This window comes from Stenotrophomonas acidaminiphila (genome assembly GCF_014109845.1).
GTDB classification, from domain to species: Bacteria; Pseudomonadota; Gammaproteobacteria; order Xanthomonadales; family Xanthomonadaceae; genus Stenotrophomonas; species Stenotrophomonas acidaminiphila.
The window spans coordinates 1,273,716-1,328,414 of record NZ_CP043567.1 but is presented as its reverse complement, the minus strand read 5'-3'; the positions used below and the strand labels follow the sequence as shown (position 1 = coordinate 1,328,414).

Below are 54,699 nucleotides of genomic sequence, written 5' to 3'. Positions count from 1 at the left end.
GTGGACGAAGTGCAGCGCCAGGTCGACGCGCTCACCCTGCGCGCGCCGTTCGACGGCCAGGTCGGCCAGGTGCAGGCCACCCAGCACACCCAGGTCGCGACCAACGCGCCGATCCTGGGCGTGGTCGACCTGTCGCGCTTCGAGATCGAGATCAAGGTGCCCGAGAGCTTCGCCCGCGACCTGGCGATCGGCATGCCGGCCCAGCTCACCAGCGGCTCCGGCCAGCCGTTCCCGGGCGAGATCTCCGCGGTCTCGCCGGAAGTGGTCAACGGCGAGGTCGTGGCCCGCATCCGCTTCTCCGACAAGCAGCCCGAAGGCCTGCGCCAGAGCCAGCGCATGAGCGCGCGCATCCTGCTCGACACCCGCAAGAACGTGGTCAAGGTCGAGCGCGGCCCGTTCGTCGAGCAGTCCGGCGGCCGCTACGCCTGGGTGGTCAACGGCAGCACCGCCAGCCGCCGCCCCGTGCAGTTCGGCGTCAGCAGCCTGGGCGAGGTCGAAATCGTCTCCGGCCTGCAGCCGGGCGAGAAGGTCGTCGTTTCCGGTACCGACCTGTTCGGCGACGCCGAACGCGTTTCCATCAACTGATTCCCCCGCCCTTTCACGCATTCCCTTCCCAGCGCAGGAACTTCCCATGCTCCAGATGCAATCCGTCTCCAAGGTCTTCCGCACCGAACAGGTCGAAACCCACGCGTTGCGCTCGCTCGATCTGCACGTGCGCGAAGGCGAGTTCGTCGCCGTCACCGGCCCGTCCGGCTCGGGCAAGACCACCTTCCTCAACATCGCCGGCCTGCTGGAGACCTTCACCAGCGGCAAGTACCTGCTCGACGGTCAGGACGTCAGCCACCTGGGCGACGACGCCCGCTCGCGCCTGCGCAACCAGAAGATCGGCTTCATCTTCCAGGGCTTCAACCTGATCCCCGACCTGAACCTGTTCGACAACGTCGACGTGCCGCTGCGCTACCGCGGCATGCCGTCGGCCGAGCGCCGCGAGCGGATCGAGAAAGCGCTGAGCAGCGTCGGCCTGGGCTCGCGCATGAAGCACTACCCGGCCGAACTGTCCGGCGGCCAGCAGCAGCGCGCCGCCATCGCCCGCGCCCTGGCCGGCAGCCCGCGCCTGCTGCTGGCCGACGAACCGACCGGCAACCTCGACACGCAGATGGCACGCGGCGTCATGGAGCTGCTGGAGGAGATCAACAGCCAGGGCACCACCATCGTCATGGTGACCCACGATCCGGAACTGGCCGCGCGCGCGCAGCGCAACGTGCATATCGTCGACGGCCAGGCCACCGACCTGCTGCGCGAACCGTCGCTGGGCCGCGCCGTGTCCGCGGTCGAAACGGCCATCCAGGACTGAGGCACGGACATGCTGTCGCTGCTCCCCTACTACCTCGGACAGGGCCTGCGCAGCCTTCGCCGCACGCCGGTGCTCACCGGGCTGATGGTGCTGTCCATCGCCATGGGCATCGGCGCGGCGATGACGACCCTGACCGTGCGGCACCTGCTTTCCGGTGATCCGCTGCCCGGGCGCAGCCAGCACATCTACTACCCGCAGATCGATGCGACGCCCAGCGAGGAACCGCGTCCCAACCCGCTGGACATGCTCGACTACACCACGGCCGTGGACCTGTGGCGCGCCGCCAGGGCCGACCGCCAGGCACTGGTGGTGGACAGTCCGGTCAAGCTGCAGGCACCGGACAGCGGCGAGCCGGCGAGCATGGCGACCATGCTTTCCACCACCGCCGATTTCTTCCCGATGTTCCAGGTGCCGATGGCCTGGGGCAGCGGCTGGTCGGCCGAGGACGACGAACGCCGCGCGCGCGTGGCGGTGATCTCCTGGGACCTCAACCAGCACCTGTTCGGCGGCACCGACAGCACCGGGAAGATGCTGCGCATCCGTGGCAGCGACGTGCGCATCGTCGGCGTGCTCGCACCGTGGCGGCCGTCGCCGCAGTTCTACACGGTGGCCGGCGGCCGCTTCGCCCAGGGCGACACCGCGTCGTACTACGCCAAGCCCGAGGACGTGATGGTGCCGTTCTTCACCGGCCTGCAGCTCAACGCCGGCAACTTCCGCCAGTTCACCTGCTGGGCGCTGCCCGAGCGTCCGGGCCACCTGGAGAACTCGCCCTGCGTGTGGCTGCAGCTGTGGGTGCAGCTGGACGACAGCGCCAAGGTCGCCGGCTACCGCCGGTTCATGGACGGCTACGTGCGCCAGCAGCACCAGCTGGGCCGCATCCGCCAGATCGACAACGTGCGCCTGCCGAGCCTGATGCAGTGGCTGGACTACAACGGCGCGGTGCCGCGCGATGCGCGCCTGCAGTCGTGGCTGGCGCTGGCCTTCCTCGGCATCTGCCTGTTCAACACCGTCGGCCTGCTGCTGGCCAAGTTCCTGCGCCGCAGCGGCGAGATCGGCGTGCTGCGCGCGCTGGGCGCCACCCGCGGCATGGTGTTCATGCAGTGCCTGGTCGAAGCGGCGCTGATCGGCCTGGCCGGCGGCCTGGCCGGGCTGGGCCTGACCCTGCTGGGGCTGTGGAACGTGCGCCAGCAACCGCTGGAGTACGCCGACATGGTGCACCTGGACCTGCCGATGCTGGCCCTCACCTTCGCCCTGGCCGTGGCCGCCACGCTGCTTGCCGGCGTGCTGCCGGCGCTGCGCGCCAGCCGGATCGATCCCGCCCTGCAGGTCAAGTCGCTGTGAGCATGAGCATGGACATCAAACCCATCCTGGCGACCCTGACCCGGCACCGCGTCTCGGCGCTGCTGATCACGCTCGAGATCGCCCTGGCCTGCGCGGTGCTGTGCAACGCCCTGTTCATGGCGGTGTCGCGCATCGACCTGATCGGCCTGGACAGCGGCGTGGACGAAGCATCGCTGGCCACGCTGTCGCTGAACGACTGCGAAGGCTGCAACCCCGCCGATATCAACGGCCGCTGGCTCGACCTGCTGCGCCGCCAGCCGGGCGTGCAGGCCGCCGGCGTGGTCAACAGCCTGCCGTTCGCGCAGCGCGCCGGCGCCGCCGGCGTCACCCTGGACCCGGAAGGCAAGCGCTTCGGCGGCGTGCCGCACTTCTACACCTTCGACCCCGGCGCGATCCAGGCGCTGGGGCTGGTGCCGGTACAGGGCCGTGCCTTCACCGCCGCCGACTACCAGCCGGTCGAGAACTTCCTGCCGGCCAACGCGCAGGTGTGGATCACCCGCGATTTCGCCGAACACCTGTGGCCCGGCGAGAATCCGCTCGGCCGCGAGTTCTGGATGAGCACCTTCCACCTGACCGTGGCCGGCATCGTCGACCACTTCGCGGTGCCCAATCCCGGCCGCAGCGAAGGCGGCGTCGCCGCGGCGCAGTGGTCGGTGATCGTGCCGGTGGCCACCGATGCGCAGAGCGGCACCTACGTGGTGCGTGCCGATCCGCGCGACCTGCCCGGGATCGTGCAGGCCGCGGTGGCCGCCGCGCCGACCCTGGTGCCCGAAGCCATCCTCAACCGCGAGTACAGCGCCACCCTGGCCGAACTGCGCCACCGCTATTTCACCCAGGACCGCGCCATGACCCGGCTGCTGCTGGGCGTGTGCGTGGCGATGCTGCTGGTGACCGCGCTGGGCATCGTCGGCCTGGCCAGCTTCTGGGTGCAGCAGCGCACCCGGCAGATCGGCATCCGCCGCGCGCTCGGCGCCACCCGGCGCCAGGTGGTGGCCTATTTCCAGACCGAGAACCTGCTGCTGAGCTGCGCCGGCATCGTGCTGGGCATGCTGCTGGCCTATGCCGGCAACCAGGTGCTGATGCACTACTTCGAGACCGCGCGGCTGCCGCTGCTGTACCTGCCGCTCGGCGCCATTGCCCTGTTCGCGCTCGGCCAGGCCGCCGTCATCGGCCCGGCACTGCGCGCCGCCACCGTTCCGCCCATCGTCGCCACCCGCGGTCAGTGACCGCCCGCAAGGACCCGTCCATGTTCGCCTACTACTTCAAACTGGCGCTGCGCAGCTTCCGTCGCAACAAGGTGCTCACCGCGTTGATGGTGCTGGCCATCGCGCTCGGCATCGGCGCGGCGATGACCACCCTGACCGTGTTCAAGGTGCTGTCCGGCGACCCCATCCCGCACAAGAGCGAGCGCCTGTTCTATGTGCAGCTCGATCCCTACACCAAGGAAGGCTACAAGCCGGGCGAAGAGCCGGAGCAGCAGCTGACCCGCTTCGATGCCGAGGAACTGCTGCGGCAGAAGAAGGCCACGCGGCAGGCGATGATGACCGGCGGCGACGGCATCGTCGATCCACGCGTGGATGCGCTCAAGCCGTTCAGCGTGGGCGCGCGCTTCACCTCGGCCGACTTCTTCCCGATGTTCGACACGCCGTTCCTGTACGGGCAGGGCTGGAGCGGCGCCGAGGACAACGGCCACGCCCGGGTGGCGGTGATCAGCCGCAACCTCAACGAGAAGCTGTTCAAGGGCGGGAACAGCGTCGGCCGCGAGGTGCTGTTCGAAGGCCATCCGCTGCGCATCGTCGGCGTGCTCGACACCTGGTCGCCGCAGCCGCTGTTCTACGACGTGTTCGTCGGCAAGTACGACCGCAAGGAAGAAGTGCTGCTGCCGTTCTCCACCTCGCGCGACCTGAAGCTGGACCGCAGCGGCAACATGAACTGCTTCGGCCGCGAGATCGTCAACGACGCCACCGCGCTGAACGTGCCCTGCGCCTGGATCCAGTACTGGGTGGAACTGGACTCGGCCGGCGATGCCGGCACGTTCAAGACCTACCTGGACAACTACTCCGACCAGCAGCGCGCCGCCGGCCGCTTCGAGCGCCCGGCCAATACCCGCCTGCGCAACGTGATGCAGTGGATGGACTACCGCGGCGTGGTGCCCGGCGACGTGCGCCTGCAGATGTGGCTGGCGTTCGGCTTCCTGCTGGTGTGCCTGGTCAACACCGTGGGCCTGCTGCTGGCCAAGTTCCTGCGCCGCAGCGGCGAGATCGGCGTGCGCCGGGCGCTCGGCGCCAGCCGCGGGGAAATCTTCAAGCAGTGCCTGGTCGAAGCCGGCACCGTCGGCCTGGCCGGCGGCCTGCTCGGCCTGCTGTTCGCGCTCGCCGGACTGTGGGCGGTGCGGCAGCGCCCGGCCGAGTACGCGTCGCTGGCGCACCTGGACGGCTCGATGCTGCTGCTGACCTTCGCCATGGCCATCTTCGCCAGCCTGCTGGCCGGCATCCTGCCGGCATGGCGGGCGATGCAGGTGACCCCGGCGCTGCAGCTCAAGAGCCAATAAGGCTGGAACGACTGGAGGGGTGGCGAGCAGGTCCGACCGGCTCTCCGCCCGCTTCCCACCCCTCGTTTTTTTTCTTCCGCTTCCGGAGAACCCCATGGAAATCCGCCCCATTCTCTCCACGCTGGCGCGCCACAAGATGGCGGCTGCGCTGATCGTGCTGGAGATCGCGCTGAGCTGCGCCATCATCTGCAACGCACTGTTCATCGTCACCCAGCGCCTGGAGACGCTGAACCTGGCCAGTGGCATGGATGATGACCGTCTGGTCGAGGTCGCCCTGAGCGGCATCGGCCAGCAGACCGACGCCGATGCCCGTACCGCCGAGGACCTGGCGTCGCTGCGTGCCGTCGCCGGCGTGGAGCGCGTGGCCATCTCCAACCAGCTGCCATTCCAGAACGGCAGCTGGAACACCTCGCTCTCGCTCAGCGCCGAGCAGGAAGTCCCCACCCTCAACGCCACCCAGTACATGTTCGGGGAAGGCACGCTGGCGACCATGGGGCTGAAGCTGCTCGCCGGCCGCGACTTCAACGCCGACGAGTACAAGAGCAACGACGAGCTGAGCAAGATCGAGGACGTCAGCACCCTGTCCTCGGCCATCATCCTGAGCAAGGCCGCCGCCGACAAGATGTTCCCGGAAGGCGACGCGATCGGGAAAACCGTGTACATGGCCAACATCCCGCTGACCATCGTCGGCGTGGTCGACACCCTGCTGCGGCCGAACATGATGGGTGGCAACCGCACGTTCTCGGTGATCTTCCCGATCCGCATGAACTTCTCCAACGGCGGCCGCTACCTGATCCGGGTCAGCGACCCGGCACGCCGCGCCGAGGTGCTCGAACAGGCGCTGGCCGCGCTGGACAGGAACGATCCCAACCGCCTGGTCTGGCGCAAGCAGACCTACGAAGAGGGCCGCGCCAAGTACTTCGCCAACGACCGCGACATGATCGGCCTGCTGCTGATCGTCAGCGCCCTGCTGCTGCTGGTGACCGCACTGGGCATCGTCGGCCTGGCCAGCTTCTGGGTACAGCAGCGCACCAAGCAGATCGGCATCCGCCGCGCGCTCGGTGCGACCAAGGGCCAGATCCTGCGCTACTTCCAGACCGAAAATTTCCTGCTCGCCACGATCGGCATCATCGTCGGCATGCTGCTGGCCTACCTGCTGAACCAGTGGCTGATGGGGCGCTACGAACTGCCGCGCCTGCCGCTGCTGTACCTGCCGGTCGGCGCCGCCGCGCTGTGGCTGCTGGGCCAGCTGGCCGTGTTCGGCCCGGCACGCCGCGCCGCGGCGATTCCGCCGGCCGTCGCCACCCGCAGCACCTGATCACGGACGTCCCTGCCCGCACGGGCAGGGGACGGACGCATCAGGAGCGCACCCACGGCACGTCCAGACCATCTGGGAATACCGCAATACAGGAGCCTGCATGCTCGGTTACTACCTGCAGCTCGCGCTGCGAAGCTTTGGCCGCAACAAGGTGCTGACCACGCTGATGGTGGTGACGATCGGCATCGGCATCGGCGCGGCGATGACCACGCTCACGCTGTACAAGGTGCTGTCCGGCGACCCGATACCGGAAAAGAGCGCGCGCCTGTTCTACCCGCGGCTGGAGCCACGCACGCTCGGCCGCGACGTCAGCGTGGACCCGGAACCGATGGAACAGCTGACCCGCTTCGACGCCGAGGAACTGCTGCGGCAGAAGCGCGGCGTGCGCCAGGCGATGATGAGCGCCGGCTCGGTGACGGTCCTGCCAGAGGGCACCGCGGCGCAGCCGTTCCGCGCCTCATCGCGCTACACCTCGGCCGATTTCTTCACCATGTTCAACGCGCCGCTGCGCGCCGGCCGTGGGTGGAGCGCGGACGATGACGGTGCCCGCGCGCGGGTCGCGGTGATCGGCTCCAGGCTCGCCGAGAAGCTGTTCGGCGACGCCGATCCGGTCGGACGCGAGATCCACCTGTCGCAGGGCGTGCTGCGCGTCATCGGGGTGATGGACGAGTGGACGCTCAACCCGCGCTTCTACGACCTGAGCAACCGCCGCTTCGGTGGCGGCGAGCAGGTGTTCCTGCCGTTCTCCACCTCGCGCGACATGCGCCTGCCGACCCAGGGCAGCATGAACTGCTGGGGCAGCAGCAACACGGACGCGGAGGGTGCGCGCGGACTCAACGCACCGTGTGCCTGGGTACAGTACTGGGTGGAACTGGAATCGCCCGGACAGGCCGCCGACTACCGCAAGTACCTGGCCGACTATTCGGACCAGCAGCGCGCCGCCGGCCGTTTCGAGCGCCCGGCCAACGTACGCCTGGACGACGTCATGGGCTGGCTCGACTACAACCGCGTGGTGCCCAACGACGTACGCATGCAGATGTGGCTGGCGTTCGGCTTCCTGCTGGTGTGCCTGCTCAACACCGTCGGCCTGCTGCTGGCCAAGTTCCTGCGCCGCAGCGGCGAGATCGGCGTGCGCTGGGCACTCGGCGCCGCGCGTGGCGACATCTTCCGCCAATGCCTGGCCGAGGCCGGCGCGATCGGCCTGGCCGGCGGCCTGCTCGGCCTGGGCTTCGCCGCGCTGGGACTGTGGCTGATCCGCCAGCAGCCGGACGATTACGCGCGGCTGGCGCAGATGGACACCGCCACGCTGCTGTTGACCGTCGCCCTGGCGCTGGGCGCCAGCCTGCTTGCCGGCCTGCTGCCGGCGTGGCGCGCGATGCAGGTGCCGCCGGCGCTGCAGCTCAAGAGCCAATAGGGAGAGCAAGACCCATGGAAATCCGTCCCATCCTCTCGATCCTGATGCGGCACAAGACCGCCGCGGCGCTGATCGTGCTGGAGATCGCGCTGAGCTGCGCGATCATCTGCAACGCGATCTTCGTGATCGGCCACCGCACCGGGGAGATGCGCCGCGACAGCGGCATCGTCGAGGACGAGCTGGTCTACCTCAGCGTCAGCAGCCTGCAACCGGACCGCAACCGCGATGCGATGCGGCGCGAGGACACCGCCACCCTGGCCGCCGTGCCCGGGGTCCGCTCGGTCGCCAGCGTCAACCAGCTGCCCTACGGCGACAACGTCTGGGCATCGGGCATCAACCTGCGCCCGGGCCAGGCCGACGCCATCCTCACCGCCTCCAACTACATGGACGACGGCGGCCTGCTGCCCACCCTGGGCCTGCGCGTGGTCGAGGGCCGCGGCTTCAACCCGGACGAGTACCAGGGCCAGGACGCGCTGGACGTACCGGGCCAGACGCCGCAGGTGCCCGCCGTGCTGCTGAGCCGCGCGCTGGCGGCGCGGCTGTTCCCGGGGCGGAGCGCGGTCGGCCAGGACATCTATGTATGGGGCGACGCGCCCAGCCGCGTGGTCGGCGTGGTCGACCGGCTGATCGCACCCGGGCGCGGGCGCATGTTCGAGGACAGCTTCCACACCATGATCTTCCCGTTGTGGGTGTCCAACGGCGGTTATGTGCTGCGCACCGATCCGGCGCGCCGCGACGAGGTGCTGAAGGCCGCGGTGGCCGCGCTCAACCGCGCCGATCCGAACCGGATCATCGACACCCGGACAACGGTCAGCGAGATGCGCCGCGATTTCTACAGCCGCGACCGCGCTGTGATCTGGCTGCTGGTGAGCGTGTGCGTCGCGCTGCTGGCGGTCACCGCCTTCGGCATCGTCGGCCTGGCCAGTTTCTGGGTACAGCAGCGCACCCGCCAGATCGGCATCCGCCGCGCGCTGGGCGCCACCCGCACCCAGATCCTGCGCTACTTCCAGGCCGAGAACTTCGTGCTCACCAGCACCGGCATCGTGCTTGGCGTGCTGCTGGCCTACACCTTGAACCTCACCCTGATGCGCCAGTACGAGCTGCCGCGCCTGCCGCTGGCCTACATCCCGGCCAGCGCGCTGGTGCTGTGGCTGCTGGGCCAGGTCGCCGTGTTCGGCCCGGCGCGCCGCGCCGCGGCGATCCCGCCGGCCGTCGCCACCCGCAGCGCCTGACCGGCGCAGGAGAACCACCATGAAGCCCCTGCTGTACCTGTTGCCCCTGCTGCTGGCGGCGCCCGCCGCCCCGGCGCTGGCGGACGATGACCTGGCCACCACCATCGCCGCGCTCGACCACGCCGTGTTCGACAGCTTCAACCATTGCCAGGATCCGGCGCAGCTGGAGCGGCACGCCGCTTATTTCGACCCGGCGGTCGAGTTCTACCACGACACCGGCGGCGTCACCTGGACCCGCGAGGCCATGCTCGACAACACCCGCAGGCACGCCTGCGGCCGCTACACCCGCGAACTGATCGACGGCAGCCTGCAGGTGTTCCCGATCAAGGACTTCGGCGCCATCGCCCAGGGCAGCCACCGGTTCTGCGACACCGCCAGCGGCACGTGCGAGGGGCTGGCCGACTTCGTCATGCTCTGGCATCTGCACGATGGCCGGTGGTCGATCACCCGCGTGCTGAGCTATGGCCACCGCGCGGCCCACCCACCTGCCGCGCAACCATGAATTACACGCTGGAGACCGGCATGCGCGGCTGCCTGCGGCATCCGCGGACGATGCTGCTGGCGGTCCTGACCCTGGCGCTGGGACTGGCGTCGGTGATGACCATGCTGACCCTGTTGTCGGTACTGTCGGCCGATCCGCTGCCCGGCATCAGCCACACGCTGCACATCGCCTGGGCCGATTCGCGACCGGCGCCCCGCAGCGGCGAGGACGCCAGCACCGACGGCGCTGGCGCAAGCGTGCCGCCGTTATGGAAACTGGACGACGTGCAGGCCATGCGCAGCCAGCGGGCAGATATCCGCCAGGCGGGGCTGCTGACCGCACCGCTGTCGGTGACCAATGCCGACGGCAGCACCACCCGTACGGCATCGGCAGTGCTGGCAGTGGGACCGATGCTGCAGATGTTCGGGGTGCCCCTGCGCCACGGCCGTACCTGGACCCCGGCCGAGGAACAGGCGCGCGCGCCGGTGGTGGTGATCAGCCGCGCGTTGAGCCTGCGCCTGCTCGGCCGCGAGGACGGCACCGGCGCCGCCATTCGTCTTGGCCGCCATACGTTCCGGGTGATCGGAATCAGCGAGCGCTGGGCGCCACGCCCACGGCCGCACTTCCTGCCCGGCAACGATCCCGGCTGGAAGGGGGACGGCGACGAGATCTTCGTGCCCGCGATGGCCGCGGTTGAAGCGGGGGTGGAGATCACCAGCACCCGGCAATGCGATGGCGGTGGCTTCGATGGCTTCCGCTTCGACGAGATCAACGTCGGCAACTGCCGTTGGCTGGTGCTGTGGGCCGAGCTGCAGGACGACGCGCAACGCGAGGCATACGCCCACAGCCTGCAGGCATTCGCGGCGCAGCGTCGTGCCAGCGGTGCCTTTGAACGCGCTGCGTACACGAGTCTGCGGCCAATGGCCGAATGGCTGCGCTCCAATCGCGTGGTACCCGATAGCGTGCGCCTGAACCTGTGGCTTGCCGCCGGCCTGCTGATGCTGTGCCTGGTCAACGTCGCCGGGCTGCTGGCTGCGCGCTTCCTGCGGCGTGCCGGCGAGCACGGCGTGCGCCGCGTACTCGGTGCGCCACGCCGCTCGATCATCGCCGCCTGTCTGGTGGAAGCCGGCCTGGCCGGGCTGCTGGGTGGCGTATGCGCCCTGCCGCTGACACTGGCGGGCCTGTGGCTGATGCGCCAACAAGGAGAGGCGTACGCGCCACTGGCGCGCTTCAGTCCCGCACTGTTCATCGTCCTGCTGGCCCTGGCACTGCTCACCGGCCTGCTGGTGGGATTGCTGCCTGCGGTGCGCGCGGCCCGGCAGGAGCCGGCGCTGCAGGTCAAGACGCTCTAAGGAGGACCGGCATGTTCCCTCTGTTGTCCGCGCTGCGTCGCAACCCGCTGATGCCACGCCTGATCGTGCTGCAGGTCATGGTGGCCTGCGCGATTCTCTGCAACACGCTGTTCCTGCTCGGCCAGCAAGCGGCCCCGCTGCTGGTCGACGATGGACTGGCCGGAGACGAACTGGTGATCGTCGACCAGGTGGTCAGCCGCGGCGCCCCCTGGACACCTGCGCAGGTCCGCGCCGGCCGCGATGCACTTGCATCCATTCCCGGCGTACATGCCGCCAGCGCCGCGTCGGGCGTACCAATGCGCCAGACCCTGACCCTGACGTTCGACCTCAAGCCTGCCGGCGGCCCGACACTGACGACCACCGGCTACATCGGCGAGCGCCTGCTGGATACCTTCGGCCTGCGCCTGACCCGGGGCCGCGACTTCCTGGACACCGAATACCGCGACATCAACATGTCCGCCGACATGCACACCCCGATCATCATCACCGAAGCGCTCGCACGGGAACTCCTGGGGGACGGCGACCCCGTCGGTGCGACGCTGAGCTCGGGCGACGGCAGCGGCAGCTACACCGTGGTCGGCGTCGTCGCCCACCTCATGCGCTACCAGTTGTCGGAGCTTGGCGACGGCAAGGCCGAATACTCGATCATCATTCCCGGCATCCTTGCCGGCATGCCCATCGCCAGCTATGTGCTGCGTACCGCTCCGGAGAACCGCGAAGCGGTGCGTGCACAGGTGGCGCAGGTGCTTGACCAGAGCTTTGCCGGGCAACTGGTGCCGGGTATCGAGCCGGTCGTGGCCGACTACGAACGCCTGCGGGACGACGGGCTGCGTACCCGCCGCGCCGCGGTCTGGCTGCTGTCCACGGTCAATGCGGTGGTCGCCACGATCACGCTGATCGGCATCGCCAGCCTGAGTGGCTACTGGATCCAGCAACGGACGCGGCAGATAGGCATACGCCGCGCGCTGGGAGCCACCCGTGGGCAGATCCTGCGTCATTTCCTGGCTGAGAACCTGGTACTGGTCGGTGCGGGGTTGGCGCTGGGGCTACTCCTGGCACTGGGCATCAACCACTGGCTGATGCAGCATTACGAGCTGGCACGGCTGCCGTTACCCTACCTGCCGGCGGCGGCGGCGCTGCTGCTGGCGCTGGGGCAGCTGGCGGTCGCCGGTCCGGCGCACCGCGCCGCGGGGCTGCCACCTGCCAGCGCGGCCCGCAGTGTGTAAGGCCGCCGCTTCCCCACCCCTTTCTTTCCTGCAAGGCCCCGAATGCCGCAGATACTGATCATCGACGACAACGCCGCCGTGGCCACCGCGCTGGACGTGCTGTTCTCGCTGCACGACATCGAGACGCGCCACGCGTGCTCGCCCGAGCAGGGGTTGGCGATGCTCGCCGAACAGGAGTTCGACCTGGTCATCCAGGACATGAACTTCACCGCCGACACCACCTCCGGCGAGGAGGGGCAGGTGCTGTTCCGGCAGATCCGCGACAGCTGGCCGGACCTGCCGGTGATCCTGCTTACCGCCTGGACCCACCTGGACAGCGCGGTAGAACTGGTCAAGGCCGGTGCCGCCGACTACCTGGCCAAGCCCTGGGACGACGGGCGCCTGCTGACCACGGTCAACAACCTGCTGGAACTGGCCGAGACCCGCCGCGAACTGAGCCGCCGCCGCCAGCGCGAGCTGAAGCAGCGCCAGAGCCTGCACGAACGCTACGACCTGGCCGGGGTGGTGTTCGCCGACCCGGCCAGCGAGCGCGTGATCAGCCTGGCCTGCCAGGTCGCGCGCTCGGACCTGCCGGTGCTGATCACCGGCCCCAACGGCGCCGGCAAGGAGAAGATCGCCGAGATCATCCAGGCCAACTCCGGCAAGCGCGGCGGCGCGTTCGTCGCGCTCAACTGCGGCGCGATCCCGGCCGAGCTGATCGAGGCCGAGCTGTTCGGCGCCGAGGCCGGCGCCTACACCGGCGCCAACAAGGCGCGCGAGGGCAAGTTCGAGGCCGCCGACGGCGGCACCCTGTTCCTGGACGAGATCGGCAACCTGTCGCTGGCCGGGCAGATGAAGCTGCTGCGCGTGCTCGAGACCGGTCGCTTCGAGCGCCTGGGTTCCAACCGCGAGCGCCAGGTGAAGGTGCGCGTGGTCAGCGCCACCAACGCCGACCTGCCGGCGATGATCCGCGACGGCAGCTTCCGCGAGGACCTCTATTACCGCCTCAATACGGTGGAACTGGCATTGCCGGCACTGGCCGAGCGCCGCGAGGACATCCTGCCGCTGGCCCGCCATTTCCTCGGCGACGAGGGCAAGCCGCTGTCGCCGCAGGCCGCGCAGGCGCTGCAGCGGCACACCTGGCCCGGCAACGTGCGCGAGCTGCGCAACGTGATCCAGCGCGCCTGCCTGCTCGCGCAGGGGCCGCGGATCGAAGTGGCCGACCTCAACCTGCCGCGCGCGCCGCAACGGCCCATCGCGCAGGCCGACGAGCCGGACCGCGCGCGCATCATCGGCGCCCTGGAACGTGCCGGCGGGGTCATCGCCCAGGCCGCGGCGGACCTGGGCCTGAGCCGCCAGGCGCTGTACCGGCGCATGGACCGCCATGGCATTCCGCGCGAATGACACGCCCATGTTGAAAACCCGCTCCTTCACCTTCCGTCTGTTCCTGCGCCTGTTGCCGGTGCTGGCGCTGGCCGCGGCGCTGCCGTGGCTGCTGGCCTACTGGATGGACCGCGGCTGGGTGGTCACCGTGGTTTCCACGGTGCTGCTGCTGTCGCTGATGTGGTGGACGCTGCGCCGCGCCACCGCGCCGATCCGTTCGCTGCTGCGATCGCTGGCAGGCATCACCAGCAGCTACCGGGACGGCGAATACAACTTCGGCGTGCACTGGCGTGGCGACGACGAACTCGCGCAGCTGGTGAAGGCGCATGCCGAACTCGGCGACGTGCTGCGCGAACAGCGCCAGTCGCTGGTGCAGCGCGAGCTGCTGCTCGACACCATGGTGCAGAACACGCCGGTGGCAATGCTGCTGCTGGCCGACGGCGGCGATGGCGTCCAGCGCGTGGCGTTCTCCAACATCTCCGCGCGCAAGCTGCTGCACGGCGGCTGGAAGCTGGAAGGCAAGCGCATGCACGAGCTGCTGGAGAACATGCCGGTGGAACTGCGCAATGCCATCGCCCGCGGCGGCGACAGCCTGTTCGCGGTGCGCGAGGCCGACGGCGACGAGGACGACGAGCAGATCTACCACCTGTCGCGCCGCAGCTTCCACCTCAACGGCCGTCCGCACGACCTGCTGTTGCTGCGCCTGCTCACCGCCGAGCTGCGGCGGCAGGAAGTACAGACCTGGAAGAAGGTCATCCGGGTCATCAGCCACGAGCTCAACAACTCGCTGGCGCCGATCGCCTCGCTCGCCCATTCCGGCGCCGAGCTGGTGCGGCGCGGGCGCATCGACCGGCTGGAGGACATCTTCGGCACGGTCGAGGAGCGCGCCCGCCACCTGGAGGGCTTCATCCGTGGCTACGCACGCTTCGCCAAGCTGCCGCAGCCGCAGCTGCAGACCATCGCGTGGGCGCCGTTCCTGCGCGGGCTGCAGCAGCAGATCCCGTTCCGCATGGTGCCGCCGCCCGATGACCTGTGCAGCCGCATCGATCCGGCGCAGTTCTCGCAGGCGCTGCTCAACCTGCTCAAGAACGCGCACGAGGCCAGCAGCGACAACGGCGTGACCGACGACACGGTCGAGGTCCGGATCGCGCGGTTGCCGCATTGGCTGCGCATCGAGGTGCTGGACCGCGGCACCGGCATGAACGAAGCGGTGCTGCAGAACGCGCTGATGCCGTTCTATTCGACCAAGCGCAACGGCACCGGCCTGGGCCTGGCGCTGACCCGCGAGATCATCGAGGCGCATGACGGCCGCATCTCGCTGCAGAACCGCAACGATGGCGGCCTGTGCGTGACCCTCCTGCTGCCCACCAGCGGCTGAGCCGCGCGCGGCGCCAGGCCGTGGCGCGCGGTTCGATGCGCGCCACCGCCGTCATCGGCGCCCTGCCCGCTCCCCTGCCTGGCGGTACGCCGGGCAACCGCGGCGGCGTCTGCGCACGCAGCGCATCCCGGGGCCCGGCGCGCCGACCGCGCTGCCACGGTGGCGGCGATCAGACCTTCTTCTGCGGACGCTTCCAGCCTTCGATGGTCTGCTGGCGGCTGCGCGCCACCGTCAACCGGTCCGCCGGCGCGTCGCGGGTGACCACCGAGCCGGCGGCGATGGTGGCGCCGTCGCCCAGCGTCACCGGTGCGACCAGCGCGCTGTTGGAACCGACGAACACGCGGTCGCCGATGCGGGTCTGGAACTTGTTCACGCCATCGTAGTTGCAGGTGATGGTGCCCGCGCCGATGTTGCTGCCGCTGCCGATCACCGCGTCGCCCAGGTAGGTCAGGTGATTGGCCTTGCTGCCCTTGCCCAGGGTCGCGTTCTTGGTCTCGACGAAGTTGCCCACGTGCACGCCGTCGGCCAGCACCGTGCCGGGGCGCAGCCGCGCGAACGGACCGATCTGCGCGGCGCCCTCGCTGACCACGCCGTCCAGGTCGCAGTGCGGGCGCACCTGGGTGCCGGCGCCGAGGCGGACGTCCTTCAGCCGCACGAAGGCGCCGATGGTGACGCCATCGCCCAGCTCGACCTCGCCCTCAAGCACCACGTTGGCATCGATCTGCACGTCGCGCCCGGCCTTGACCGTGCCGCGCTGGTCCAGGCGTGCCGGGTCCAGGAGGCGCACGCCCTGCTCGCACAGCGCACGCGCCGCGCGCAGCTGCCAGGCGCGCTCGAGCTGCGCCAGCTGCCAGGGATCGTTGGCGCCTTCGGCTTCCTGCGGGTCGGCCACGTGCACCAGCAGCGCCGGCGTGTACTCGGCCGCGGCCGCGGCGAACACGTCGGTCAGGTAGTACTCGCCCTGCGCGTTGGCGTTGGACAGGCCGGACAGCCAGCGCCGCAGCGCAGTGGATTCGGCGGTGATGATGCCGGTGTTCACGGTGCGGATGCGCTTGTGCGCGTCGTCGGCATCCTTCTGCTCGACGATGGCCGCGACCTTGCCTTCGGCATCGCGCACGACGCGGCCGTAGCCGCTGGGGTCGTCGAGTTCGGCCACCAGCACCGCGAGCCGCGGCGCGTCGTGCAGCAGCGCATGCAGGGTATCGGCACGGATCAGCGGCACGTCGCCGTACAGCACCAGCACCTGCGCGGTGTCCGGCACGGCCGGCATCGCCTGCAGCACGGCATGGCCGGTGCCCAGCTGCTGCACCTGCTCGGCCCAGGCCAGGTCGTCCTGGCCGGCAAAGGCGGCACGCACGGCCTCGCCGCCGTGGCCATGCACCACGTGGATGCCGGCAGGCTGCAGCTGTCGCGCGGTCTCGATCACGTGCGCCAGCATCGGCCGCCCCGCCACCGGCTGCAGCACCTTGGGCAGGGCCGACTTCATGCGCTTGCCGGCGCCGGCAGCGAGGATGATGACGTGCAACGGTTGGCTCATCGGCGGACTTCCGGTAATCGATGCAGGGATTCTAAGAATGCGCCGGCAGGCCGTCGAGCGCGATGCCGCGGCATGGCCCGGATGTGCGTGGCAGGCAGGCGCCGCCACTGCACGATCACGGCGGAAGAGACGCCGGGCGGATACCGTTCCAATCGCGATGGGCAGCCGCTGCCGACGTCGCGATCGGCGCATGCCACGTGCCCCGCTGCTCCGCCCCGGACATGCGGCCGCCGCCAGCGGGTAGCATGGGCGCCTTTCCCTACCCGCGTTCATCCCGATGACCCTGTTGCGACAAGGCGGCCGCTATATCGCCGCCGGCCTGATGCAGTTGCTGCTGGACTGGCTGGTGTTCGTGGCGGCCACCGCCGCCGGCCTGCCTCCCGTGCCGGGCAACCTGCTCGGGCGCGGCAGCGGCGCATTGCTGGGCTTCTGGCTCAACGGCCGCTACACCTTCCCGCGCGACGACGGACGCCGCCACGGGTGGAGCCACTTCGCCCGGTTCCTCGCGCTGTGGCTGCTGATGACCGCCGCCAGCAGCGGGCTGCTGGCGTGGACCACGGATACGCTGGGGCTGCAGATGGCGTGGCTGGCCAAGCCGCTGGTGGAAGGCGGGCTGGCGGTGCTGAACTTCTTCCTGCTGCGCCACGTGGTCTACCGCTGAGCCGGCCGATGCAGGCAGGCGGGCGCTTCGACGGCATGCCGGTCGCGCGTGCCCGCGACGGCCGGTGCACGGGGTGCGCAAATGAAAAACGCCGGGCAAAGCCCGGCGTTCCTCGTTACCTTGACCGCAGCGCGCTCAGTGCTTGAGGTTGCGGCGCAGGCGTTCCAGCGCCTGCAGCTGGGCGGTGATTTCGGCCAGGCGCTGCTGCGCCTCGGCCAGCTCCATGGCTTCGCCACGGTTGGCCAGCACGCGCTCGGCTTCTTCCTTGGCCTTGCGTACCGCGGCCTCGTCGATGTCGGTGGCGCGGATGGCGGTGTCGGCCAGCACGGTCACGACCTGCGGCTGCACTTCCAGGATGCCGCCGGAGATGGCGAAGTCCAGGTGCTCGCCGGCGGCGGTGGTGACCACGACCTTGCCCGGCTTCAGGCGGGTGATCAGCGGCGCATGCTTGGGCGCGATGCCCAGCTCGCCCAGTTCACCGGTGGCCACGACCAGGGTGGCTTCGCCGCTGAAGATCTGCTGCTCGGCACTGACGATGTCGCAACGGATGGTGCTCATGGAACTCTCTTCGCCTGGTTGGGTGGGCCTGCGCCCACCGCAGGATGCCGCAGAGGCGGAGCGGACTCCGCCTCACGCCGGAATTAGGCCTTTTCGGCCATCTTCTTGGCCTTCTCGACCGCTTCTTCGATGCCGCCGACCATGTAGAACGCCTGCTCCGGCAGGTGGTCGTACTCGCCGTCGACGATGCCCTTGAAGCCGCGGATGGTTTCCTTCAGCGGCACGTACTTGCCCGGCGAGCCGGTGAACACTTCGGCCACGTGGAACGGCTGGCTGAAGAAGCGCTCGATCTTGCGCGCGCGCGACACGGCCTGCTTGTCTTCCTCGGACAGTTCGTCCATGCCCAGGATGGCGATGATGTCCTTCAGTTCCTTGTACTTCTGCAGGGTCTGCTGGACACGCTGGGCGGTGTCGTAGTGCTCGGAACCGATGACCTGCGGGTCCATCTGGCGCGAGGTCGAGTCCAGCGGGTCCACCGCCGGGTAGATGCCCAGCGAAGCGATCGAACGCGACAGGGTCACGGTCGAGTCCAGGTGGGCGAAGGTGGTGGCCGGCGACGGGTCGGTCAGGTCGTCCGCGGGCACGTACACGGCCTGGATCGAGGTGATCGAACCGGTCTTGGTCGAGGTGATGCGCTCCTGCAGGACGCCCATTTCCTCGGCCAGGGTCGGCTGGTAACCCACCGCCGACGGCATGCGGCCCAGCAGCGCCGACACTTCGGTACCGGCCAGCGTGTAGCGGTAGATGTTGTCGACGAACAGCAGCACGTCCTTGCCCTTGCCGTTGGCGTCCTTCTCGTCGCGGAAGTACTCGGCCATGGTCAGGCCGGTCAGGGCGACGCGCAGGCGGTTGCCCGGCGGCTCGTTCATCTGGCCGTACACCATCGCCACCTTGTCAAGGACGTTGGAGTCCTTCATCTCGTGGTAGAAGTCGTTGCCCTCGCGGGTACGCTCGCCCACGCCGGCGAACACGGACAGACCCGAGTGCGCCTTGGCGATGTTGTTGATCAGTTCCATCATGTTGACGGTCTTGCCGACGCCGGCGCCGCCGAACAGGCCGACCTTGCCGCCCTTGGCGAACGGGCACATCAGGTCGATGACCTTGATGCCGGTTTCCAGCAGCTCGGTCGAGGAGGACTGGTCTTCGTACGACGGCGCGGCGCGGTGGATTTCCCACGAATCGGACGCGGCGACCGGGCCGGCTTCGTCGATCGGGCGGCCCAGCACGTCCATGATGCGGCCCAGGGTGCCGGCGCCGACCGGCACCGAGATGGCGCGACCGGTGTTGTTGGCGATCAGGCCACGCTTCAGGCCGTCGGTGGAACCCAGCGCGATGGCGCGGACGATGCCGTCGCCCAGCTGCTGCTGGACTTCCAAGGTGATGTCGGTGTTGTCGACCTTCAGCGCGTCGTACACCTTCGGCACGTCGCTGCGCGGGAATTCGACGTCGACGACGGCGCCGATGATCTGAACGATCTTGCCCTGACTCATTGCTGCATCCTCTAATTAAATGCTTTGACTGTGCGCGTCAGACTGCTGCCGCGCCGCCGACGATTTCGGAGATTTCCTGGGTGATCGCTGCCTGGCGGGCCTTGTTGTAGACCAGCTGCAGGGTTCCGATCAGCTTGTTCGCGTTGTCGCTTGCCGCCTTCATCGCCACCATGCGTGCCGCGTGCTCGGAAGCAACGTTCTCCAGCACGGCCTGGTACACCAGCGACTCGATGTAGCGCGTGATCACGTGCTCGAGCACGGTCGCGGCATCGGGTTCGTACAGGTAGTCCCAGTCGTGCGAGGCGACCTGCGTCTCGCTGGCCGGCAACGGCAGCAGCTGGTCGAAGGACGCCTTCTGCGTCATCGTGTTGATGAAGCGGTTGTAGACCAGGTACACGCGGTCGACCTTGCCTTCGGTGAAGGCGTCGAGCATCACCTTGATCACGCCGATCAGCGTCTCCAGCTTCGGCTGGTCGCCGATGTGGGTGACGCTGCCGACCATGTTCACGTTGACCCGGCGGAAGAACACGCTGGCCTTCTGGCCGACGGTCACCATGTCGATCTCGGCGCCCTTTTCCTGCCAGCCGCGCATTTCGGCCACGGCCTTGCGGAACAGGTTGTTGTTCAGGCCGCCGGCCAGGCCGCGATCGGAGGAGATCACGATGTAGCCCACGCGCTTGACGTCTTCGCGCTCGACCAGGAACGGATGCTGGAAGTCGGTGCTGGCCTGGGCCAGGTGGCCGATCACCTGCTTCATCGCCTGCGCGTACGGACGCGAGGTCTTCATCCGATCCTGCGCCTTGCGGATCTTGGAGGCGGAGACCATCTCGAGCGCGCGCGTCACCTTGCGGGTGTTCTGCACGCTCTTGATCTTGGTTTTGATTTCGCGTCCGCTTGCCATCTCTTATTCCCATGGAGCGGGGGCCTTCCCCCGCTGTGTCACAGTGAAGCGGGGCCAGGGCCCCGCTCTACGTGCGGCTTACCAGCTGCCGGTGGTCTTGAACTCGGAGATGCCCTTCTTGAAAGCGGCTTCGATCTCGTCGTTCCAGGCGCCGCTGGCGTTGATCTTGGCGGTCAGCTCGCCGGCGGTGTTGGCGAAGTGGGCGTGCAGGCCCTCTTCGAACGCCAGCAGCTTGTTGACCGGCACGTCGTCCAGGTAACCCTCGTTGACGGCGTAGATCGACAGCGCCTGGTTGGCGATGGACATCGGCGCGTACTGCTTCTGCTTCATCAGCTCGGTGACGCGCTGGCCGCGCTCGAGCTGCTTGCGGGTGGCTTCGTCCAGGTCCGAGGCGAACTGCGCGAACGCCGCCAGCTCGCGGTACTGCGCCAGCGAGATGCGGATGCCGCCGGACAGCTTCTTGATGATCTTGGTCTGGGCCGAGCCACCGACGCGCGACACCGAGATACCGGCGTTCACGGCCGGGCGGATGCCGGCGTTGAACAGGTCGGTTTCCAGGAAGATCTGGCCGTCGGTGATCGAGATCACGTTGGTCGGGACGAACGCGGACACGTCGCCGGCCTGGGTCTCGATGATCGGCAGCGCGGTCAGCGAACCGGTCTTGCCGGTGACCTTGCCTTCGGTGAACTTCTCGACGTACTCCTCGGACACGCGGGCAGCGCGTTCGAGCAGGCGCGAGTGCAGGTAGAACACGTCGCCCGGGTAGGCTTCGCGGCCCGGCGGACGCTTCAGCAGCAGCGAGATCTGGCGGTAGGCCACGGCCTGCTTGGACAGGTCGTCGTACACGATCAGGGCGTCTTCGCCGCGATCCATGAAGTACTCGCCCATGGTGCAGCCGGAGTAGGCGCTGATGTACTGCATCGCGGCCGACTCGGAAGCGGTGGCGGCCACGACCACGGTGTGGGCCAGCGCGCCGTTCTCTTCCAGCTTGCGCACGATGTTGGCCACGGTCGAGGCCTTCTGGCCGATCGCGACGTACACGCACTTGATGCCGGTGCCCTTCTGGTTGATCACCGCGTCGATCGCCATGGCGGTCTTGCCGGTCTGGCGGTCACCGATGATCAGCTCGCGCTGACCGCGGCCGATCGGGATCATCGAGTCGACCGACTTGTAGCCGGTCTGCACCGGCTGGTCGACCGACTTGCGCCAGATCACGCCCGGGGCAACGCGCTCCACCGGCGCGGTCAGCGAGGTGCCCAGCGGGCCCTTGCCGTCGATCGGCTCGCCCAGCGCGTTGACCACGCGGCCGAGCATTTCCGGACCCACCGGCACTTCCAGGATGCGGCCGGTGGTCTTGGCCACGTCGCCTTCGCGCAGGTGCTCGTAGTCGCCCAGCACCACGGCGCCGACCGAGTCGCGCTCCAGGTTCAGCGCCAGCGCGTAGGTGTTGTTCGGCAGCTCGATCATTTCGCCCTGCATCACGTCGGCCAGGCCGTAGATGCGCACGATGCCGTCGGACACCGAGGTCACGGTGCCTTCGTTGCGCGATTCCGCGGACAGCGCGACCTTCTCGATGCGGTTCTTGATCAGTTCGCTGATTTCGGAGGGGTTGAGCGTGGTAGCCATCGTCAAGTCCTAGTGCCGGCGATCAAGCCGGACGATAAGTGAATTCAGTTTGCGAGCGCGGTCTGCAGGCGCGACAGCTTGCCCTTGAGCGAACCATCGATGACCACGTCGCCGGCATCGATCACGGCGCCGCCGATCAGCGAAGCGTCCACCGCGGTCGAGACCTCGACGTCGCGGCCGAAACGCCTGCGCAGCGCGAGCTTGATCTTTTCCAGTTCGTCGGCCGAAAGCGCGGCCGCCGAGGTGACGGTGGCCTTGACCACGTTCTCGGCTTCGGCGCGCAGCTGGTCGAACAGGCCGGCGATTTCCGGCAGCTGCTGCAGGCGATGCGACTCGGCCAGCAGGGTCAGGAAGCGGCCGTAGGTTTCACCCGCCGCTTCCGGGGCCAACAGGGCCACGGCGTCGCCGCGGGCCAGCTCCGGATTGGACAGCAGGGCCGACACGCGCGGATCGGCGGCAACGCGGGCGGAAAACGCAAGCGCTTCCGACCACGGCGCGAACTTGCCTTCCTCGCGCGCAATCGCGAACGCGGCGCGGGCATACGGGCGGGCAAGCGTGAGGGCCTGGCTCATCTATCAGATCTCCGCGGCCAGCTCGTCGAGCAGCGCCTTGTGGGCGTTGGCGTCGATTTCGCGCTTGAGCAGCTTCTCGGCACCGGTCACGGCCAGTGCGGACACCTGCTTGCGCAGGTCTTCGCGGGCGCGGTTGGCGGCGGCGTCGATTTCAGCCTGGGCCAGTTCTTTCTGGCGGTTGGCTTCGGCGATGGCTTCGTTCTTGGCGGCCTCGACGATCTGGTTGGCGCGGGCGTGGGCCTGGTCGATGATCTCGTTGGCCTTGCCACGGGCTTCCTTCAGCGCCTCGTTGACCTTCACTTCCGCCTGGGCCAGGTCTTTCTGGCTGCGGTCGGCAGCGGCGAGGCCTTCAGCGATCTTCTGCTGGCGCTCTTCGATGGCCTTCATCAGCGGCGGCCAGATCTTGGTCGCGATGATCCAGATCAGCGCGGCAAAGGCCAGTGCCTGTGCAAAGAGGGTGAGATTGATATTCATGGGTTAGCTCGATCGCTGGTGTCGGGGTGGTTGCGCCGCCGTGGCGGCGCAACCGGACCTTCATCCGAAGCCGGATGCCGTCAGGCACCCGGCCGTCTCACTTCAGCTGGATCAGCCCGCCAGCTTGGCGGCTTCGGCCAGCAGGGCAGCGGCCAGCGGGTTGGCGAAGGCCAGCAGCAGGCCGACGGCGACCGAGATGATGAACGCGGCGTCGATCAGGCCGGCGGTGATGAACATGCGGACCTGCAGGACCGGGATCAGTTCCGGCTGGCGGGCAGCCGATTCCAGGAACTTACCAGCCATGATGGCCAGACCCAGACCGGCGCCCAGCGCGGCCAGGCCGATCATGATGCCGACGGCAAGGGCGGTGGAGCTCTGAACTTGGGCGAGATTGGTCAGGACGGCGAAGTACATGGTTTTCTCCGAGAACTATGGGTAGCTAAGGGTGATGAAACGGATGAAGGTTGGAACTGGTTGAAGCTTGTAGCTTAGTGGCTGTCTTCCGACAGGCTCAGGTACACGATCGACAGCATCATGAAGATGAAGGCCTGCAGCGGAATCACCAACAGGTGGAACAGCATCCAGCCCAGGCCGAATACGCCACCGGCAACAGCACCGAACACGCCGGCGCCGCCCAGCACCCAGATCAGCAGGAAGACGATCTCGCCGCCGAACATGTTGCCGAACAGTCGCATCGCCAGGGAGATCGGCTTGCTCAGCCACTCGACGATGTTGAGGATCAGGTTGAACGGCATCATCCACTTGCCGAACGGGGCGGTCAGGAACTCCTTGACGAAGCCGACCAGGCCCTTGGAACTGAGCGAGAAGAAAACCATCAGGAAGAACACGCTGATCGACATGCCCAGGGTGGCATTGACGTCGGCGGTCGGCACCGGCTTCCAGTAGTGGACGCCCGCCCATTCCAGCGGCTTGGCGATGAAGTCGGCCGGGATCATCTTGATGAGGTTCATCAACAGGATCCAGAAGAAGATGGTGATCGCGATCGGCGTCACCAGCTTGCTCTTGCCGTGGTAGGTGTCCTTGGCCTGGCGGTCAACGAACTCCAGGCAGATCTCGACGAACGCCTGCCACTTGCCCGGCACGCCGGCGGTGGCCTTGCGGGTGGCCATCCAGAAGGCGAACACCATCAGCAGGCCCATCAGCACCGCGGTGACGACGGTATCGACGTGGATGGTCCAGAAGCTGCCGCCGTCCCCGACCTTGGCGGTCAGGTTCTGCAGGTGATGCTGGATATAGGTGGTAGGGGTTAGAGCCTCGCCCGCCATGAGTCCGGATACCTTTTATGAATTCGATCAACGCCTGGCCAGAGCCAGAACCTGGAACATCAGCGCCACTGGAATCGCCGCCAGCAGCGCCAAGGGAGGAAGCCGCCACCAGACGAACGCCATTGCCAGCACGGCGACAATCAGCACGATCTTCAGCGCGAACCCCAGGAACATGCGGATCATCGCCGAACCGGCGGCCTGAACGCCGCCGCCGAGCCCCACCCATGCCGCCAGCACCGTCCCCGCCACCACCGCCGCGCCTGAAACCAGCGCACCGAGGGCGTACTTCGGCCCCACCAGCAGGAAGGCCAGCGCCAGGACAACCACCGCGACCAGCGGGTACACCGCGGCACGCAGCATCAGCCGCCGACCCGCATCAACGGAGTTCAGCACGTGGAATGTCCTGCTTCATGGAACAAGGAGATCTGGGCGGCGCCAGGGGGCGCCTCGTCGAGCCGCGAAAGTATAGCAGCGGGACATTTTGCGAGACAACCGCCACAAGCCGCCCCCTGCGGATCGCAAGTTGTGGCATTTACTGGATTTTTCGGCCGGGCCGGGTTAGGACGGGCAAATCCCGATTTTGCGCTGCAACATGCGGAACTTCGGCGTCGCCGCCGGGTCACACCTGCACGTCCGCCGCCATAACCTCGTCGATGTGCGCGACGGACGCACCGGGCGAGGTGGCCCGCTTCCGGGCCACCTCGCCGCATTTTGCACATCCCGTACACCCTGCGGTCACGCAGGTGGCACATCGCTTCGGCCACGGTAGCCGCTCCCTGATCCACCCCATGGAGCGAACCGAACGATGCGTCTTCCCCCGCACCTCACGACCTGCGCGTCCTGCGCGCTTGCCCTGGCCCTGCTGCAGGCCGCGCCTGCCCATGCCGCCGACGGCGATCCACGCTTCACCCTGCGCCTGGGCGCGATGAACATCGATTCGTCCAACACCCTGCGCGGCAGCACCAGCATCGCCGGCCAGGACCTGGCGTTCGACGAGGATTTCGACCTCGGCGGCACGCAATGGGAGCCGCGCGTGGACGGCCTGTTCCGCATCAGCGAACGGCAGCGGCTGATCTTCGATTACTTCCGCTACGACAAGGACCGCCGCCAGGCGCTGGGGGAGAGCATCCGCTTCGACGGCACCACGGTGCCGGCCGGCAGCTTCGTCAAGGGCAACCTGAAATACCAGGTCGCCAGCCTGGTCTACGATTACGCGGTGATCGACGGCGAGCGCGTCGACCTCGGCCTGCAGCTGGGCGCCGAGTACGCCAAGGTCGGCAGCCGCGCGTATGCCGATCTGGGCGACCTGTACCAGGGCCAGGTGCTCGACGAGAAGACCGACGGCATCGCCCCGGTGGTCGGCGCGCGCCTGACCTTCACCCCGTCCGAGCACTGGCTGATCAACCTGCAGGGCCAGTACCTCAACACCCGCTGGGGCAGCTTCGATGACTACGAAGGCGACCTGAGCCGCGCCAACGCCATCGTGCAGTACAACGTCAACCCGAACTTCGGCATCTTCGCCGGCTACGACTGGTTCAAGCTCGACGTAGACCGCAAGGGAAGCGATGGGCTCATCGGCCTGAAGCAGGAATTCAAGGGGCCGCTGGCGGGCGTGAGCCTGTCGTTCTGACCCACCTGCGCGCGCCGCCACCGGTGGCGCGCTTTCCGCCGGGGCCGGAAACAACGACGCCCCGGTGAAGGGGCGTCGTGACGATCGCGTCGTATGCCGCTTACTTCTTCTTCGGGATGTACAGGTCGGTGATGGTGCCGTCGTAGATCTCCGAAGCCATCGCCACCGATTCGCTCAGGGTCGGGTGGGCGTGGATGGTGTGGCCGATGTCCTCGGCCTCGGCCCCCATCTCGATGGCCAGCCCGATCTCGGCCAGCAGTTCGCCGGCATGCACGCCGACGATGGCGCCGCCGATCACGCGGTGGGTTTCCTCGTCGAACACCAGCTTGGTGAAGCCCTCGGTGCGGCCGATGCCGATGGCGCGGCCGCTGGCCGCCCACGGGAACCTGGCCACGCCGACCTTCAGCCCCTTGGCCTTGGCCTCGGTCTCGGTGACGCCGACCCAGGCGATCTCCGGGTTGGTGTAGGCCACCGACGGAATCACCCGCGCCACCCACTCCTTCTTCTCGCCGAAGGCCACTTCCGCGGCCAGCTTGCCCTCGTGCGTTGCCTTGTGCGCCAGCATCGGGTTACCGACGATGTCGCCGATGGCGAAGATGTGCGGGACGTTGGTGCGCATCTGCCGGTCGACCGGGATGAAGCCACGCTCGGTCACTTCCACGCCGGCCTTGTCGGCATCGATCTTCTTGCCGTTCGGCGCGCGGCCCACGGCCACCAGCACGCGGTCGAAGGTGCCGCTCTGCATCGCCGGCTTCTCGCCCTCGGTGGCGGCCTCGAAGGTCACGGTGATGCCCTTCTTGTCGGCGGTGACGCCCGACGCCTTTGTCTTCAGGTGCACTTCGATGCCCTGCTTCTTCAGGCGCTCGGCCAGCGGCTTGACCAGGTCCTTGTCGGCGCCCGGCATCAGCTGGTCCATGAACTCGACCACGGTGACCTGGGCGCCCAGCGCGCTGTACACGGTGGCCATTTCCAGGCCGATGATGCCGCCGCCGACGACCAGCAGCGACTTCGGCACTTCGGCCAGTTCCAGCGCGTCGGTGGAATCCATCACGCGCTTGTCGTCCCACGGGAAGTTCGGCAGCTTCACCGCCTGCGAGCCGGCGGCGATGATGCACTGCTCGAAGCGCAGCAACTGGGTCTTGCCGTCGTCGCCGGTGATCTCCAGCTCGTTGGCCGAAACGAACTTGGCCACGCCCTGCACGGTGCGCACCTTGCGCTGCCTGGCCATGCCGGCCAGGCCCTTGGTCAGCTGGCCAACGACCTTTTCCTTGTACTCGCGCAGCTTGTCCAGGGTGATCTTCGGCTTGCCGAAGGCGATGCCCAGCTCATCGGCATGCGCGGCATGGTCGATGATCTCGGCCGCATGCAGCAGCGCCTTGGACGGGATGCAGCCGACGTTGAGGCAGACGCCGCCGAGGCTGGCGTAGCGCTCGACCAGCACCGTGTCCATGCCCAGGTCGGCCGAACGGAACGCGGCGGTGTAGCCGCCCGGGCCGGCGCCCAGCACCACCATCCGGCATTCGATGTCGGCGGCGCGGCCGGTCGACGGCAGCGCGCGGGCGGCCACGGCCGGGTCCGGCGCGCGGTGCGACGGGGTCACCGGCGGCCTGCTGCCCGGCGCCACGTTGCCGGCGCCGGCCGCGGGCGCTGCGCCCTGCGCCTCCAGCACCACCACCACGTCGCCCTCGGACAGCTTGTCGCCGAGCTTGACCTTGATCTCCTTGACCACGCCGACGGCGGTGGACGGCACTTCCAGCGTGGCCTTGTCCGATTCCAGCGTCACCAGCCCCTGGTCCTTGGCCACCGTATCGCCCACGGCCACCAGGATCTCGATCACCGGCACGCCGCTGTAGTCGCCGATGTCCGGCACCTTGACCTCGACCGGGCCGGTTGCGGCCGCGGTGGCCGGCGCACTGACCGCCGCCGGAGCGGCTGCGGCGGCCGGCTGCGCGGCCGGCGCGGGGGTCGCGGCCGGGGCAGCGGCGGGCGCCGGCGCGGCAGCCGCGCCTTCGGCCTCCAGCACCACCACCACGTCGCCCTCGGACAGCTTGTCGTCGAGCTTGACCTTGATCTCCCGGACCACGCCGGCAGCGGTGGACGGCACTTCCAGCGTCGCCTTGTCCGACTCCAGCGTCACCAGGCCCTGGTCCTTGGCCACCGTGTCGCCCACGGCCACCAGGATCTCGATCACCGGCACGTTGCTGTAATCGCCGATATCGGGGACTTTGACTTCAATCGTGTTCGCCATCTTTCAAGTCCTCGGGATCAGAGCAGCACGCGGCGCATGTCGGCCAGCACCTGCGACAGGTACGTGGTGAAGCGCGCGGCCAGCGCGCCGTCGATGACGCGGTGGTCATAGCTCAGCGACAGCGGCAGCAGCAGCTTCGGTGCGAATTCCCTGCCGTTCCAGACCGGCTGGATGGACGACTTGGAGACACCCAGGATGGCCACTTCCGGGGCGTTGACGATCGGGGTGAACGCGGTGCCGCCGATGCCGCCCAGCGAGCTGATCGAGAAGCAGCCGCCGCTCATGTCGGCCGGGCCGAGCTTGCCGTCGCGCGCCTTCCTGGCCAGTTCGCCGGTTTCCTGCGCGATCTGCACCACGCCCTTCTTGTCCACGTCGCGGATGACCGGCACGACCAGGCCGTTCGGCGTGTCGGCGGCAAAGCCGATGTGGAAGTACTTCTTCAGGGTCAGGTTCTCGCCGCTGGCATCCAGCGAGGCGTTGAACTCGGGGAACTTCTTCAGCGCCGCGGCGCTGGCCTTGATCAGGAACGCGAGCATGGTCAGCTTGATGCCGGCCTTCTCGTTTTCCTTGTTCAGCGCCACGCGCAGCGCTTCCAGATCGGTGATGTCGGCCTGGTCGAACTGGGTGACGTGCGGGATCATCGCCCAGTTGCGCGCCAGGTTGGCGCCGGAGATCTTCTTGATCCGCGACAGCGGCTGCACTTCGGTCTCGCCGAACTTGGCGAAGTCCACCTTCGGCCACGGCAGCAGGTTCAGGCCACCGCCGGCGGCGGCCGCGGAACCGGCCACGGCTGCCCCACTGCCGGTCAATGCGCCCTTGACGAACTTCTGCACGTCGGCCTTGGTGATGCGGCCGCCCTTCTCGGTGCCGGCCACCTGGGCCAGGTCCACGCCCAGCTCGCGGGCGAACACGCGCACCGCCGGGCTGGCATAGGGCACGTTGGACGGCAGCACGCCTTCGGCATTGAACTGCACCGGCGGGCTGGCCGGCCGGGTCGCAGCCAGCACGGATTCCTGGGCGATCTCGCGCTGGGCCAGCTTATCCGCCACCGGGGCCACGGCCACCGGCTCGACCCTGGCGCCGGTCTCGGCGGCCGGCTCGACCTTGGCAGGCGCAGCCGGCGCGGTGGCGGCGGCAGGCTTTGCGTCCTCCTCGGCCACTTCGATCAGCGCCACGACCTTGCCCTCGGACAGGGTGTCGCCGACCTTGACCTTGATTTCCCTGACCACGCCGGCCACGGCCGACGGCACTTCCATCGTGGCCTTGTCCGATTCCAGCGTCACCAGCCCCTGGTCCTTCATGACCGTATCACCGACGGCGACCAGCACTTCGATCACCGGGATGTCGCTGTAGTCACCGATATCGGGGACAACTGCTTCCTTGATTTCGGCCATGAAACTACTCCAGCAACAGTGAGGGAAACTCCTATTGTGGCGCCAGTGCGCCGCAGCGCCAACCGCCGCCCTTGGATTCGCCTACGTATGTCCGCGGACAAGGACGGGCCATGGCATGCCGGCCGCGGACGCAGCCGCCCGCCACGCGGGCATCGCCGGGCTACCGTTGTCCCGGCCTGTCCCGGCGGCCAGGCGCCGGGGAAATGGACTGTTCCGCCACCGGCAACCACGGCGCCAGCCGGCGCCATTCATCCAGCAGCCGCGCGAACGACCAGGCGGCGTTGGCCGGGCTGGTGGACGGCAGCGCCAGCACGGTCAATCCATGTCCGGCCGGCAGCGCGGGCGCGACGTGGCGCTCGAACGCCTGCGCCGCCGCGGCGCCGTTGCAGGCGATGGCCTGCAGCCGCGGCAGCTCCCGCACCAGCGCCGGCACCGCGTTGGCGACCTCACTGCCGCGGACGATGGCCGCATCCAGGCTGCCGCGTCGCCGGCAACGGCCGATCACGTCCCACAGCCCGACGCCGGCCTGCTGCAGCCGGGCCAGCCGCTGCGCAGGGTCCAGCTGCGGGTCGAAGCCGCACAGCGCACCCATCAGCGGCCAGAAACGATTGCGCGGATGCGCGTAGTAACGCGCCGCCTGCAGCGAGGCCATGCCGGGCATCGAGCCGAGCACGAGCACGCGGCAGCGCGCATTCACCTGCGCGGGCAGCCCCTGCAGCACCGTTTCGTTCGTCACGCGCGATCCAACTCCATGAATGGTTTTCCGGCGCCCGCCACCGGCGCTCCGGACCTTGCGCCATTTTCGCTGAACGTCATCGCGCACGCGCCACCACGCGTACGCATCGATTCATGCGGCCTTGGCGAGGATGGGCGCGCCCCGAACGAGGGCCTCGATAACAACGCAATCCCGAGAGCACTACGAGGAGTCACCCCATGCGTACCATCAAGATCATGAGCTTCGCCGTCCTCGGCGCCCTGGCGCTGTCGCCGGCCGCGTTCGCGCAGGATGCCGGCGCCGACACCGCGTCCGGCAAGCGCTTCGCCGTCGTCGGCGGCGTGACCCTGCTGCAGCCCAGGAGCGGCCCGGCCACCGGCATCGACAAGGTCGACGGCGGCCCGGCGCCGACGCTGAGCGCCAGCTATTACTTCAACGACAACGTCGCCGTCGAGCTGTGGGGCGCGGCCGACAAGTTCGACCATCGCGTGCGCACCAGCGGCGGCGCCAAGGCCGGCACCGTCGAGCAGCAGCCGCTGGCGCTGAGCGCCCAGTACCACTTCGGCGCCGCCGACAACGTGTTCCGTCCGTTCGTGGGCGCGGGCTACTACCAGTCCAATTTCAGCAACGAGAAGATCGACGGCCTGGCCGCCAGCGGCGACCATGTCGGCCTGCGCACCGCCAAGGGCGCGATCGGCACGGTCGGCGTGGACATGAACATCAACTCCACCTGGTTCGCCCGTGCCGACGCACGCTACATGCATGCGCGCCCGGAACTGAGCGTGGCCGGTGCCGGCACCGGCGAGAAGCTGAAGCTGGACCCGTGGACCGTGGGCTTCGGTATCGGCGCCCGCTTCTGACCCGGGCCAGGACCCGCGTTGCCGGCAGGCACGGATCGTCCGCGGCCCGTGCCTGCCGCGTTCATGGCGCCCGGCCGGGCGCCGGTGGCCTCACGGGGTGCCGTCCTCGCCCCATTGCAGGGTGCGGTAGTCGAAGCCCATCTGCAGGCGCGGCTTGACGATCTCGAAGAACGGCGACACGTCGAAGTCGCGCGGCGTGTAGAGGCTGTAGTTGCGGATATGCAGTATCTCGCGCTGCTGCTGGCGCCCGCCGGCATGGCCGAGCACGGTCTCGATCTCGGGCAGGATCGGGTAGCGGATCGACTCGAATGCCTGGGCCAGCAGGGTCGAGCAGATCGCCTTGGTCGGCTCGCCGCTGCCCAGCGCGATCATCCGCCGGCGCATGTGCCCGGGCACCGGCGGCAGGATCAGGTAGCGCGCCAGGTCGAAGACGTTCTTCAGGTCGTAGCTGTAGCCGATGCGCGCGCGCATGAAGCCGATCAGCTGGTCGATCACCGGCGGCGGCAGTCCGTGCGGACGGCAGATGCGGGTATGGCCGTCGGTGAAGGCGTCCAGCGGCACGCGCCGCACCCCCGCTTCCACGTCCACGTCGATCAGCATCGGTCGCCGCGGCCCGCCCGGTTCCAGCGCTTCCTCGCCGATATACAGCGCGGCATGCGACCAGGTGGACTGGGTGAGGTACTTGATCACGGTGGAAAAGCGGCTGTTGCCTTCCACCAGCAGCACGTCGCCACGCCGCAGGGTGCGCGCCAGCAGCTGCGGGCCGCTGGTGGGCGGGTGCGCCTGGCGGCGCCGCGGCTGGGCCAGGAAATGCGCCATGCGACGCCCGGCGAAACGCAGCAACCCCATCGGCAAGCTCCCCTGGAACGGAGCATGAGCCTAACGGCAGCGGCGCGATGCCGCCAAATCGGGCGCGCCGGCACAATGCGCCCGCGCCGGGGCGGGCGCAGCGGCCATCCTCAGAACGCCGGCAACACCGCGCCCTGGTACTTGCTTTCGATGAAGGCCTTCACTTCCGGGCCGGTCAGCGCCTTGGCCAGCTTCTGCACGCGCGGGTCGTCGCGGTTGTCCGGGCGCGCGACCAGGAAGTTCACGTACGGCGAATCCTTGCTCTCGATCGCCAGCGCGTCGCGGGTCGGGTCGAGCCCGGCGTCGAGCGCGTAGTTGGTGTTGATCAGCGCCAGGTCGACCTGGTCGAGCACGCGCGGCAGCATCGCCGAGTCCAGCTCGCGGAACCTGAGCTGCTTCGGGTTGTCGATGATGTCGCGCTGGGTGGACAGCGCGTTGGACGGATCCTTCAGCTTGATGACGCCGGCCTTGTCCAGCAGGATCAGCGCGCGGCTGTTGTTGCTCGGGTCATTGGGGATGACCACGTCGGCGCCGGCCGGCAGCTCGGCCAGCGACTTGACCCGGCGCGAGTACGCACCGAACGGCTCGATGTGCACGCCGACCACGGTCACCAGCTGGGTCTTGCGGTCGCGGTTGTAGGCATCCAGGTACGGCTCGGTCTGGAAATAGTTGGCGTCGACCTGCTTCTGCACCAGCTGGTCGTTGGGCTGCACGTAGTCGTTGAACACGCGCACGTCCAGGGTGACGCCCTGCTTTTCCAGGATCGGCTTGACCACTTGCAGGATCTCGGCATGCGGCACCGCGGTGGCGGCCACCACCAGCCTGGACTCGTCGGTGGCGGGCTTGCCGCAGGCCGCCAGCGCCAACACGGCGGCAGCGGCGAGCAACGGGCGGAACAGGGAAGTCTTCATCGGGATTCCAGTGCGGGAAGGGGGCCGCTCAACGGCGAGTGTAGTGGCGCACCAGCCGGTCGCCCAGCATCTGCAGCAGCTGTACCAGCACCAGCAGCAGCACCACCGTGACCAGCGCCACGTCGGTGTGCGAACGCTGGTAGCCGTCGCGGAAGGCCAGGTCGCCGAGTCCGCCCGAGCCGATGGCGCCGCCCATCGCGGTGAAGCCGATAAGAGCGATGGTGGTGACCGTGGCGCCGGCGATCAGGCCCGGCCGCGCCTCGGGCAGCAGCACCTTGAACACCAGTTGCGCGGTGGTGGCGCCCATGGCCTGGCTGGCCTCGATCACGCCGCGGTCCACTTCGCGCAGCGCGGTCTCGACCAGCCGCGCGTAGAACGGCGCGGCGCCGACCACCAGGGGCAGGATCGCGCCACGCACGCCCAGCGAGGTACCCATCAGCGCCAGCGTCAGCGGGATCAGCACGATCATCAGGATGATGAAGGGCACCGAGCGCAGCACGTTCACCAGCAGCGCGGTGACGCCGTACAGCAGCGGGCGGCGGCGCAGCTGCGGCGAGCCGGTGAGGAACAGCAGCACGCCCAGCGGCAGGCCGATGGCAATGGTCAGCGGCAGCGAGCCGGCCAGCATCAGCAGCGTATCGATGGTGGCCTGGCCGATGTCGGCCCATTTGCCGGCATCCAGGTGGCGGAAGAAACCGCCGGCGGTGGCGACGATCATCGACGCAGTTCCTCCACATGCACGCCGGCCTCGACGAAGCCGGCCTGGGCCGCATTCTGGTCGCCGCCCACCAGGGCCACGGTCAGCTGCCCGTAGGGCGTGTCCTTGATCCGGTCGATGCGGCCGGACAGGATGTTGTAGTCCACCCCGGTCTGCCGCGCGATGCGGCCCAGCAGCGGTTCGTAGGTCCCGTCGCCGAGGAAGGTCAGGCGCACGATGCGCCCGCCCACGGCGGCGAAATCGCGGTGCAGCTCACCTTCGTCCACGTGCTCGGATTCGGAGACGAAACGGCGCGTGGTGGGGTGCTGCGGGTGCAGGAACACCGCGCTGACCGGCCCGCTCTCGACCAGGTGGCCGGCATCGAGCACCGCCACGCGGTCGCAGACCCGGCGGATCACGTCCATCTCGTGGGTGATCAGCACGATGGTCAGGCCCAGCTCGCGGTTGATCCTGGACAGCAGCGCCAGCACCGAGGCGGTGGTCTGCGGGTCGAGCGCGCTGGTGGCCTCGTCGCACAGCAGGATCTTCGGCCCGGTGGCCAGCGCGCGGGCGATGCCCACCCGCTGCTTCTGCCCGCCGGACAGCTGCGCCGGATACTTGGCCGCATGCGCCTCCAGGCCGACGGTATGCAGCAGCTCGGCCACGCGCGCGTCGATCCGCGCCTTCGGCATGCCGGCCAGCTCCAGCGGAAACGCGACGTTGCCGGCCACGGTGCGCGCCGACAGCAGGTTGAAGTGCTGGAAGATCATGCCGATGCGCCGGCGCAGCGCGCGCAGGCCATCGGCATCGAGCGCGGTAGCGTCCTGGCCGTCGATCAGCACGCGGCCGCCACTGGGTTCCTCGAGGCGGTTGATCAGGCGGATCAGGGTCGACTTGCCGGCGCCGGAGTGGCCGATGATGCCGAACACCTCGCCGGCGCCGATGGTCAGGTCGAGCGGATGCAGCGCGGTGATCGCGCGGCCGTCCACGGCATAGGATTTGTGCAGGTTCTGGAACTCGATCACGGCCAGGGCGGGTGGACGGACGGAAGGGCGGCAAGCCTAGCAGCGCCGCGGCCGCGGCGCCCGCACGGGCAGCGGGAATCTTATTCCTTTTGCTTCTATGCGGAGCGGCCGGCGTTCAGGGATGGTCCACCTGCCCGGCCCGCCGCGCATGCTGGACCCGCTCGCGGTGCAGCAGGTACAGGCCGCTGGCGACGATGATCGCCGCACCGATCCAGGTCATCCGGTCCGGCAGCACGCCCCACAGCAGCAGGTCCCAGCCGATCACCCAGACCAGGCCGGTGTACTCCAGCGGCGCGATCATCGACGCCTGGCCCAGCTGGAAGGCGCGGGTCAGCGCGATCTGGCCCAGCGCGCCGGCCAGGCCCATGCCGGCGATCAGCCCGGCGTGCCGCCACTGCAGCGGCTGCCACTGCGGCCAGGCCAGCAGCCCGGCGCCGACCGCCATGATCAGCAGGAACCACACCACCATCGCCTGCGGGGTGTCGGTACGGGTCAGCAGGCTCACCGTCACCGCCGCGATCGCGTAGGCGGTGGCCGCCAGCAGCACCATCAGCCCCGGCAGCGAGATGAAGCCGTCCATGCCCGGGCGCAGCACCACCAGTACCCCGATCAGGCCGACGCCGATCGCGACCCAGCGCCGCGGCCCCACCCGCTCGCCCAGCAGCGGCACCGACAGCGCGGCCACCAGCAGCGGCGCGACGAAATAGATCGAATAGGCGGTGGACAGCGGCAGGCTGCGCAGCGCGTAGACGAAGCAGCCGATCATGGCCATGCCCAGCGCGCCGCGCAGCAGGTGCAGACCCCAGCGCACCGGGATCAGCGAGCGCGGCCCGGCGGTGGCCAGCACCCACACCAGCACGAACGGCAGCGAGGCGGCGCCGCGCAGCATGGTCACCTGCAGGGTCGGATAGCCGGCCGACAGCAGCTTCATGCCGGCATCCATCAGCGAGAAGAAGGCGACAGCCGACAGCATCCACGCCACGGCGGCGGCGGGCGAGCGCGAGACAGGGGGGGAAGAAACGGACATGGCGCGATTATCGCAGGCCGTGCCGGTACCCGCCGCGCTGCCGCCATGCTCGCCCCATCTTCCGCCGGAGCCGGACGCATGCCTGCCACTTCCATCCCGCTTCGCCCGCTGGCCGCACCGGCCCTGTCCCTGGCCTGCACGACGGTGGCCGCGCAGGCGCCTTCGGCCACCGACCTGGCGCGGCTGGACGGCTTCGTCCTCGGGCTGGAGAGCGCAGGACGCTTCTCCGGCGTGGTGCGGGTCGCGCAGGACGGCGAGGTGGTGTTCGAGAAGGCCTACGGTCCGCGCGACGAGAATGGCGGGGCGCCGCTGCGTGTCGACGACCGCCTGAACCTGGCCCCGGCCGGCAAGATGTTCACTCGCGTGGCGACCTGCAGCAGGTCGCCGCCGGCCGCCTCACCCTGGACAGCCACGCCGGCGGGGTGCTGCCGGACTGCCCCAACCGCGCCTTCGCCGACACCGTGACGGTGCGCCGGCTGCTCACCCATACCGCCGGCGCGGGCGACGTCGATGAACTGCTCGGCGCCCCGCATGCGGCCGAACGCGCGCGGCTGCGCACGCCGGCCGACGTCATCGCCCTGCACGGCAACCGGCCGCCGGAGTTCGCGCCGGGTACGCAGCAGAAATACGGCAACTACCGCTACGTGGTACCGGGGCGCATGGTCGAGGTGCTGTCCGGGCAGGATTTCGAGTCCTGCATCCGCACGCATGTGCTGGCACCGGCTGCAATGGCCCGCACCGGCTTCGTCGACTGCGACGATCCGGCACCGGACCTGGCGGCGGGCCATGCAGAAGTCGAAGGCAAGCGCGTGCGCAACTGCGCCACGCTGCCGATGCGCGGTTTCGCCGCCGGCGGGCAGGTGGCGCCGGCCGCCGACCTGCTGCGCTTCGTGCAGGCGCTGGTCGCCGGCCGGCTGCTGCCCCTGCCGCTGTTCAGGCAGGCGACCACGCCGCAGCGCGCGTTCATGGCCCTGGGCTTCTTCGCCACCGGCTACGGCGAGGGCGTGCCCGAACGCGATTTCCGCCGGGGCCACGGCGGCAGCGCCGACGGCATCTGCACCGACGTGCGCACCGACCCGCACACCGGCAAAACGGTGATCGTGCTGTCCAACAGGGACGCCCCGGCCTGCTACGCGGCAGCCAACCTGCTGCATGCGCAGTGGAAGCAGGCGCGCTGACCACGGCGCTCCCGGGCGATGGCCTAGAATGGCCGCTGTTTTTCCGCCAGGAGCTTCCCCATGCCTTCCTTCGACGTCGTGTCCGAAGTCGACAAGCACGAACTGACCAACGCCATCGACCAGGCCAACCGCGAGCTGTCCACGCGCTTCGATTTCAAGGGCGTGGACGCGAAGTTCGAGCAGGACGGCGACACGCTGATCAAGCTGGCCGCGCCCAGCGACTTCCAGCTCAGGCAGATGGCCGACATCCTCAAGCAGCGCCTGGCCGCGCGCGGCATCGACTTCCGCTGCATGGAGTTCGGCGACATCGAGACCAACCTCGGTGGCGCGCGCCAGCAGGTCACCGTCAAGCAGGGCATCGAGCAGAAGCTGGCCAAGCAGATCGCGGCGAAGATCAAGGAATCCAAGATCAAGGTCGACACCCAGATCAACGGCGACAAGCTGCGCGTGAACGGCAAGAAGCGCGACGACCTGCAGGAGACGATCGCGCTGCTGAAGAAGAGCGAGTTCGAGCAGCCGCTGCAGTTCGACAACTTCCGCGACTGAGTGCCGCCGCCGGTCCACGCGCCCGGCGCGATGCCCGCCATCCCCTAGAATGGCCGCCCCCCGTTTGCCGCCCGATGCCATGAACGAGACCGCCCACGACCCGATCGCCGACACCCGCCGCTGGCTGGAGAGGGCCGTGATCGGGCTGAACCTGTGCCCCTTCGCCAAGGCGGTATACGTCAAGGAGCAGGTGCGCTTCGTGCTCAGCGACGCGACCACGCCCGAGGCGCTGCTGGAACAGCTGGCCGAGGAACTGCTGCTGCTGCGCGATACGCCGGCCGAGCAGACCGATACCACGCTGATCGTGCACCCGCAGGTGCTCACCGATTTCCTCGACTACAACGACTTCCTGGACAACGCCGACGCGGCGGTGGAAGCGCTGGACCTGCAGGGCGTGCTGCAGGTGGCAAGCTTCCACCCGCAGTACCAGTTCGCCGGTACCGCGGCGGACGATGCCAGCAATTACACCAACCGCGCGCCGTGGCCCACCCTGCACCTGCTGCGCGAGGACAGCGTGGAACGCGCGGTGGCCGCGTTCCCGGACCCGGACGTGATCGTCGAGCGCAACATCGCCACGCTGGACAAGCTGGGCGTGGAAGGCTGGAACAGGTTGCTGGCCGGGGAATGATGCCGTCCCGCTGAAAGGTGCCGCAGCTGGCCCCCAGCGCGCCGGCATGACCGGCGCAGCCGCGCGCGCCGCCGCCTATCCGGCCGCGTGTTGCCCGGCGACGGGCGCCCCGAGCAGCGGCAGCAGCAAGCCGCGCACATCATGCAGCGAGCCGGCGATGGCATGGCCCAGCGCGCGCACGTCCGCGTCCGGCTGCAGCAGGTCCGGCACCTGGATCACGGTCATGCCGGCGGCCAGTGCGGCGCGCACCCCGGTGGGTGAATCCTCCAGCGCCAGGCAGTGCCGCGGCTCGACCCCCAGCCGGGCCGCGGCCAGCAGGTAGATGTCCGGTGCCGGCTTGGGCCGGGCGACGTCGCTGCTGGTCGCCACGTGTTCGAAGTAGCGCAGCAGCCCGGCGCTTTCGAGCTTGCGCAGCGCCAGCGGGCGCCGCGTGGACGTCGCCACCGCGCGCGGCACGCCATGCACGACCAGGGTGTCGAGCAGGTCGATGATGCCGGGACGGTGCGGCACCCCGGCCGCCACCAGGCGCTCGTAGCGCGCATACGAATCCTGCAGCAGGGCATCGACCGCGTCGGCCCCGACCTGCTCGGCGATAAGCTGGCGGGTGAGCGCGTCGCTGGAGCCGATCAGCGAGAGCAGGAACGCCTCGGGCAGCGCATGCCCGGCCTCGGCGCCAGCCTGCGCCAGGCAGCCCAGCAGCGCGCGCTCGCTGTCGAGCATCAGCCCGTCCATGTCGAAGATCACCGCCTGCGGCGGCGCTGCCAGTTCCACCAGCAGGGTCATGGCCGGTCCCCGAACAGGACCTGCAGGTCATCCGCCGACAGCACCCGCCACTGTCCTTCGGCCAGGTCATCCAGCGCCAGCCCACCGATGCGGCTGCGGTGCAGGGCGTCGACGTGGTTGCCGACCGCGGCGAACATGCGCCGCACCTGGTGGTAGCGGCCCTCGTGCAGGGTCAGCCGCGCATGGCGCGGGCCGAGCACCTCGAGTTCGGCCGGCAGCAGCGGCTTGTCGTCCGATTCCAGCAACAGCGTGCCGCTGGCGAAGCGTGCCGCCTCGTCGCCGCGCAGGTCCTGGGACAACCGCGCCTCGTAGACCTTGTCCAGCTTCGACTTCGGCGACACGATCCGGTGCAGCAGGGCGCCGTCGTCGGTCATCAACAACAGCCCGCTGGTGTCGCGGTCCAGGCGCCCGACGGTGGACAGCAGCGGCGAGCGGTCGCGGAAGCGCGGCGGCAGCAGGTCGTAGACCAGCCGGCCCTGGTCCTTGGTCGAGCAGGTGTAGCCGGCCGGCTTGTGCAGCACCAGGGTCAATCCCGGCGGCGGGTCCAGCGGCTCGCCATCGACGCGGATGGCGTCGTGCCCGACCTTGTCGTCGGCGTACAGCACCTGCCCGTCGGCATCGGTGACGCGGCCCTCGCGGAACAGCCACTGCACCTGCTTGCGGCTGCCGTAACCAAGGTTGGCGATGTGCTTGACCAGCTTCATGCGCGGCCCCCGCGGGTACCGACGATGACCTTGAAGCCATCGCGCTCGGCCGCCACGTGCACCTGCCCGAAACTGTCGTTGAGGATCTGTTCGTAGGGCAGGTGCCGGTTGGCGACCATGAACAGGCGCCCGCCCGGGCGCAGCGCCTGCGCGGCCACGGCGATGAAGCGCTGGCCGATGTCCGGCCGGTCCTCGCGCGCGGGGGTATGGAACGGCGGGTTGGAGACGATGAAATCGTAGCGGCCGTCGATGCCGGCGGTGACGTCGTGCCAGCGGAAATCCAGCTGCGCGCGGCTGCCGGCCAGGTTGTGGCGGGCCAGCGCCAGCGCCCGCGACTCGGCCTCGTACAGGTCCAGCGCGGTCACCTTGGGGCAACGCGCCAGCACTTCGGCCGACAGATAGCCCCAGCCGGCACCGAGATCGGCGCCACGGCCGGCCAGATCCGGCGGCAACTGTTCGACCAGCAGCGCCGAGGCGCGATCGATGCGGTCCCAGGCAAACACGCCCGGCCGGCTGAGGAAGCGCCCGTCCATGATCGGCCGCGGTGCATCCAGCGCGGCCCAGCGCGCGCGCAGGGCGTCGTCGTGGTGGCCATCGAGCGGCGCGCTCCAGTACACACGGCAGTGGTTCTTGGTCAGCTTGCCGCCAAGGCCGGCCAGCAACTGCAGGTCGCTCTCGCCGGAACGCGCGCCTTCGCTGTTGGCCTGGCAGGCGACCAGCACCGCACCCGGCGCCATATGCGCCACCGCCCGCGCCAGCAGTGCGCGGGCTTCGTCGCGCTGGCGCGGCGGCAGCACCAGCACCAGCGGGTAACGCGCATCCGCTGCGTCCAGTCCGGCTTCGTCGCGCACCTCCCAGCCACCGCGCTCCAGCGCCTGCGCGAACGGGCGGAAACTCTGCACGCACACCAGTTGCCCGGGCGCGGCATGCTCGCGCAGCGGCCAGCCCTCGCGGGCGCGCAGGAACAGCACCGGCCCCTGTGGCCATGGCAGGGCGCCATTGGCGAACGGGAGGAACAGGGTCTGCAGCGGGGCGTCTTGGGCGGCGGCCATCGCGGATATCCAGCGGAACTAGCCGGCCATTCTAGCGGCCCGCCCGCGCCGGGGCCGGTCATGCGCGGCGGGGGTTCAGCGGCGAGTACAGGCCTCGCGGATCGCTCCCACCAGCTGCGCCACGCTGTAGGGCTTGGCCACATGCATCTGGAACCCGGCCGCCAGCGCGCGGCGGCGGTCGTCGCCCCGCGCCAGCGCGGTCACCGCGACCGCCGGCAGTTCCCCCGCGGAGATGCCCATGGTCTCGCGCAGCGTGCGCACCAGCCCGTAGCCGTCCATGCCGGGCATGCCGACGTCGCTGACCAGCACGTCGAAGGCGGCATGGCCGCGCAGGTCCAGCAGTCCCAGCGCCTCGGCGGCGGACGCCGCCGCCACCACGCTGGCGCCCTGCTCTTCCAGCACCCGCCGCAGATAGGCCAGCACCTCCGGCTGGTCCTCCACCGCGAGGATGCGGGTCCCGGCCAGCGCATGGCCGGCCACCATCTGTTCGCCGGCCGCGACCCGCTGCACGGTGCGCCGCGGCCGTCCGGCATTCTCCACGCGGTATACCGGCAGGCGCACGCTGAACGTGGCCCCCTGGCCGGCGCCCGCGCTCTGCGCGTGGACCGATCCGCCATGCAGTTCGGTCAACTGCCTTGCGATGGCCAGCCCCAGCCCCAGCCCGCCATGGCGGCGGGTGGTGGTGGTATCGGCCTGGCTGAAGCGGCTGAACAGGTGCGCCAGGAATTCCGGCGCGATGCCGTCGCCGGTGTCGCGCACGTCCACCGCGTAATGCCCGTCCTCCTGCCGCAGCGCGACCTCGATCCGGCCCTCGACCGGGGTGAACTTGATGGCGTTGGCCAACAGGTTCCACAGCACCTGCTGCAGCCGCGTGGCATCGCCCAGCACCGGGCACGGTACCTGCGGCACGTCGACCACCAGGGTCTGCGCCTTGTCCCGTGCCGCCAGTTCCTGCAGTCGCGCCGCTTCGCGCACCTGCTCGGCCAGGTCGAGCACCTCGACCTCCAGCTGCACCTTGCCCAGCAACATGCTGCTCAGGTCCAGCATGTCCGACATCAGCCGCTTCTGCGCCATCGCGCTGCTGGCGATCACCTCCACCCCGCGACGCATGGGATGGTCGGCCTCCATGCGCTGCAGCAGCAGCTCGCTCCAGCCCAGGATGGTGGTGAGCGGGGTCCGCAGTTCGTGCGACAAGGTGGCGAGGAACTCGTCCTTCACCCGTGCCATGCCTTCGGCCGCGTTGCGCGCGGCGCGCTCGGCCCCCAGCAGTTCCTCGCGCGCCATCTCGACCTCGCGGCGCTCGGTGATGTCCGGGCTGTTGCCTGCCAGGCCGATGAAGCGGCCATCGGCCGAGAAGCGCGGCGCGGCGTTCATCTCCAACCACCGCCACTGCCCGTCGTGGCGGCGCAGGCGGGCGCTCAGGCGCAGCTCGCGCTCGTTGCACAGCGCGTCCTCCAGCGCGTACTCGAAGACCTTCAGGTCTTCCGGGTGCAACAGCCCCTCCCACCAGCGCGGCCCGAAGGCGTGATGGGCCTCCAGCCCGAAGAAGCTGCCGAAGGCATTGTTGACGAAGCGCACGTGGCCGAGGTCGTCGAGCACCCAGACCGGCATCGGCAGGCCGTCGGCCAGCGCGCTGAAGCGCGCTTCGCTCTCGGCCAGTTCGGTCTCGATCTGCTTGCGCCGCGAGATGTCCACGAACAACACCGCGATGCGCCGTGTCGCCGCCGGCCCCAGCCTTACCGCCTCGACCGAATACCAGCGCCCGAGCTGCGGCAGATAGCGCTCGAACTGCGCCGGCACGCCATCGTGGACCACCCGGCCGAACACCCGGAACCAGTACTCGTCCAGCCCCGGCAGCACCTCGGTGGCACGGCGCCCGGCGACGCCGGCCAGGCCGGTGATGCGCTCGAATGCCGCGTTCACCCTGCAGTGCAGGAAGTCGACCGCGCGGGCCTCGTCGAACAGCACCTCGATCACGCAGAAACCGGTACCGGCGGCCTCGAACACCTCCTGGTACAGCGAGGCGCTGTCCAGCCCCACCGCGACCGGCGGCGGGACGAACGGTTCCAGTTCGGGCGGATGCATGCTCAAGGCGGGCGTCGGGTCCTCGCGGCGGTGCCGCAACCGGGAAAAGTCTGGGCGCGCAACTATCCACGGCATGTGATGATGAACCGTCCGCAACCCGGGGCCAACCGCCGGGCCGCTGGCGATTGCCCGGGGCGGTGATCGCCCCCACACTGCAGGAACACCCGTTTCCGGAGGTTCGTCATGAAAACCCCGACCGTTGCCGCCCTCGCGCTGGCCTGCCTGCTCGCAGCGGGCGCCGCCGATGCCCGGCCCGCCAGTGTCACCGACCCGCAGGCGCCGCGCGCCCTGGCCGTGGAAGGCCCGGTGCAGGTGCAGTGGAACGATCCGTCCGGGTTCACCAAACTGCGCCAGAGCCGCAACCGCTGGGATGCCGAGCGCGGCGACTGGGTGGTGGACCTGGCCGAGTACCTGCGCAAGCAGGCGTCCAGCAAGTTGCCCGAAGGGCAGCAGATGGCCGTCACCATCACCGACATCAAGCGCGCCGGCGATTACGAGCCCTGGCACGGCCCGCGCCTGGACGACGTGCGCATCATGCGCAACATCTACCCGCCGCGGATCAACCTGCAGTTCACCGTCACCGACGCCCAGGGCCAGGTGATCGACCAGGGCGAGCGCAAGCTGGTGGACAACGCCTACCTGTACGGCCCCACCCGCCTGTCGGACACCGATCCGCTGCGCTACGAGAAGCGCCTGCTCGACGACTGGCTGCGCCGCGAACTGCGCGAGGACCGCGCCACCGCCGGGCTCTGACCGCGGCCGCGAGGTATCGCAGTGCATGTACGGAAAGGGCCGCGGACGCGGCCCTTTCCTGTTGCCGCTACTGCGACAGATAGACGCGCGGGGTGCGCTTGAGGCTGCAGGGCAGCCGGTAGGCGCTGGTGTTGCAGCGCGGCGCCAGTTCGGAAATGGTCGGCGCGGTACCCCACAACTGCACGATGCTGCCCAGCCCCGCCTGCGGGTGGTCGGTCAGGTCGATGGTGAGCATGTCCATCGATACCCGCCCGATCAGCTGGCCGGGTACGCCGTCGATCTGCACCGGGGTGCCGTTGGGCGCGAACTGCGGATAGCCGTCGGCGTAGCCCATGGCCACCACGCCCACGCGCGTGGGCCGTTGCGCGACGAAGCGCGCGCCATAGCCCAGCGGCTCGCCGACGCCGATCTCGCGCACCGCGATCACCCGCGACTGCAGGGTCATCACCGGGCGCAGCCGCGCCGCGTGCGCGCTCGGCTGCGGGTACAGCGGGTCGGCGCCGTACAGCATCAGGCCCGGGCGCACCCAGTCGCTGCGCACCTGTGGCCAGCCCAGCAGCGCCGGCGAGTTGCACAGGCTGGTCTCGCCCGGCAGGCCGTCGATGGCGCGGTTGAAGGTCTGCAGCTGTTCCAGCGTTCGCGGGCTGTCCAGCTCGTCGGCGCGCGCCATGTGGCTCATCAGCACCATCGGCGCGATGTGCGGCAACGCCGACAGCCGCGCGTGCGCGGCGCGGAATTCGTCCACCGACAGCCCCAGCCGGTGCATGCCGCTGTCCAGCTTCAGCCAGACCTGCAGTCTGGCATCGGTGCTGAACGCCGCCAGCGCCTCGACCTGCCACGGCGAGGCTGCCGCGGTCCACAGGTCGTGCTCGACGATCAGCGGCAGTTCGGCGGCGTCGAAGAATCCCTCCAGCAGCAGCACCGGCTTGCGGATGCCGGCCTGGCGCAGTTCCAGCGCCTCCTCGATGCAGGCCACGCCGAAGCCGTCGGCCTCGGCCTCCAGCGCGCGCGCGCAGGCGACCGCGCCGTGGCCATAGGCATCGGCCTTGATCACCGCCAGTGCCTTGCCGCCACCCAGCTGGCGCGCCAGGCGGTAATTGCCGCGCAGCGCTTCCAGGTCGATCAGGGCCTGTGCCGGGCGCATCAGCCCGCCCTCTGGCCGCCGTAGCGGAAGATATCCAGGCCTTCGCTGCTGATCTGCGGGGTCCTGCCGTCCATCAGGTCGGCCAGGTAACGCCCGGAACCGGCGGCCATGGTCCAGCCCAGCGTGCCGTGGCCGGTATTGAGGAACAGGTTGCGGTACGGCGTGGCGCCCACCACCGGGGTGCCGTCGGGCGTGGCCGGGCGCAGGCCGGTCCAGAACTCGGCGCGCGACAGGTCGCCGCCATGCGGATAGAGGTCGCGCACGACCTTTTCCAGGGTGGCGCGGCGGCGCGGATCCAGCGACAGGTCGAAGCCGGCCACCTCGGCCATGCCCCCCACCCGGATGCGGTCCTCGAAGCGGGTGACCGCCACCTTGTAGCTTTCGTCCAGGATGGTCGAGGTCGGCGCCATCGCCGCGTCGGTGATCGGCAGGGTCAGCGAATAGCCCTTGAGCGGATATACCGGCAGGCGCATGCCCAGCGGCGCCAGCAGCTGCGGCGAGTAACTGCCCAGCGCGACCACGTAGTGGTCGGCGGTCTCGAGCCTGCCGCCGATGCGTACGCCGGTGATGCGGTCGCCGTCGCGCTGCAGCCCCGCAACGTCCTGGTCAAAGCGGAACTCGACGCCCGCCGCGGCGGCCAGCGCGGCCAGCTTGCGGGTGAACAGCTGGCAATCGCCGGTCTGGTCCTCGGGCAGGCGCAGCGCGCCGACCAGGGTGTCGGCCTTGCCGGCCAGCGCCGGCTCCACGCGGACGATGCCCTGGCGGTCCAGCACCTCGTAGGGCACCCCGTACTGGCGCAGCACTTCGATGTCCTGGGCGGCGGCATCCAGCTGCTGCTGGGTGCGGAACAGCTGGGTGGTGCCGAGCTGGCGGCCCTCGTAGTCGATGCCGGTGGCCGCGCGCAGCTCGTTGATGCAGTCGCGGCTGTAGTCGGACATGCGCACCATGCGCGCCTTGTTGATCGCGTAGCGGCCGGCGGTGCAGTTGCGCAGCATCTGCCACAGCCAGCGGTACTGGGCCATGTCGGCGGTGGGGCGGATCGCCAGCGGGGCATGTTCCTGGAACAGCCACTTGACCGCCTTCAGCGGCACCCCGGGGGCGGCCCACGGCGAGGTGTAGCCGAAGGAGAGCTGGCCGGCGTTGGCAAAGCTGGTTTCCAGCGCCGGGCCGGGCTGCCGGTCCACCACCGTCACCTCGTGGCCCGCTTGTCGCAGGTACCAGGCACTGGTCGTGCCGATCACACCACTGCCGAGTATCAGAACCCGCATCGTCGTCTCCTGGGAACCTGCACGCGCCCGGCGCAGGCGCGGCGGGGGTGGCGGCAGGCCCTGACCCTGTCAATTCCCTGCGCCGGATCGGGCAGGGGCCATGAACGGCGCAGTATATTCAGCCCATACCAGTGTTTTTCCCTATATTGAATGATAAAACAGGGTAATTTCCCGCTTCTTTCACACAAAGCAGAGCGCCATGGCCGCCCGCAGCCGCGAACTGGACAAGATCGACCGCCGGATCCTGCGCATCCTGCAGGCCGAGGGCCGCATTTCCTTCACCGAACTGGGCGAGCGGGTCGGCCTGTCCACCACCCCCTGCACCGAGCGCGTGCGCCGGCTCGAACGCGAGGGCGTGATCACCGGCTACTACGCGCGGCTGGACCCGCAGTACGTGAAGGCCGGGCTGCTGGTGTTCGTCGAGATTTCGCTGGCCTACAAGTCGGGCGACATCTTCGAGGAGTTCCGCCGCGCCGCGCTGAAGCTGCCCAACGTGCTGGAGTGCCACCTGGTCTCGGGCGACTTCGACTACCTGCTCAAGGCGCGCATCAACGAGATGGCCTCCTACCGCAAGCTGCTCGGCAGCACCCTGCTGACCCTGCCGCACGTGCGCGAGTCCAAGAGCTACATCGTGATGGAGGAAGTAAAGGAAACCCTCAGCCTGCCCATCGCCGACTGAGCCTGCGACGGCAAAGCGGCGGGACAGGCCCGCCGCTTGCTCAACCCGCAACGCCCGTCGCGTTGTCAGCGACGGTCCCGCTCCGGCGCCTTGTGCGCCTGTTTGTCCGCCTTGCCCGCGGCTTCGCTGCCGCTGGCCATCTTCGACGGCCGCGACGGTTCCTGCGGCGCCGGCTGGCCGGCGTTGCGCTGCGGGGCATGCCCCGGGTTCGGATGGTGGTGATGCATGTTGGACATTTCGGTACTCCGGTACGGCAGTGGCGCGCATCGACTGCGCATGCGCACAGTGCGCCCGGGAAGGGTTAAGCAGGCGCCAAGGCACGGTGATTCCGGCCGTCGCATGGATGACTGCGCGGCGCGCGTTGCCGGTGGTTAAGCCCGCCGCCGCTCAGCGCACGATGCGCACGCCGTCGCCGCTGGGCACGGTGTCGTGGTAGCGCCCGGTACGGGTGTCCATCACCCGCCCCGGGCCGGCCGGGCGCATGCCGTTGAGCCGTCGCCCTTCCTGGTCGTACACCGGCACCTCGGCCGTCTGCGGCCTGGCAGCCGGTTTCGGCCTGGCGGTTGCGGCGTTGCCCGATCCCGACTGCTCCAGCTGCTCGCGCAGGCGCGCGTTGTCGGCCGCCTGGCCGGAGGCGTCGCTGGCCGGCTTCGAGGGCGGCGGCAGGCTGACCGGCCGGGTCTCGGTCGGCGCCGGCGTGGGCTTGAGCTGGGCCATGGCCGGGGTGGCCGCCAGCATCGCAATCGACAGCAGGGCAATCCGTCTCATCGGGTACTCCCACAGGTCCATGTCCGGTGATGATGCACCTTCGTCGCTGCAGGCGGGTTAACCGCGCCGGTTGGAGCGGCGCCGGCCGCCGCCTACCATGAGGCTCCCCCCATGGAGGCGCGGCCATGACCGCTTTCGACCTGACTCCCCCCGATGCCGCCCAGCGCGACACCCTGGTCGCCGGCCTGGGCGACGACGAACGGCGCGTCCTGCTGCACCACGGCACCGAGGCGCCGTTCTGCGGCGTGTTCCTGGACAACAAGCGCGAAGGCACCTACTGCTGCCGGCTGTGTGGCCTGCCGCTGTTCCGTTCCAGCACCAAGTTCGACTCCGGCACCGGCTGGCCGAGCTTCTTCGCCCCGTTCGACCCGGCCCATGTCGGCCGCATCCGCGACGCCAGCCACGGGATGGTGCGCACGGAAATCGTCTGCGCCCGCTGCGGCAGCCACCTGGGCCACGTGTTCCCGGACGGCCCGCCGCCGACCTTCGAAAGGCATTGCCTGAACTCGGTTTCGCTGTCTTTCGTCGGCCGCGGCGAGCGCTGGCCGGACCCGTTGCGGCGTGGCGGGGCCGAAGCGACACCCGCCGACTGAGTTCACACTTTCCCCCTTCAGTTCCGGCCGGTGCGGCCGACAACGGGATATCCCCTCCCGTGTCCCGCGCCCATGCTCATCATCGTCGGTCTGCTTGTCGTCATCCTCAGCGTGCTCGGCGGCTATGTCGGCGCGCACGGAAAGCTCGGCGCGCTGTGGCAGCCCTACGAACTGGTGATCATCGGCGGCGCGGCGCTGGGCGCGTTCCTGGTCGGCACCCCGGCCAAGACGGTCAAGAAGACCCTGCAGGCCGTGGTCGGCGTGTTCAAGGGCCCGCGCTACAAGCAGCAGGACTACCTGGACGTGCTGAGCCTGCTGTACGAACTGCTCAACAAGGCGCGCCGCGAGGGCTTCATGTCGCTCGAGGAACATGTCGAGAACGCCGCCGAGAGCCCGATCTTCGCCAATTACCCGAAGATCCAGGCCGATCACCACCTGATCGACTTCATCACCGACTGCCTGCGGCTGATGATCGGCTCCAACATCGAGCCGCACGAGCTGGAACCGCTACTGGAGCTGGAGCTGGAAAAGCACCACCACGAAGCCATGGAACCGGCGCACGTGCTGACCAAGGTGGCCGACGGCCTGCCGGGGTTCGGCATCGTCGCGGCGGTGCTGGGCATCGTCATCACCATGGGCTCGATCGGCGGCGACATCAAGGAAGTCGGTGCGCACGTGGCCGGCGCCCTGGTCGGCACCTTCCTCGGCATCCTGCTCGGCTACGGCTTCATCGGCCCGGTCGCGGCCGCGGTGGAGGCCCGCGCCGAACAGGACTCGCGCATCTACGAATCGGTCAAGACCGCACTGCTGGCCTGCCTGCGCGGCTACAACCCGAAGATCGCCCTGGAGTTCGCGCGCAAGACCGTGCCGTCGGCACTGCGCCCGGGCTTCACCGAGTTCGAGCAGCACCTGAAGTCGGTCAAATAAGCCATGGCCAGCAACGATGCCAAGCCCACGGTGATCGTGCGGCGCGTGAAGAAGATCCAGGGCGGCGGCCATCACGGCGGTTCGTGGAAGGTGGCCTACGCCGACTTCGTCACCGCGATGATGGCGTTCTTCCTGGTGATGTGGCTGCTGGCCTCCACCAGCAAGCCCGACCGCGCGGCCATTTCCGAGTACTTCCGCAACCCGAGCCCGCTGAGCGGCACCAGCAGCACCCCGGCGCCGGGCATGGCCGGTCCCGGCGGCGCCAGCACGTCGATGATCAAGCTCGGCGGCGCCACCGACATTTCCCGCGGCAACAGCAACGACCCCTTCCAGAACCAGCGCGAGTCGATCCCCGCGCCGGTGGACGAACGCGAGCGCGAGAAAAAGCAGCTGGAGGTGCTGAAGCAGGAGCTGGAGGAAGCCATCGGCAAGAGCCAGGCGCTGGAGCCGTTCAAGGACCAGCTGCTGCTGGACATCACCTCCGAAGGGCTGCGCATCCAGATCGTGGACAAGCAGAACCGGCCGATGTTCGACATGGGCAGCGCCAAGCTGATGCCGTACACGCGCGGGATCCTGCGCGAGCTGTCGCACTTCATCAACCAGGTGCCCAACCACATCAGCATCAGCGGCCACACCGACATCACCGCCTATTCCACGCAGTTGGGCTACAGCAACTGGGAGCTGAGCGCGGACCGCGCCAACGCCGCGCGCCGCGCCCTGCTGGAAGGCGGCATGGGCGAGGACAAGGTGGCGCGGGTGGTCGGGCTGTCCTCGTCGGTGCTGTTCGACAAGACCGACCCGCAGAACCCGATCAACCGCCGCATCAGCATCGTGGTGATGACCAGGGAAGCCGAGGCGGCCGCGCTGTCGGCGATCGCCGCGCTGCCTGCCCCGGCCGTGGCCGCGCCCGCTGCCGGCGATGGCGAGGCCGGCGCGGCGGCGGGCCCCGGCGTCGACTGAACCACCGAGGCCACGGCGCCGGTTCGGCATCGACACCAGCGGCCGCCTACAATGGCGGCCGTTTCCTTTTGTCGAACGATCATGTCCAAGCAGTCCAAAGCCAAGCGCGACAAGCGCAAGAAGCAGCAGCCCCGCCGCCCGTTCCTGCGCCTGGACGCGCAGCAGCAGGTGCAGAACCATGCCGTGCTGGTGAACGAAGAAGGCCAGGTGGTCGCCGCCATCGGCCTGCAGGGGCGGCAGTGGCTGCTGTCCGTCGGCGGCCAGACCATGGGCAACGCCGACAACCCGGTGCCGATGCTGGCCATGCTCAAGCACCTGGCCAACGTGCAGGAGAAGGAAGGCCGCAAGGTCGCGCTGGAGTACTCGGAGCAGCTGCAGCAGCTGATCGACGCCAGCGCCGCGGCCGAAGGCAAGAGCGCCGACGACTACCTGGCCGGCCTGGTCGCCGAGTTCGAGGGCGTCGAAGGCGAGGAAGCCGCGGCCGTGGGCGGCGGCGATGACGCGCAGGACGCCGGTGCCGGCGACGCTGCGGCCGACGCCGGCGACAAGCCGCAGGCCTGAACGATGGCGCCGCGGTGACGGTCTATATCGACGATGCGGTACACCCCTGGCGCGGCGAGCGCTGGGCGCATCTGCTGGCCGACACCCTGCCCGAGCTGCACGCCATGGCGCAGCAGCTCGGGATTCCGCGGCGGGCGTTCCAGAACCGCCGCAGCGGCGCGCACTACGACGTGCCGGCGGCGCTGCGCGACACCGCCATCGCGCTGGGCGCGGTGGCGATCTCGCGGCATGCCGACCGCGCCCTGGTGCGGCGGGTCATCGCCAACGCGCGCACCCAGTACCAACCACCGTGAGCGCACCCGCCGTGCCCGCGGCCAGACTCAGAACGGATCGCTGCCCGGCCGCACTTCCACGCCCAGCAGCGAGCACAGCGCCAGCATCGCCTCGTCGTCGCGGCTGAGCGCGATCCAGCCGGCGTAACCGTCGCCCCCCGTGTTCCAGTTCCACACCGTATAGCCGTGCTCGCGCAGGCGGTCGTGCGCGGTGGTCATCAGTGCCGGCACGTCGAGGTCCTGGGCGAAATCCTCGTCGTCCAGGTCGCCGCCCCAGTCGATGCGCAGGTTCCAGCGCGCGGCCAGTTCGTCGATCGCGGCCACGAACGAATCGATGTCCTTCCAGTCCACGTAGAAGCCGGCGCGCCAGTCGATCGCGTCCTTCAGGTCCCACAGCCACTGCTCGTCGCCGCTGTCGTGCTCGGCGCCGGCACGCGCTTCGCGCCAGGCGTCGAACTGCTGCAGCGCGGCCTCCTCGTCGCCGGGATTGAGCAGCCACAACAGGTTCCACACCCGCGCCGGATGGTCGTCCTCGTCGAAGGTCGGCAGCAGTTCGTCGGAATCTTCGTAATCGGCACTGTTGTCGGGCATGGCGGCTCTCCACTGCGTGATGGCGCGCATTCTGCCGCCACGCGCACGGCAGCGGAAGCGGCAGCGGTTATCCTTGTGCCCCTGAAGAGGGCCACGGTGGCCGTCAACGAACACAGACATGAGCGATACCCCTCCCGACCGCCTGGCGGTCAACCCCACCAGCCCGTTCCACGACCCGGCCGCGCTCGAACGCGGCGTCGGCGTGCGCTTCAACGGCATCGAGCGCGATGACGTGGAGGAGTACTCGGTCAGCGAAGGCTGGATCCGGGTGCAGGCCGGCAAGGCCCGCGACCGCCGCGGCAACCCGATGACGCTGAAGATCACCGGCTCGGTCGAGCCGTACTTCCTCGAACTGAACAAGTAACGCGGGCGGCGCCCCGCGCGGGCGCTTCCACCGTGTCCACCGCCGCACGCCGCCGGCGGCGCCGGCTCAGTCCCGCTGCCGGCTTTCCAGCAGGTCCAGGTTGCGGATCAGCTTGCGCGCGACCTCGTCGGGTATCTGGCCATGCCGGGTCAGGCGGAACAGCTCCTCGCGCTCGGCCGTGAGCCCGGCCGTGCGCAGGCTGCGGTAGGCCTGCTCCATGCGCCGCACCTTCTCCGGGTCCTCGTCCGGGCCCTGCCCTTTCTCCAGGTTGCGCTGGTACAGCAGGCTGACCCGCGCGGCAGCATCGTTGTAGAGCTGCACGTTGGTGGTGGTCTGGCCTTCCACCAGCTGCTGCCGGGTCTTCTCCACCGCGGCCAGCGCGGCCTTGGACGAGAGCTTGCGGGCCAGGTCCTCCACCCGCCGGCTGTCGTCGTCCCTGGGCAGCTCCAGCCCGCGCAGCAGCCGCGGCAGCAGCAGGCTGGCCCCGAGCAGCGATACCAGGATCACCGACGCGGCCAGGAAGATCACCAGGTCGCGTGCCGGGAACGGCTCGCCGCCGGGCACCATCAGCGGCAGGGTCAGCACGCCGGCCAGGGTGATGGCGCCGCGCACGCCGGCCACCGACATCGCCAGCACCACCCGCCACGAGGTCTGGTTCGCACGCTCCTCGCCGCGCCAGCGCGCGCGCAGCAGGTTCCAGCGCAGCGACAGCCATACCCATACCAGGCGCAGCACCACCAGCATCGCGTTGATCGCCACCACGTAGATCGCCAGCCACCACCAGTCGCTGTGCCCGGTGACCGCGATGGTGTCCATCGCACGCTGGACGATGCCCGGCAGCTGTTCGCCGAGCAGCACGAAGATGATGCCGTTGAAGCTGAACTGCACGGTGCTCCACACCGCCGTGCGCTGCACGCGCATGCTGCCGCTGATGCGGCCGGTCAGCTCGACGTAGCTCATGGTGATGCCGGCGGCCACCGCGGCGAGGATGCCGGAGGCGTTGAACTCTTCGGCCAGCAGGTAGGCGGCGAAGGGGATCAGCAGGTTGACCAGCAGCGCCGCGCCCGGCTCCTCGCCGAAACTGCGCCACAGCCAGCGCTGGAAGGTGGACACGCCCAGGGTCACCGCCACGCCGATGCCCAGGCCGGCGAAGGCCACCCACAGGAAGGTCAGCGAGGCCTGCGCCAGCGAGAAACTGCCGGTCATCACCGCGGCCACCGCGAAGCGGAAGCAGACCAGGCCGGACGCGTCGTTGAGCAGCGACTCGCCTTCCAGGATGTGCATCAGCCGCTTGGGAATCGGCACCCGCGAGGCGATGGCGCCCACCGCGACCGGATCGGTGGGCGAGACGATCGCCGCCAGCGCGAATGCCACCGCCAGCGGCATGGCCGGGATCAGCCAGTGGATCAGCAGGCCGGCGCCGACCACGGTGAACACCACCAGGCCGAATGCCAGCTCCAGGATCGCGCCCTTGTCGCGGAACAGGCCCTGCTTGGGAATGCGCCAGCCGTCGAGGAACAGCAGCGGCGGCAGGAACAGCAGGAAGAACATGTCCGGCTCGAGCGCATGGCCGCGCTTGAACACGCCGGCGATCAGGGCGCCCAGGCCGATCTGCACCAATGGCAGCGGCAGCGAGAACGGCAGGATCCTCACCAGGTAGCCGCTGGCGACCACCGCCACCAGCATCGCCAGAACGACTTCGATCGTGTGCATGCCTCTCCACGAAGTCGCCACGATGGCAGCGACGGGTTGAACAACGCGGAAAAACTATCACAGGCACGCGCCGCCGCCGATGGGGGCGGCGGGTATCCGCGCAGGAAGGTCCGGACCTACGCCGCGCCGTCGAAGCGGTAGATGTCCATCGCCAGGAAGCCCATGTCGATGCCGGCATCGATGCGGCGTGCGCCGAGCCGGTCCGTGCCGGCCGCGCCCATGGCGAAATGCAGCGGCAGCAGGTGCTCGTCGGTGGGGTGCGCCTGTTCGGCGAACGGCGCCTGCCGGCGGTAGTCCAGCAGCGCCGGCACGTCGTCGGCGTGCAGTTTCTGCTCCACCCACTGGGTGAACGGGGCCACGTACGGCGCCTGTCCGCCCTGCGCGTAGTGGTGCCAGTCGTGCAGGTTGTGGGTGATGCTGCCCGAACCGACCAGCAGCACGCCGTCGTCGCGCAGCGGCGCCAGCGCGCGGCCCATCGCCCACTGGTGCGCGGGCCCCAGCGCCGGCTGGATCGACAGCTGCAGCACCGGGATGTCGGCCTGCGGGTAGAGGAAGCGCAGGGGCACCCAGGCGCCGTGGTCGAGCCCGCGCTGCGGGTCGATCACCGGCGACAGCCCGGCCGCGGCCAGCCGCGCCGCCACGTCCTGCGCCAGTTCCGGCGCGCCCGGCGCCGGGTACTGCAACTGGTACAGCGCCTCGGGAAAGCCGCCGAAATCGTGGATGGTCCGCGGCCGCTCCGCCGCCGATACCGTGGGCGTGCGCCCCAGCCAGTGCGCCGAGGCCATCACGATGGCCCGCGGGCGCGGCAGCGCGGCGGCCAGTTCGGCCAGCCGCGGACCGACCGCGCCGGGCTGCAGCGCGGTCATCGGCGATCCATGGGAGATGTACAGGGACGGCAGCGATGTCGATGGCATGGGGGACTCCAGGGGGAGGATGCGATGCCCTACAGGTTATTGCCGTGGCACCCGGCAACAAATAACCTCGGCATCAACGTTTTATTGCCGAAGCGGAAACAATGGACACCATCGATGCCATGCGGGTGTTCGTCGCGGTGGTCGAGCGCAATGGTTTCAGCGCTGCCGCCCAGGCCCTGGACCTGTCCACCGCCGCCGTCACCCGGCAGGTCGCCGCGCTGGAAAAGCGCCTGTCCGCGCGCCTGCTCAACCGCACCACGCGGCGGGTCAGCCCGACCAGCATCGGCGCCGCCTACTACCAGCGCTGCGTACAGCTGCTGGCCGAGTTCGACGCGCTGGAGGCCTCGGTCGGCGCGCAGGCGCTGCAGCCCTCGGGCCGGCTGCGGATCAATGCGCCGGTCAGCTACGGCATCGCCCGCCTGGCGCCGTTGCTGCCCGGCTATGCCGAGCGCTACCCGCAGGTGGAACTGGACCTGTCGCTGTCCGACCGGCAGGTGGACATGGTCGAGGAAGGCTTCGACCTGGCGATCCGCATCACCCGCCAGCCGGCGCCTTCGCTGATCGCCCGCCGCCTGGCCGAAGCGGCGATCGTGCTGTGCGCTGCGCCGGCCTACCTGGCGCGGCATGGCACGCCGGCACGCCCGGACGACCTGTCGCGGCATGCGTGCCTGGCCTACAGCTACTGGGCCGGGGGCGACAGCTGGCAACTGCAGGGGCCGCAGGGCGAGGTAAGCGTGCCGGTGGCC

At 69.3% G+C, this 54,699-nt stretch carries 58 protein-coding genes (2 of these 58 running past the window's edge); 29 read left to right on the top strand and 29 right to left on the bottom strand.

All coding sequences use genetic code 11. The features are described 5' to 3' along the window. The 13 genes from F0P95_RS06090 to F0P95_RS06030 all read left to right on the top strand — a co-directional run. Positions 1–585 carry the final stretch of an efflux RND transporter periplasmic adaptor subunit gene (locus F0P95_RS06090; RefSeq protein ID WP_182336070.1) on the top strand. The gene continues 684 nt to the left of window position 1, outside the view, so only the last 585 of its 1,269 coding nucleotides appear in the window; its start codon lies beyond the left edge, outside the window; its stop codon occupies positions 583–585. Between the two features lie 46 nt (positions 586–631). Further along, positions 632–1,354: an ABC transporter ATP-binding protein gene (locus F0P95_RS06085; RefSeq protein ID WP_054662030.1), complete on the top strand. Its 723-nt coding sequence runs from the start codon at positions 632–634 to the stop codon at positions 1,352–1,354. Positions 1,355–1,372: 18 nt separating this feature from the next. Further along, complete coding sequence (locus F0P95_RS06080) at positions 1,373–2,695, top strand: ABC transporter permease (RefSeq protein WP_182336834.1); 1,323 nt, start codon at positions 1,373–1,375, stop codon at positions 2,693–2,695. Between the two features lie 8 nt (positions 2,696–2,703). Continuing rightward, complete coding sequence (locus F0P95_RS06075) at positions 2,704–3,921, top strand: ABC transporter permease (protein ID WP_182336069.1); 1,218 nt, start codon at positions 2,704–2,706, stop codon at positions 3,919–3,921. 20 nt (positions 3,922–3,941) lie between these two features. Beyond that, on the top strand, positions 3,942–5,246 hold the full coding sequence (locus F0P95_RS06070) for an ABC transporter permease (protein ID WP_182336068.1): 1,305 nt from the start codon (positions 3,942–3,944) through the stop codon (positions 5,244–5,246). Between the two features lie 94 nt (positions 5,247–5,340). Continuing rightward, positions 5,341–6,564 carry an ABC transporter permease gene (locus tag F0P95_RS06065; RefSeq protein ID WP_182336067.1) on the top strand — a complete coding sequence of 408 codons (1,224 nt, stop codon included), beginning with the start codon at positions 5,341–5,343 and terminating at the stop codon, positions 6,562–6,564. A 100-nt stretch (positions 6,565–6,664) separates the two neighbouring features. Then, positions 6,665–7,978, top strand: a complete 1,314-nt coding sequence (locus F0P95_RS06060) for an ABC transporter permease (protein ID WP_182336066.1) — start codon at positions 6,665–6,667, stop codon at positions 7,976–7,978. A gap of 14 nt (positions 7,979–7,992) precedes the next feature. Next, a complete protein-coding gene (locus F0P95_RS06055; protein ID WP_182336065.1) occupies positions 7,993–9,210 on the top strand; it encodes an ABC transporter permease in 1,218 nt (405 codons plus the stop codon). 19 nt (positions 9,211–9,229) lie between these two features. Continuing rightward, positions 9,230–9,712 (top strand): nuclear transport factor 2 family protein, encoded by a 483-nt coding sequence (locus tag F0P95_RS06050; protein ID WP_182336064.1) that lies wholly within the window; start codon positions 9,230–9,232, stop codon positions 9,710–9,712. After that, positions 9,709–11,043 carry an ABC transporter permease gene (locus F0P95_RS06045; protein WP_182336063.1) on the top strand — a complete coding sequence of 445 codons (1,335 nt, stop codon included), beginning with the start codon at positions 9,709–9,711 and terminating at the stop codon, positions 11,041–11,043. Before F0P95_RS06050 ends, F0P95_RS06045 begins: the two co-directional genes overlap by 4 nt. A gap of 11 nt (positions 11,044–11,054) precedes the next feature. After that, positions 11,055–12,269 (top strand): ABC transporter permease, encoded by a 1,215-nt coding sequence (locus tag F0P95_RS06040; RefSeq protein ID WP_182336062.1) that lies wholly within the window; start codon positions 11,055–11,057, stop codon positions 12,267–12,269. A 42-nt stretch (positions 12,270–12,311) separates the two neighbouring features. Beyond that, a complete protein-coding gene (locus F0P95_RS06035) occupies positions 12,312–13,652 on the top strand; it encodes a sigma-54-dependent transcriptional regulator (RefSeq protein WP_056931088.1) in 1,341 nt (446 codons plus the stop codon). Positions 13,653–13,662: 10 nt separating this feature from the next. After that, the gene (locus F0P95_RS06030) at positions 13,663–15,009 is read left to right on the top strand and encodes a sensor histidine kinase (protein WP_182336832.1); all 1,347 of its coding nucleotides are present in this window, start codon (positions 13,663–13,665) and stop codon (positions 15,007–15,009) included. A gap of 169 nt (positions 15,010–15,178) precedes the next feature. Here F0P95_RS06030 and glmU read toward each other — a convergent pair whose 3' ends face one another. Beyond that, positions 15,179–16,546 carry a bifunctional UDP-N-acetylglucosamine diphosphorylase/glucosamine-1-phosphate N-acetyltransferase GlmU gene (glmU, locus tag F0P95_RS06025; protein ID WP_182336061.1) on the bottom strand — a complete coding sequence of 456 codons (1,368 nt, stop codon included), beginning with the start codon at positions 16,544–16,546 and terminating at the stop codon, positions 15,179–15,181. Positions 16,547–16,823: 277 nt separating this feature from the next. On the opposite strand from glmU, the gene F0P95_RS06020 reads away from it, so the two are divergent. After that, positions 16,824–17,207, top strand: a complete 384-nt coding sequence (locus F0P95_RS06020; protein WP_182212925.1) for a GtrA family protein — start codon at positions 16,824–16,826, stop codon at positions 17,205–17,207. A 135-nt stretch (positions 17,208–17,342) separates the two neighbouring features. On the opposite strand, the gene F0P95_RS06015 is transcribed toward F0P95_RS06020, so the two are convergent. From F0P95_RS06015 to F0P95_RS05975, 9 genes are all read right to left on the bottom strand, one after another. Next, on the bottom strand, positions 17,343–17,765 hold the full coding sequence (locus F0P95_RS06015; protein WP_182336060.1) for a F0F1 ATP synthase subunit epsilon: 423 nt from the start codon (positions 17,763–17,765) through the stop codon (positions 17,343–17,345). Positions 17,766–17,848: 83 nt separating this feature from the next. Then, entirely contained in the window at positions 17,849–19,255 is a 1,407-nt protein-coding gene (gene atpD / locus F0P95_RS06010) for a F0F1 ATP synthase subunit beta (protein WP_182336059.1), read from the bottom strand. 37 nt (positions 19,256–19,292) lie between these two features. Next, positions 19,293–20,156 (bottom strand): F0F1 ATP synthase subunit gamma, encoded by an 864-nt coding sequence (gene atpG / locus F0P95_RS06005; RefSeq protein ID WP_056931087.1) that lies wholly within the window; start codon positions 20,154–20,156, stop codon positions 19,293–19,295. 78 nt (positions 20,157–20,234) lie between these two features. After that, positions 20,235–21,782, bottom strand: coding sequence for a F0F1 ATP synthase subunit alpha (atpA, locus tag F0P95_RS06000; protein ID WP_054661987.1), 1,548 nt, complete (start codon positions 21,780–21,782; stop codon positions 20,235–20,237). 44 nt (positions 21,783–21,826) lie between these two features. Then, positions 21,827–22,354 (bottom strand): F0F1 ATP synthase subunit delta, encoded by a 528-nt coding sequence (locus F0P95_RS05995; RefSeq protein ID WP_054661984.1) that lies wholly within the window; start codon positions 22,352–22,354, stop codon positions 21,827–21,829. Between the two features lie 3 nt (positions 22,355–22,357). After that, the gene (locus F0P95_RS05990) at positions 22,358–22,828 is read right to left on the bottom strand and encodes a F0F1 ATP synthase subunit B (protein WP_153191177.1); all 471 of its coding nucleotides are present in this window, start codon (positions 22,826–22,828) and stop codon (positions 22,358–22,360) included. Between the two features lie 111 nt (positions 22,829–22,939). Next, positions 22,940–23,242, bottom strand: a complete 303-nt coding sequence (gene atpE / locus F0P95_RS05985) for a F0F1 ATP synthase subunit C (protein WP_054661978.1) — start codon at positions 23,240–23,242, stop codon at positions 22,940–22,942. Positions 23,243–23,316: 74 nt separating this feature from the next. Beyond that, on the bottom strand, positions 23,317–24,114 hold the full coding sequence (gene atpB / locus F0P95_RS05980) for a F0F1 ATP synthase subunit A (protein ID WP_054661975.1): 798 nt from the start codon (positions 24,112–24,114) through the stop codon (positions 23,317–23,319). 27 nt (positions 24,115–24,141) lie between these two features. After that, entirely contained in the window at positions 24,142–24,507 is a 366-nt protein-coding gene (locus F0P95_RS05975) for an ATP synthase subunit I (protein WP_182212595.1), read from the bottom strand. 412 nt (positions 24,508–24,919) lie between these two features. Between F0P95_RS05975 and F0P95_RS05970 the strand changes: the two genes are divergently transcribed. Beyond that, complete coding sequence (locus F0P95_RS05970; protein ID WP_232528843.1) at positions 24,920–25,744, top strand: porin family protein; 825 nt, start codon at positions 24,920–24,922, stop codon at positions 25,742–25,744. A 100-nt stretch (positions 25,745–25,844) separates the two neighbouring features. On the opposite strand, the gene lpdA is transcribed toward F0P95_RS05970, so the two are convergent. The 3 genes from lpdA to F0P95_RS05955 form a co-directional block, all read right to left on the bottom strand. Further along, positions 25,845–27,992 (bottom strand): dihydrolipoyl dehydrogenase, encoded by a 2,148-nt coding sequence (lpdA, locus tag F0P95_RS05965; RefSeq protein WP_182336058.1) that lies wholly within the window; start codon positions 27,990–27,992, stop codon positions 25,845–25,847. A gap of 17 nt (positions 27,993–28,009) precedes the next feature. Further along, positions 28,010–29,386 carry a dihydrolipoyllysine-residue acetyltransferase gene (locus F0P95_RS05960; RefSeq protein ID WP_182336057.1) on the bottom strand — a complete coding sequence of 459 codons (1,377 nt, stop codon included), beginning with the start codon at positions 29,384–29,386 and terminating at the stop codon, positions 28,010–28,012. Positions 29,387–29,546: 160 nt separating this feature from the next. Then, the gene (locus tag F0P95_RS05955; RefSeq protein WP_182336056.1) at positions 29,547–30,122 is read right to left on the bottom strand and encodes a DNA-deoxyinosine glycosylase; all 576 of its coding nucleotides are present in this window, start codon (positions 30,120–30,122) and stop codon (positions 29,547–29,549) included. Between the two features lie 197 nt (positions 30,123–30,319). Between F0P95_RS05955 and F0P95_RS05950 the strand changes: the two genes are divergently transcribed. Further along, entirely contained in the window at positions 30,320–30,961 is a 642-nt protein-coding gene (locus F0P95_RS05950; RefSeq protein WP_182336055.1) for an OmpW/AlkL family protein, read from the top strand. Positions 30,962–31,051: 90 nt separating this feature from the next. Here the strand turns inward: F0P95_RS05950 and F0P95_RS05945 are convergent, their stop codons facing one another. From F0P95_RS05945 to F0P95_RS05925, 5 genes are all read right to left on the bottom strand, one after another. Then, positions 31,052–31,810, bottom strand: coding sequence for a YiiX/YebB-like N1pC/P60 family cysteine hydrolase (locus tag F0P95_RS05945; protein ID WP_182336054.1), 759 nt, complete (start codon positions 31,808–31,810; stop codon positions 31,052–31,054). Positions 31,811–31,920: 110 nt separating this feature from the next. Beyond that, a complete protein-coding gene (locus tag F0P95_RS05940; protein WP_182336053.1) occupies positions 31,921–32,721 on the bottom strand; it encodes a MetQ/NlpA family ABC transporter substrate-binding protein in 801 nt (266 codons plus the stop codon). Between the two features lie 28 nt (positions 32,722–32,749). Continuing rightward, positions 32,750–33,439 (bottom strand): methionine ABC transporter permease, encoded by a 690-nt coding sequence (locus tag F0P95_RS05935; RefSeq protein ID WP_182336052.1) that lies wholly within the window; start codon positions 33,437–33,439, stop codon positions 32,750–32,752. Then, complete coding sequence (locus tag F0P95_RS05930; protein ID WP_182336051.1) at positions 33,436–34,443, bottom strand: methionine ABC transporter ATP-binding protein; 1,008 nt, start codon at positions 34,441–34,443, stop codon at positions 33,436–33,438. The genes F0P95_RS05935 and F0P95_RS05930 overlap by 4 nt, the downstream gene beginning before the upstream one ends. A gap of 115 nt (positions 34,444–34,558) precedes the next feature. Next, on the bottom strand, positions 34,559–35,470 hold the full coding sequence (locus tag F0P95_RS05925; RefSeq protein WP_182336050.1) for a DMT family transporter: 912 nt from the start codon (positions 35,468–35,470) through the stop codon (positions 34,559–34,561). A gap of 78 nt (positions 35,471–35,548) precedes the next feature. Between F0P95_RS05925 and F0P95_RS17485 the strand changes: the two genes are divergently transcribed. The 4 genes from F0P95_RS17485 to F0P95_RS05910 all read left to right on the top strand — a co-directional run bounded on the left by F0P95_RS17485 (position 35,549) and on the right by F0P95_RS05910 (position 37,822). Then, the gene (locus F0P95_RS17485) at positions 35,549–35,935 is read left to right on the top strand and encodes a beta-lactamase family protein (protein ID WP_232528841.1); all 387 of its coding nucleotides are present in this window, start codon (positions 35,549–35,551) and stop codon (positions 35,933–35,935) included. Beyond that, the gene (locus tag F0P95_RS05920) at positions 35,893–36,648 is read left to right on the top strand and encodes a serine hydrolase domain-containing protein (protein WP_232528839.1); all 756 of its coding nucleotides are present in this window, start codon (positions 35,893–35,895) and stop codon (positions 36,646–36,648) included. The genes F0P95_RS17485 and F0P95_RS05920 overlap by 43 nt, the downstream gene beginning before the upstream one ends. 60 nt (positions 36,649–36,708) lie before the next feature. Then, complete coding sequence (locus F0P95_RS05915; protein WP_182336049.1) at positions 36,709–37,194, top strand: YajQ family cyclic di-GMP-binding protein; 486 nt, start codon at positions 36,709–36,711, stop codon at positions 37,192–37,194. Positions 37,195–37,273: 79 nt separating this feature from the next. Then, on the top strand, positions 37,274–37,822 hold the full coding sequence (locus F0P95_RS05910; protein WP_425515914.1) for a DUF1415 domain-containing protein: 549 nt from the start codon (positions 37,274–37,276) through the stop codon (positions 37,820–37,822). A 75-nt stretch (positions 37,823–37,897) separates the two neighbouring features. On the opposite strand, the gene F0P95_RS05905 is transcribed toward F0P95_RS05910, so the two are convergent. From F0P95_RS05905 to F0P95_RS05890, 4 genes are all read right to left on the bottom strand, one after another. Beyond that, entirely contained in the window at positions 37,898–38,605 is a 708-nt protein-coding gene (locus F0P95_RS05905; protein ID WP_182336047.1) for an HAD family hydrolase, read from the bottom strand. Continuing rightward, a complete protein-coding gene (locus F0P95_RS05900; RefSeq protein ID WP_182336046.1) occupies positions 38,602–39,309 on the bottom strand; it encodes a pseudouridine synthase in 708 nt (235 codons plus the stop codon). Before F0P95_RS05900 ends, F0P95_RS05905 begins: the two co-directional genes overlap by 4 nt. Then, positions 39,306–40,361 carry a class I SAM-dependent methyltransferase gene (locus tag F0P95_RS05895; protein WP_182336045.1) on the bottom strand — a complete coding sequence of 352 codons (1,056 nt, stop codon included), beginning with the start codon at positions 40,359–40,361 and terminating at the stop codon, positions 39,306–39,308. The genes F0P95_RS05900 and F0P95_RS05895 overlap by 4 nt, the downstream gene beginning before the upstream one ends. Before the next feature lie 75 nt (positions 40,362–40,436). Beyond that, the gene (locus F0P95_RS05890; protein ID WP_182336827.1) at positions 40,437–42,446 is read right to left on the bottom strand and encodes an ATP-binding response regulator; all 2,010 of its coding nucleotides are present in this window, start codon (positions 42,444–42,446) and stop codon (positions 40,437–40,439) included. Between the two features lie 183 nt (positions 42,447–42,629). Between F0P95_RS05890 and F0P95_RS05885 the strand changes: the two genes are divergently transcribed. Further along, the gene (locus F0P95_RS05885) at positions 42,630–43,199 is read left to right on the top strand and encodes a DUF3016 domain-containing protein (RefSeq protein ID WP_182336044.1); all 570 of its coding nucleotides are present in this window, start codon (positions 42,630–42,632) and stop codon (positions 43,197–43,199) included. 67 nt (positions 43,200–43,266) lie between these two features. Here the strand turns inward: F0P95_RS05885 and alr are convergent, their stop codons facing one another. Next, positions 43,267–44,343: an alanine racemase gene (gene alr / locus F0P95_RS05880; protein WP_182336043.1), complete on the bottom strand. Its 1,077-nt coding sequence runs from the start codon at positions 44,341–44,343 to the stop codon at positions 43,267–43,269. Then, on the bottom strand, positions 44,343–45,611 hold the full coding sequence (locus tag F0P95_RS05875; RefSeq protein ID WP_182336042.1) for a D-amino acid dehydrogenase: 1,269 nt from the start codon (positions 45,609–45,611) through the stop codon (positions 44,343–44,345). Before F0P95_RS05875 ends, alr begins: the two co-directional genes overlap by 1 nt. 199 nt (positions 45,612–45,810) lie before the next feature. Here F0P95_RS05875 and F0P95_RS05870 point away from each other — a divergent pair, with 199 nt between their 5' ends. Continuing rightward, a complete protein-coding gene (locus F0P95_RS05870; protein WP_182336041.1) occupies positions 45,811–46,290 on the top strand; it encodes a winged helix-turn-helix transcriptional regulator in 480 nt (159 codons plus the stop codon). 65 nt (positions 46,291–46,355) lie between these two features. Here F0P95_RS05870 and F0P95_RS05865 read toward each other — a convergent pair whose 3' ends face one another. Beyond that, positions 46,356–46,526 (bottom strand): hypothetical protein, encoded by a 171-nt coding sequence (locus F0P95_RS05865; RefSeq protein ID WP_182336040.1) that lies wholly within the window; start codon positions 46,524–46,526, stop codon positions 46,356–46,358. Between the two features lie 151 nt (positions 46,527–46,677). Next, the gene (locus F0P95_RS05860; RefSeq protein ID WP_182336039.1) at positions 46,678–47,058 is read right to left on the bottom strand and encodes an NADH-quinone oxidoreductase subunit E; all 381 of its coding nucleotides are present in this window, start codon (positions 47,056–47,058) and stop codon (positions 46,678–46,680) included. 125 nt (positions 47,059–47,183) lie between these two features. Between F0P95_RS05860 and msrB the strand changes: the two genes are divergently transcribed. From msrB to F0P95_RS05835, 5 genes are all read left to right on the top strand, one after another. Continuing rightward, positions 47,184–47,651: a peptide-methionine (R)-S-oxide reductase MsrB gene (gene msrB, locus F0P95_RS05855; protein WP_182336038.1), complete on the top strand. Its 468-nt coding sequence runs from the start codon at positions 47,184–47,186 to the stop codon at positions 47,649–47,651. A gap of 72 nt (positions 47,652–47,723) precedes the next feature. Continuing rightward, positions 47,724–48,578 (top strand): flagellar motor stator protein MotA, encoded by an 855-nt coding sequence (motA, locus tag F0P95_RS05850; protein ID WP_182336037.1) that lies wholly within the window; start codon positions 47,724–47,726, stop codon positions 48,576–48,578. 3 nt (positions 48,579–48,581) lie between these two features. Beyond that, positions 48,582–49,538, top strand: coding sequence for a flagellar motor protein MotB (motB, locus tag F0P95_RS05845; protein WP_182336036.1), 957 nt, complete (start codon positions 48,582–48,584; stop codon positions 49,536–49,538). A gap of 81 nt (positions 49,539–49,619) precedes the next feature. Continuing rightward, the gene (locus F0P95_RS05840) at positions 49,620–50,099 is read left to right on the top strand and encodes a hypothetical protein (RefSeq protein WP_182336035.1); all 480 of its coding nucleotides are present in this window, start codon (positions 49,620–49,622) and stop codon (positions 50,097–50,099) included. A 14-nt stretch (positions 50,100–50,113) separates the two neighbouring features. Continuing rightward, positions 50,114–50,392 (top strand): DUF4031 domain-containing protein, encoded by a 279-nt coding sequence (locus F0P95_RS05835; protein WP_182336034.1) that lies wholly within the window; start codon positions 50,114–50,116, stop codon positions 50,390–50,392. Positions 50,393–50,419: 27 nt separating this feature from the next. Here the strand turns inward: F0P95_RS05835 and F0P95_RS05830 are convergent, their stop codons facing one another. Then, positions 50,420–50,962 (bottom strand): DUF6630 family protein, encoded by a 543-nt coding sequence (locus F0P95_RS05830; protein ID WP_182336033.1) that lies wholly within the window; start codon positions 50,960–50,962, stop codon positions 50,420–50,422. 118 nt (positions 50,963–51,080) lie between these two features. Here F0P95_RS05830 and F0P95_RS05825 point away from each other — a divergent pair, with 118 nt between their 5' ends. Continuing rightward, positions 51,081–51,326: a DUF3297 family protein gene (locus F0P95_RS05825; RefSeq protein WP_054661887.1), complete on the top strand. Its 246-nt coding sequence runs from the start codon at positions 51,081–51,083 to the stop codon at positions 51,324–51,326. Between the two features lie 66 nt (positions 51,327–51,392). Here the strand turns inward: F0P95_RS05825 and F0P95_RS05820 are convergent, their stop codons facing one another. Together F0P95_RS05820 and F0P95_RS05815 are read right to left on the bottom strand one after the other, a co-directional pair. Further along, positions 51,393–53,039 carry a Na+/H+ antiporter gene (locus F0P95_RS05820; RefSeq protein WP_182336032.1) on the bottom strand — a complete coding sequence of 549 codons (1,647 nt, stop codon included), beginning with the start codon at positions 53,037–53,039 and terminating at the stop codon, positions 51,393–51,395. 116 nt (positions 53,040–53,155) lie between these two features. After that, positions 53,156–53,953, bottom strand: a complete 798-nt coding sequence (locus F0P95_RS05815; protein WP_182336031.1) for a DODA-type extradiol aromatic ring-opening family dioxygenase — start codon at positions 53,951–53,953, stop codon at positions 53,156–53,158. A 101-nt stretch (positions 53,954–54,054) separates the two neighbouring features. Between F0P95_RS05815 and F0P95_RS05810 the strand changes: the two genes are divergently transcribed. After that, positions 54,055–54,699, top strand: the 5' portion of a protein-coding gene (locus tag F0P95_RS05810) for a LysR family transcriptional regulator (protein ID WP_182336030.1). Its footprint extends 264 nt past the window's final position; the window shows 645 of its 909 coding nt (coding positions 1–645); it begins with the start codon at positions 54,055–54,057; the stop codon falls past the right edge of the window.

Excerpts from the sequence above, each read along its gene's own strand:
- F0P95_RS05815 (WP_182336031.1), bottom strand. The coding sequence starts at position 53,953 with ATGCCATCGACATCGCTGCCGTCCCTGTACATCTCCCATGGATCGCCG.
- F0P95_RS05925 (WP_182336050.1), bottom strand. The coding sequence starts at position 35,470 with ATGTCCGTTTCTTCCCCCCCTGTCTCGCGCTCGCCCGCCGCCGCCGTG.
- F0P95_RS05870 (WP_182336041.1), top strand. The coding sequence starts at position 45,811 with ATGGCCGCCCGCAGCCGCGAACTGGACAAGATCGACCGCCGGATCCTG.
- F0P95_RS05820 (WP_182336032.1), bottom strand. The coding sequence starts at position 53,039 with ATGCACACGATCGAAGTCGTTCTGGCGATGCTGGTGGCGGTGGTCGCC.
- F0P95_RS06055 (WP_182336065.1), top strand. The coding sequence starts at position 7,993 with ATGGAAATCCGTCCCATCCTCTCGATCCTGATGCGGCACAAGACCGCC.
- F0P95_RS05940 (WP_182336053.1), bottom strand. The coding sequence starts at position 32,721 with ATGAAGACTTCCCTGTTCCGCCCGTTGCTCGCCGCTGCCGCCGTGTTG.
- F0P95_RS06060 (WP_182336066.1), top strand. The coding sequence starts at position 6,665 with ATGCTCGGTTACTACCTGCAGCTCGCGCTGCGAAGCTTTGGCCGCAAC.
- F0P95_RS05935 (WP_182336052.1), bottom strand. The coding sequence starts at position 33,439 with ATGATCGTCGCCACCGCCGGCGGTTTCTTCCGCCACCTGGATGCCGGC.
- F0P95_RS05825 (WP_054661887.1), top strand. The coding sequence starts at position 51,081 with ATGAGCGATACCCCTCCCGACCGCCTGGCGGTCAACCCCACCAGCCCG.
- F0P95_RS06015 (WP_182336060.1), bottom strand. The coding sequence starts at position 17,765 with ATGAGCACCATCCGTTGCGACATCGTCAGTGCCGAGCAGCAGATCTTC.
- F0P95_RS05890 (WP_182336827.1), bottom strand. The coding sequence starts at position 42,446 with ATGCATCCGCCCGAACTGGAACCGTTCGTCCCGCCGCCGGTCGCGGTG.
- F0P95_RS05915 (WP_182336049.1), top strand. The coding sequence starts at position 36,709 with ATGCCTTCCTTCGACGTCGTGTCCGAAGTCGACAAGCACGAACTGACC.
- F0P95_RS05945 (WP_182336054.1), bottom strand. The coding sequence starts at position 31,810 with ATGGGGTTGCTGCGTTTCGCCGGGCGTCGCATGGCGCATTTCCTGGCC.
- F0P95_RS17485 (WP_232528841.1), top strand. The coding sequence starts at position 35,549 with ATGCCTGCCACTTCCATCCCGCTTCGCCCGCTGGCCGCACCGGCCCTG.
- F0P95_RS06065 (WP_182336067.1), top strand. The coding sequence starts at position 5,341 with ATGGAAATCCGCCCCATTCTCTCCACGCTGGCGCGCCACAAGATGGCG.
- F0P95_RS06050 (WP_182336064.1), top strand. The coding sequence starts at position 9,230 with ATGAAGCCCCTGCTGTACCTGTTGCCCCTGCTGCTGGCGGCGCCCGCC.
- F0P95_RS05830 (WP_182336033.1), bottom strand. The coding sequence starts at position 50,962 with ATGCCCGACAACAGTGCCGATTACGAAGATTCCGACGAACTGCTGCCG.
- F0P95_RS05990 (WP_153191177.1), bottom strand. The coding sequence starts at position 22,828 with ATGAATATCAATCTCACCCTCTTTGCACAGGCACTGGCCTTTGCCGCG.
- F0P95_RS05900 (WP_182336046.1), bottom strand. The coding sequence starts at position 39,309 with ATGAAGCTGGTCAAGCACATCGCCAACCTTGGTTACGGCAGCCGCAAG.
- atpB (WP_054661975.1), bottom strand. The coding sequence starts at position 24,114 with ATGGCGGGCGAGGCTCTAACCCCTACCACCTATATCCAGCATCACCTG.
- atpA (WP_054661987.1), bottom strand. The coding sequence starts at position 21,782 with ATGGCTACCACGCTCAACCCCTCCGAAATCAGCGAACTGATCAAGAAC.
- alr (WP_182336043.1), bottom strand. The coding sequence starts at position 44,343 with ATGCGCCCGGCACAGGCCCTGATCGACCTGGAAGCGCTGCGCGGCAAT.
- F0P95_RS05860 (WP_182336039.1), bottom strand. The coding sequence starts at position 47,058 with ATGAGACGGATTGCCCTGCTGTCGATTGCGATGCTGGCGGCCACCCCG.
- msrB (WP_182336038.1), top strand. The coding sequence starts at position 47,184 with ATGACCGCTTTCGACCTGACTCCCCCCGATGCCGCCCAGCGCGACACC.
- motB (WP_182336036.1), top strand. The coding sequence starts at position 48,582 with ATGGCCAGCAACGATGCCAAGCCCACGGTGATCGTGCGGCGCGTGAAG.
- F0P95_RS05895 (WP_182336045.1), bottom strand. The coding sequence starts at position 40,361 with ATGGCCGCCGCCCAAGACGCCCCGCTGCAGACCCTGTTCCTCCCGTTC.
- F0P95_RS06035 (WP_056931088.1), top strand. The coding sequence starts at position 12,312 with ATGCCGCAGATACTGATCATCGACGACAACGCCGCCGTGGCCACCGCG.
- F0P95_RS06040 (WP_182336062.1), top strand. The coding sequence starts at position 11,055 with ATGTTCCCTCTGTTGTCCGCGCTGCGTCGCAACCCGCTGATGCCACGC.
- F0P95_RS06075 (WP_182336069.1), top strand. The coding sequence starts at position 2,704 with ATGGACATCAAACCCATCCTGGCGACCCTGACCCGGCACCGCGTCTCG.
- F0P95_RS05875 (WP_182336042.1), bottom strand. The coding sequence starts at position 45,611 with ATGCGGGTTCTGATACTCGGCAGTGGTGTGATCGGCACGACCAGTGCC.
- F0P95_RS05905 (WP_182336047.1), bottom strand. The coding sequence starts at position 38,605 with ATGACCCTGCTGGTGGAACTGGCAGCGCCGCCGCAGGCGGTGATCTTC.
- F0P95_RS05910 (WP_425515914.1), top strand. The coding sequence starts at position 37,274 with ATGAACGAGACCGCCCACGACCCGATCGCCGACACCCGCCGCTGGCTG.
- F0P95_RS05970 (WP_232528843.1), top strand. The coding sequence starts at position 24,920 with ATGCGTCTTCCCCCGCACCTCACGACCTGCGCGTCCTGCGCGCTTGCC.
- F0P95_RS06020 (WP_182212925.1), top strand. The coding sequence starts at position 16,824 with ATGACCCTGTTGCGACAAGGCGGCCGCTATATCGCCGCCGGCCTGATG.
- F0P95_RS05950 (WP_182336055.1), top strand. The coding sequence starts at position 30,320 with ATGCGTACCATCAAGATCATGAGCTTCGCCGTCCTCGGCGCCCTGGCG.
- F0P95_RS05840 (WP_182336035.1), top strand. The coding sequence starts at position 49,620 with ATGTCCAAGCAGTCCAAAGCCAAGCGCGACAAGCGCAAGAAGCAGCAG.
- motA (WP_182336037.1), top strand. The coding sequence starts at position 47,724 with ATGCTCATCATCGTCGGTCTGCTTGTCGTCATCCTCAGCGTGCTCGGC.
- atpE (WP_054661978.1), bottom strand. The coding sequence starts at position 23,242 with ATGTACTTCGCCGTCCTGACCAATCTCGCCCAAGTTCAGAGCTCCACC.
- F0P95_RS05865 (WP_182336040.1), bottom strand. The coding sequence starts at position 46,526 with ATGTCCAACATGCATCACCACCATCCGAACCCGGGGCATGCCCCGCAG.
- atpD (WP_182336059.1), bottom strand. The coding sequence starts at position 19,255 with ATGAGTCAGGGCAAGATCGTTCAGATCATCGGCGCCGTCGTCGACGTC.
- F0P95_RS06070 (WP_182336068.1), top strand. The coding sequence starts at position 3,942 with ATGTTCGCCTACTACTTCAAACTGGCGCTGCGCAGCTTCCGTCGCAAC.
- atpG (WP_056931087.1), bottom strand. The coding sequence starts at position 20,156 with ATGGCAAGCGGACGCGAAATCAAAACCAAGATCAAGAGCGTGCAGAAC.
- F0P95_RS06045 (WP_182336063.1), top strand. The coding sequence starts at position 9,709 with ATGAATTACACGCTGGAGACCGGCATGCGCGGCTGCCTGCGGCATCCG.
- F0P95_RS05960 (WP_182336057.1), bottom strand. The coding sequence starts at position 29,386 with ATGGCCGAAATCAAGGAAGCAGTTGTCCCCGATATCGGTGACTACAGC.
- F0P95_RS05995 (WP_054661984.1), bottom strand. The coding sequence starts at position 22,354 with ATGAGCCAGGCCCTCACGCTTGCCCGCCCGTATGCCCGCGCCGCGTTC.
- lpdA (WP_182336058.1), bottom strand. The coding sequence starts at position 27,992 with ATGGCGAACACGATTGAAGTCAAAGTCCCCGATATCGGCGATTACAGC.
- F0P95_RS05885 (WP_182336044.1), top strand. The coding sequence starts at position 42,630 with ATGAAAACCCCGACCGTTGCCGCCCTCGCGCTGGCCTGCCTGCTCGCA.
- F0P95_RS06085 (WP_054662030.1), top strand. The coding sequence starts at position 632 with ATGCTCCAGATGCAATCCGTCTCCAAGGTCTTCCGCACCGAACAGGTC.
- glmU (WP_182336061.1), bottom strand. The coding sequence starts at position 16,546 with ATGAGCCAACCGTTGCACGTCATCATCCTCGCTGCCGGCGCCGGCAAG.